Origin of the sequence: Novosphingobium sp., assembly GCF_965214355.1 — a bacterium.
Taxonomy (GTDB): domain Bacteria; phylum Pseudomonadota; class Alphaproteobacteria; order Sphingomonadales; family Sphingomonadaceae; genus Novosphingobium.
Genome location: NZ_CBDCBI010000002.1, coordinates 1529238 through 1586908 on the forward strand (window position 1 = coordinate 1529238; position 57671 = coordinate 1586908).

Consider the following 57671-nt stretch of genomic DNA (forward strand, 5'->3'; position numbering starts at 1 on the left):
GGTGCGCCAGGGCATCGCGCGCCAGGGCGGCCTGGCCGCGCAAGGCGGATCGAATGGCGGGATGATGGTGGCGGCCGTGATCAACCAGCGGCCCGACCTGTTCGTCGCGGCCAATCCCGATGTCGGGGTGATGGACATGCTGCGCTTCGACCGGTTTACGCAAGGCCGCTCGTGGATCGACGACTATGGCAATCCGGCGCACGAGGCCGACTGGCGCACGCTGCGCGCCTATTCGCCGTACCACAATATCGCCGGCGGGCATGAGTATCCTGCGATCCTGGTGACGACTGCCGACACCGACGACCGCGTGGTGCCGGCGCACAGCTTCAAATATGTCGCCGCGCTGCAGGCCGCGGCGATCGGCGACCGGCCGCATCTGCTGCGCGTGGAAAGCGATGCCGGCCACGGCGGCGGCCGACCGCTCGACAAGACGATCGCGGGTGGGGCAGATGTGATGGCGTTCCTGGCCGCATGGACCGGCCTGACCCCACCGGCCGACACCAATCGCACTGCACCTTGACTTGTGACAACCGTCGTTGCGGCATAACGCTTGCCCGATCGCGCCTCGCTGCCTATCGCAGGACCGGATCGTCGAAAGGGACTGCCGCAAATGAAGGGTTTTGGAGACCACGCCCGCGCTGGCGCTCAAGACGGCCTGGATCACGACGAGGAAATGATGTTCCGTATCCAGGCACGCCGCAACCGGCTGCTTGGCCAATGGGCGGCGGTGCGCATGGGCCTCGACCAGGCCGAGACCGAATCGTATGCGCGATCGGTGGTCCAGGCCGAGTTCGAGGAATCGGGCGACGAGGATGTCATCCGCAAGGTGCTGGGCGATATCCTGCAATCGGGCGTCCATGTGACCGAGGCCGAAGTCCGCACCTCGCTTTCGGCCCGCACGGTCGAGGCTAAACGCCAATTGATGGGAGACAGCTGATGGCGATGGCCGCTGATGATATTTCTGCGATGATCCGCGCCGCACTGCCCGACGCGCAAGTCACGATTACCGATCTGGCCGGCGATGGCGATCATTATGCCGCGCATGTCGTATCAGGCGCGTTCGGCGGGATCAGCCGCGTGGCGCAGCACAAGGCGGTCTATGCCGCGCTCGGCGGGCGCATGGGCGGGGCCCTGCATGCCTTGCAATTGACTACGGCCGTGCCCACCTGAAACGCAACAGTCGTTCAAACCCGTATTTCAAAGGACCGCTCAGCCCATGTTGCAGACCGCCACCAACGCCCGCCTCACCGAAATCGTCAAAGGCAATGACGTGGTCCTGTTCATGAAGGGCACGCCGCTGTTTCCGCAATGCGGGTTTTCCAGCCGTGCGATCGCCATACTGGAGCGGCTGAACGTCGAATATTCGACCGTGGACGTGTTGCAGGATCAGGAAGTGCGCCAGGGTATCAAGGCGTTTTCGGACTGGCCAACCATCCCGCAGCTGTATGTCAAAGGCGAATTCGTCGGCGGGTCGGACATCATGATGGAAATGTTCGAAGCGGGCGAACTGGAAACGCTGATGGCCGAATCCGGCGTCGCGCACGCCGGCTGAACCTTGCCGCACTCCGGCACGATGTTGCCCCTAGACAAAAAAGCGGCCCCTGTCGGAAACAGGGGCCGCTTTTTTGTGTGGGGACACGAAGGTTTCGGGGGGAGACCGAATTGTCTTCAGGGATACTCGGGGACTTGGCTTATTCAGGGGACTGAATTCGTTTGGGACTGAGAGGCGGAACTTTGGACTAGGGGACTGGTTCCGCCTCATCATTCGGGGCATCTTCGGGACAAACCATGTTATGCATGGTCCGTGCCAATTGGCGCGACTGCCGAAAAACCGCGCTATTCGCTCTGCGCACCGATCCGCCGCGCGGGCCATCTGTAAAATCTCCCGACACGGTGCGGTTGGGCGCTATCCCTCTTGGCAAGACCGGCGGATCGTTGCATCGTAAGCCCATGCAGAACATGAAGGATGGGTCACGCGATGCTCCGGCGGCGCGGCCGGCCGCGACGGTGGTGGTCTTTCGGCGCAGTGCCACCGGCGGCCCCGCCCAGGTGCTGTTGCAGGAACGGTCGGGCGCGATGGCCTTTGCCGGCGGCGCAACGGTCTTTCCCGGCGGCGCGGTCGATCTTTCGGATCACGCTCTGGTCCGGGCTCTCGCGGCGTCGTTGCCACAGGTTGCCGCGCTTGATCCCGATGATGCGGCGGCGCGGGTCGCCGCCGTGCGTGAGGCGCTCGAGGAGACCGGCCTGATCGTCGGCGTAACCGGCCCGGTGACCGCCGCACGCGCGGTGGCCGCGCGGCAGCGTCTGCTCGATGGGGATACGCTGGGCGCGATCCTGGCGGACGAAGGTTGGACGATCGATTTCGACAGCTTGATACCCTTTGCCCGCTGGTGCCCGCGCCAACTGGAGGCAAAAGTCTACGACACGCGGTTCTACCTGGCCGATGTCGGCACCGGAGCGCTCGACCTGGCTGCCGATGCCACCGAGACGGCTCACGTGTTCTGGGCGAGTGCCCAAGACGCGCTGGATCTGGCCGATGCAGGGCGGATCAGGGTGATTTTCCCGACGCGCCGCAATCTGGAGCGGCTGGCGCTATGGCCCGACTTCGCTACGGCGCGCGCGCATGCGCTGGTGACGCCTGTGCAGACCATTTCGCCCTGGATCGAACTGCGCGACGGGGTGCGCTGGCTGATGATTCCCTCCGACGCGGGCTACCCGATTGTCGGCGAGCCGCTCGATGGTGCATTGCGGGGATGATTTGATCGATAATGAATGTAACTGGCGCCGGGCAGATGTGTTGTCGGTCGCTTCGATCAATGCGGGGTAATGCTTATGCGCCCGGTTGCGTGGATTAAGCACCGACGCGCTAGTCCACGGGGTGTCGAGGTTTCACCATGCCCCAGCGCAAAGTCCGTTTCCGTCCCGAACCCGCTGCCGATGAGCAGCGTCGTCCGCGCGCCGCGCGCGATCACGATGGTTTTGTCGCGTCGCCGGTCCACGCAATGCACCAGAATCTTTGGGCTTTTGCGCAAAGTCCGGTGGAACCCCCGCTACCGCTTTATCCTGGTTGGGTTCGGCTGGCGATACCGCTGGTCGGGTCGGGCGCGCTGTGGGTGATCATCTTTTGGGCGCTGGGCTATTTGCGCTGATCGGGATGCCCGGGCCCGCTTGCGGCACGTAACGAAGCCCCAATCGAACCGTCCCGGGTCTATCCTTCGCTGACCTGCGGCGCGCATACCGCCATCGTTCCTGTGCATGATCGCGCTGTCGCGATTGGCCGAGCAACAGGGAGACGCCCGGTGCGTCCGCAACGATCAGCCACCCCTCATTGTGTTGAAGCGCCGCCCGCCGGACTGGCCCCGATCCTCCATGAGCAGGCGGATACCGCGCTGGCGGCTGCTTCCGGATCACCATTCCGGTCAAAGCTGATGTTTCAGCGATCCACGCTGCTGCGGGCCTTCGATGCGATGCAATCCGGAGCCCGGGACGGTCGCGACGGCGGGGCCTTGGTTGCGGCATCCTATGTGGCCGGCGACATGCTGCCCGGCACGCGCATCGACGATGGCCTCATCCGTCTGTTCGACATCGCCGGCGCGTTGTTGGTACTGCTCCTCGCGTTTCCGGTCATGGTGTTCGTGGCGCTCGCGGTCAAGCTGACCAGCCCGGGGCCGCTGCTGTTCGCACACGCCCGCGTCGGGCGGCATGGCCGGCGGTTCGCCTGCCTCAAATTCCGCACGATGGCGGTCGATGCCGATGCGCAGCTCAAGGCGCTGCTCGACAGCGACCCTGCGGCACGGGCGGAATGGCAGACGAGCCACAAATTGCGCAGCGACCCGCGGGTAACTCCGATCGGCCGGTTTCTGCGTCGCACCAGCCTGGATGAATTGCCGCAGCTGTTCACGGTGCTGTGGGGCGATATGAGCCTGGTCGGGCCGCGCCCGATCGTCGAGGCGGAAATTCCGCGCTATGGCCGCCATTACGCGATATATTGCCGGGTGCGTCCGGGGGTTACCGGGCTGTGGCAGGTGCAGCGCGATGCGGATACATCGTACCGCCGCCGCGTCGCGTTTGATGTCGCCTTTGCGCGGGGTCGATCGCTGCGGCTGTACCTGTTGATTTTGGCGCGGACCGTGCCGGCGGTGCTCAGTGGCCGTGGTGCCTGCTGAATGGCGCCGCAGACGTTGCCTCTGGCTCTGCTGGCGCACTACGACATAGAAATATGCCGCGATTTGCTAAGCTGCAACTCTTGCGCCGAGAGCCAATGCGCTGGTGCGCCAGTGCCGAAGGCGCGCAGTTGCATCGGCCTCAATATCGTCAAGTCGCCGGTGTCAGATCCGGTGTGTCCAGAATAACACAACGCACGCCACCAGAAGCAGCCAGAACACCTGGCTGATAGCAAGTCCGATGATCAGGCCCCGCGCGGCATCCAGGCTGCCGGGTTCATGCCCGCGTTCGCGCTTCACGTCGCGTATTGTAGTGGACAGATCGAGCGAAACTTCACTCCAGATAGTCTTTTCCATTCAACACCCCCGCATTACCCTGCGTCAATCTGCGCACATTATGGCGAATACTGCGACATCATTGCAGATCGGAAAACCGTATATTCCGCTCTACTGCCGTCTTATGCCCGACCGACCCTGGTCCTTGACCAAAGATTAGAAGAGGTTTGACAGACATTCCCCCGGTTAAGGAAAAAACCCGTATAAACAGTTAAGCACGCCATCATGATTTGGCAATGGCGTGGCCTATGCAGTTGTACGCAGATGGGGATATTCAGTGACTGCACCAACGAACCGAAATGGCGCAATCGTATTGCGCCACCATTCCGATATTTCGTGTTGCATCGCAGTATATCCACAGTCGCCGCTTTTGGCGGTCTAACGTGGCATTTGCGCAGGCCTGTGTGCTAGTGCAAGGCGAGCAGCGCAGATGCACAACGGCGCGTTCGATACACGCCGCACGGTGTGTTGGTACGCAAAAGCCGCACTCTTTCGATCGAATTCGGATACAGTCTCGGCAAGCAACAGAAAAAAATTCCGGCTCTTGCGCCCTATGGCGTGTCACCGTTGGGCGGATCTCGCCATACGATTCGCGCGGACATTCATGGCGCACCCCCCAGATACAACCATACCGCGCGCAAGTCGGCGCAGCCTATGGGGTCCGATGCGTCGTAATGTCGTCCCCGGGGTTTATGGCGCTTTGGCTACGCGACGCGCGTCCATGACATAGGGAATGCGACGGCTGGCACGGGGCAGGCCCCGCCATCCGGCGTCATCCCTTGCGCAGCGGCAAATCCCGGACTGTTGCTCAGAAATAGCGCTCGCCGATGCGGATCGTGTCGCCAGGCAGGACCGAGACTGGCGTGCCGCGCAGTTGCACGCTGCCTTCGCCCGGTCCATTGTCACGCCGCACGAAGACGGTACGGGCATTGGCGCGATACGTGAAACCGCCAGCGAGTGCGACCGCCTTTTCCACGGTAAGTCCCGTAGAATAGGCATATTCCCCCGGCTTGTTTACTTCACCCAGGATATAAAACGGGCGGAAGTTCAGCACCTCGACACTGACACGCGGGTCCTGCACATACCCCTTGTCGAGCCGGTGGGTGATATCGCCGGTCACTTGTTCGATCGTGTGATCCGCCACATTGACCGTGCCGATCAGCGGAAACGCGACAGCGCCTGCCGGCGTCACGCTGTATTCGCCGCTGAGCGCCGGCTCGTTGTAGACGCTGATGCGCAATTTGTCGCCCGCGCCCAGATGGTACCCGGCCGATGCCCTGGCCGCCGGCATGTCGGTCGCGGCCAGCGGCGCGATATGTTCACCCGAACACCCTGCCAGAATCGGTATCATCATCGGCATGATCATGACGGTCATGGCGGCCTTGCTCGCGAATTTGCGCATGATATTTCCCATCTACGCTGGTGAAGCCGTTCAAATGACGGCAAGTGCTTGAGCGGAACACGATACGTCCCGGGTGGCTGCCGCTGACAGTGTTCTGATACCTGTCACCCAAAAGCTCAATCGTGCGCGCCGTAACGAAAAATCCGTCATGGAGATAATCCAGAGGCTGTCTGCGCCGCGTCCGGCCTCCGGCGTGCATGCCTGGAGCACCGCGCTGCGTGCGGCTTTTCGCGCACGCTGGATTGGTTTCCTTAGCAGTTTTCCGTAGGTGACAGCCCCGTATCGGGGCTCCTGCCAACGGCCCGTCGCACCGGCACGCGCGAGCTCGTCACCGCCCCCGATCAGCGGGGCCGTTGCCGGCGTTTTCCCTCCGCTGCGGATATGCTTCGCCTTTCGCGCCGGGCGCTGTCGCCTAGTCTGATCTTCGCAGCCCATGGACACAAAGGTCCGGCGGGCAGGGCATACCGAATTACCAGACTTGTCTTTTTGGGGTTCTTCAAAAAACCCGTTCGTTGCGGGCGTCGCGTGGCAAATCGGCCTCGCTGCCCCGCGCAATCGTCCGCGAAGGAGCATAACCGTGACCACGGCTGTCAACACACTGGACCAGAGCGGCGGTGGCGCCCTTAATGCGTCCGGACGCTTGCCCGGCCTGACCGGAGGCGATGTCCTGCCGGCCTGGCTGGCCGAACCGCGCATCGCGCCGGCCGCCACCAACGACCGGATCGACCTGAAATTCCTGATCGGGATATTCCGGCGCCGGTCCGGGCTGTTTGTTGCCGTGCTGGGCGGATCGCTGGCGATCGGTGCGGTGATCACCGCGTTGTCCCCGCGCATCTATGTCGCGCATGCCGACGTCACGCTCAACAGCAAGACCGCATCGATCGCGCCGACGAGCACCAACGACCGCACGCCCGAGCAACAGGCGCCGACCGATGCCTTTGTCGACACGCAAGTCGCGCAAGTCACTTCGACCGATAACATGAACGCGGTGATCGACCGGCTGGGGCTCGACAAGGATCCGCATATCATTGCCGAGGCCGGCCACGCCGCGCCGCGCCTGGCCACGATCGAAACTTTGCGCAAGCACATCAATGTGCAGCGGATCGGTTCGACGTACGACATCGGCATTACCTATGACAGCCATGACGCGGCCCAGGCGGCGGCGATCGCCAACGCCTTTGCCGAACAGTTCACGCGCGGCGCGCTGGCATCCAAACGCGATGCCGCGCGCCAGACCACGGGCCTGATTTCGGCGCGGCTCGATCAGCTCCGCAGCCAGGCCCTGGCCGACAGCGCTGCCGAACAGAATTATCGCATCGCGCACAACCTGCTCAGCGCCAACCAGGGCACGCTGACCGAACAGGAAATATCGTCCTACAACCAGGATATGGCGCGCGCGCGTGCCGAACAGGCCGAAGATGCTGCGCGGCTCGATGCGGCGCGGCATCAAATGGCGGGCGGCGGCATTGGCGGCGACGGGGTCGGCGAAACGCTGGCCTCGCCGGCAATCGCGGCCTTGCGTGCGCAACAGGCGACCGCGGCGGGTGAACTGGCTTCGCTCCAGGCGCGCTATGGCGCGCTGCATCCCGATGTGATCAAGGCACGCGCCACGCTGCACGCGATCGATGAACAGGTTGCGGGCGAAACGCGCCGGGTCATTTCCGGACTGGAGTCCAAATCGCTGGCATCGAACCAGCGGCTCGCCTCGCTGTCGGGCTCGCTGAACCATTCGCGCGGCACGCTTGCGGTCAGCAATTCGGCGAAAACCGGGCTGCAGGATCTGGAGAAGCGCTCGGAAACATCGAACGCACTCTATGAAAGCTACCTCAACCGGTACAAGGAGCTGACCGCGCGCGAAGGCACCGAACAGGCCGATGCCGAAATGCTGCATCCCGCGCCGGTGCCGCTGGTGCCTGATAGCCCGCATGTGATGATCAACCTGATCCTGTCGCTGGCGATCGGGCTGGGGCTGGGGGTTGCCGCTGCTTTCCTGGCGGAGCTGAACTACAGCGGGATCACCACCGGCGACGATATCGAGCAGCGGCTGGGCGTGCGGTATCTCGGCTCGGTGCCCTCGCTCGCTTCTGTCGCCGCGCGCGGCACGAAACGCAGCCCCGTCGATGCGCTGATCGACAATCCGCGGTCGGCTTTTGCCGAAAGCTTTCGCTCGCTGCGCGCGTCGATCGCGATGAACACGACCAATGCCAAAGTGATCGCGATTACCTCGTCGCTGCCCGATGAAGGCAAGACCACGACCTCGATCTGCCTTGCGCGGTCGATGGCCGCCTCGGGCGACCGCGTGCTGCTGATCGATTGCGATTTGCGCCGCCAGGGCGTCAGCGAATTCGTCGCCGATCGCGAAAGCCGCCCAGGCCTCGTCGAAGTGCTGCGCGGCGAAGCCGAGCTCGACGATGCGATCGCCATCGACGCGGCCACCGGGCTGGCGATCCTGCCGGTGTCGCCCGATGCAACCGGCGCGCCCGAACTGTTGACCGGGATCGAGATGGACCGCCTGCTGGAACTGGCGCGCACGCGGTATCATGCGGTGATCATCGACACCGCACCGGTGCTGCCGATCGCGGATGCGCGGCTGGTGCTGGGCAAGGCCGATGCGTCGGTGTTCGTGGTGCGCTGGCGCAAGACCCCCGACAGCGCACTGCGCGCCGCGTTGCGGTTGCTGCCGGGCAACCGCGTGCAACTGGCCGGCGTCGCGCTGACGCGGGTCGACATGCACAAGCAGGCGCGGTTCGGGTATGGCGAGGATGCGTTCTACCAGAGCTATCGTCGGTATTATTCCTGATCCGGATCGGCGGGCGCGGGGGTCATGTGGCGCGTGACCCCGGATTTCTACTCTTACCGGGATACCCGTCATGGAATTGACGATCATCGGCGCAATCCAGGTCTTGGTCGGGCTGGTCCTGTTCCTGGCCGGCAGTGTCGAGGCGATGTTCGCCTTTCTGCTGGTCACCACATTGTTTGCCGGCTCTGCGGCCATCGTGCTGGGCTCGTTGGGTACAGGGTCTTCGATCCCGCCGCTCGATTTCGCGCTGCTGTTCATGATCATGCGCGTCCTTGTGCCGGGGTCGGGCCAGTTGCGCGCCACGGTCAATGCAGTGGAGGCCAATGCCTGGCTCGGCGTGTTCGTAGCTTACGGCATGCTCATGGCCTTTGTCGGCCCGCGGCTGTTTGCCGGCCAGTTCCATTTTGCACCCTTGCGCGCGCAAGGCGTGGGCACCTTTACCGACCGGTTGAGCTTTCTGCTGGCGACGAAACCGTTCGAAGCGTCGGCACAGAACCTGACGTCATCGGTTTATCTTTTCGGCACGCTGGTTGCGGCCACGGTCGCGCATGTCGCGTGCAAGGCGGCGGCCGGGCGCAAGACCCTGGTGCGCACGATCGCGATCGTCGGAATGATCCATGCGACACTCGGTTTTGCCTCGGTGCTCGGCAAAGGCACCGCGATCGATCTGGCGCTCGGGTTTTTCCGCAACGGCAGCTATGCCCAGCTCGATCAGCAGATCGAGGGTCTGTCGCGCATGTCGGGCATATCGCCCGAACCCTCGGCTTATGCCGGATATGGTTCGATCTGGTTCGTATTCCTGGCCGAATGCTGGCTGCGACGCGTGTCGCCGTTGCTGACCGGGTCTGCGGCACTGTTCCTGGGCGCGGCGCTGCTCGCCAGCACCTCGACGACGGCCTACCTCGCGATCGGGATCTGGACAGCTCTACTGATCATGCGCAGCCTGGTCATCCCCGGCGCACTGACGGTCGATCGTGCGCTGTGGCTCGGCGCGCTGGCGATCGTGGGCGTGGTCGCTTGCGGGCTGGCGCTGATCTGGCAACCGCAACTGGTCGAAAAGATCTCTACCTTTTCGCAGCACCTGCTGCTCAACAAGATGTCGTCTGAATCGGGCATTCAGCGGCGGTTCTGGGCGCTGCAGGGGTATCAGGCGTTCGTCGGCACCTGGGGCATCGGCGTTGGTCCAGGCAGTTTCCGCTCGTCAAGCCTGATCACCGCCGTGCTTGGCTGCGTCGGGGTCATTGGCGCAGTTGCGCTGACCGTGCATATCGTGCTCGCATTCAAACCGCTGCGCTGGTCGACATATGTCCCGATGGCCGATCCCGACCTGGCGGTGGCGGGCGCCTGCGCTTGGGGCATGCTGATGGCCATCGTGATCGCCAGTGTGACCGCCGCCAATTGCGACCCGGGCAGCGATTTCGCGATCCTGAGCGGCGCCGCGCTCGCGCTGCGCAGCCGCACCGCCCGCACCGGCATGCGTTCGGTCCTGCAACTCTCTCCTGTCGCCGCCCTGGCCCCCGCTTGACGCGACAAAAAGCCACTTCCTTTCAGGGGCGACGGATTCACACAAGTGGTTGAAGAGCCTCCGGCGGCCAAGGGCCATTGCCCTTGGATCCCATTAAGACATTGAACTGAAAGCCGATTTAGCCTTGGTATTCTGCCGCGAAGCGACAGATCTTCCAGCCGCTTCGCGGCGGGCGCAACATCCGAAAATTCGCGCAAATCCAGCGCTGCGACGAAGGCCCAAATCCCGGAAAAGGAACCACCATGCCCCGCTTCACCACCTGCTGCGCCCTGACCCTGGCCCTCACCACATCCCCCGCCGGGGCCAAACCCGCCAGCAACCAGCTCGACATGTGCGGAATGACACCATCCTTCACCGAAGACTTCTCTGATTTCAAGGTGACCAGCCGAGATCTTGGCACAAACGCCAACTGGATCGCCCACACCCCCTGGAACGGCGATTTCGGCGACGCCCGCTTCACCGACCCCGGCCCGGGCGGCCCCTTCTCCACCGATCACGGCATGCTCCACATCACCGCGCGCAAGACATCGGGCGGATGGCAATCAGGCCTGATCGCGGCGGGCGACGGCGCGGGCCACGGTCATGGCGAACGCTACGGCTATTTCGAAGCCCGCATGAAACTTCCCCCGGGGCCGGGCACCTGGCCTGCCTTCTGGCTCGCCAGCCTGCACCGGCCCGGCGACAGACGCCCGACGATCGAGCTCGACGTTATCGAATACTACGGTCAATCGCCTGCGACATACCACGTCACCACCCACGTGTGGACGCATGACAAGGCGACCGAACAACACAATGGCTCCACCATCGTCGTCCGCCCCGAAACGCTGGTCACCGAATTTCACAACTACGGCGTCAAGGTCACCCCGCAAACCATCGGCTATTACCTCGACGGTCTGCTGGTCTGGCAAGGCCCGACGCCCCGGGACCATGTCTTCCCCTTGATCCCGATGGTCGATCTCGCTCTCGGATCAGGCTTTTCCATCGCCCAGACACCCAGCCCCTCTGTCCTCGATGTCAAATACGTTCATGTCTACGCCCTGCGCCCCGGCGCGCATTGCGACTGAATGCAATGGGCCTCCGGCAGCCAAAGGCCGCGGCCCCTGGGATCCTCTATCGTGACGACACCCAAATAGTATTCGCCGTTCATCTGCCATCTCGATACGATTGATTACAGCGGCGTAATGATTGCTGGGCGAGGGATGAGAGTATGGCTGGAATTGGACGTATCGGGGGCGCAACGCTGGCGTTGATGTCAACAACCGCGCATGCGCAATCGGCGCCGGCCGCCTCGGCGCAGGGCGAAGTTGCGGTGACGATCTACAACAACGACCTGACGCTGATCGAGGACCAGCGGCGGATCGACCCGGGCAAGGGCGATGTGGCAATCGAATTGCCCGACGTTTCGGCCGCGATCCAGCCCGAGACCGTGTCGCTGACCATACCCGATGCAACGATTCTCGAACAGAATTTCGATTACGACCTGCTGTCGCCGGCGCGGTTGCTCGACAAATCGGTTGGGCAACAGGTCACGCTGGTGCACACCAACCCGGCGACCGGTGCAGACAGCGGCGAGCCGGCCCGCGTGCTGGCCAACAACGGCGGCACTCTGCTGGATGTGGGCGGGCGGATCGAAATCTTCGGCGATATGTCGCGTTCGCGACTGGTGTTTCCGGGATTGCCGCCAGGCCTGAAGGCGCGGCCCACGCTGTCGGTGCGGCTCGATTCGACGCGCGCAGGTACGCGGCCGGTCACGCTCAGCTATCTCAGCCACGGGTTTTCCTGGAAGGCCGATTATGTCGCGCTGTTCGATGAAAGCGGTTCGAAAGACGGCGCCGGCCATATCGACGTGCAGGGCTGGATCACGCTGAACAACACCACCGGTACCAACTTTGCCAACGCGCATGTGTTGCTGGTCGCAGGCGAAGTTGCCAACACGCTGGGTGATGGCAATTCTGCACCATCCCGCCGCTATCCCCCGCGCGGCATGGTGCAGATGCAGAAAGCCGGAACCGAAACGAGCGGCCGCGAACGCCTCGGTGATTTCTATGTCTATCCGATTGCCGGGCGCACGACATTGGCCAATGCGCAGCAGAAACAGGTATCGTTTCTGGATGTGAAGGGCGCATCCGCGCGCAAGATCTATCGCTATGCCAATGGCTGGCTGGGCAATGCCGATGCTCCGCAAAGCGCGCAAAGCGTGATCGCGTTTTCCACGAGTGCCAGGGAAGGGCTCGGCGATGCACTGCCCGCCGGCATGGTGCGTGTCTACATGCGCGACGCGCGCGGGCAGCCGCAATTCATCGGCGAACAGGCGATCGGCCATACCCCGATGGGCTCGACCCTCGCACTGCCGACCGGCGATGCGTTCGACGTGAAGGTGCAGCCCACGCTGATCAAGCGCACGAAACTCGCGCTGGGCGAATGGGAACAAGCGGCGCGCTGGCGCGTGACGACCGCAGGCAAGACGCCCAATGTGGTTACGGTCGAAAACGCCGTCACGCATTGGCAGACGACGATGCAATACCGCGTGACCAATGCCAGGCCGACACCGGTCACGGTCGAAGTTGCGCAGAGCGGCCTCGACAACGGGTGGAGCGATACCCGGGTGCCCAGTGAAAGCCAGCCCGGCGAACAGCGATCGATCGATGAGCGTGTGTGGCAGGTGGCGGTCCCGGCAAACGGCGAGGTGACGCTGACCGTCACGTTCGACACGCGCTACTGATCGTCATGCGCCTGTTCCTGGCCAGTCTGATCATGCTGAGCGCCCCCAGTGCTCATACGCAGACAATTGTCGCCGCATCAGCGCCCGTGGACACCAGCGTCACGATCTATCGCGCGCCATTCGACACGTTCGGAAATCGCCCTACCGACGCGCGCGATCCGCTGCCCTGGCTCGCGGGCTATGCGCTGATCAGTGAAACGCGCGAGATCGACGTGCCGGCCGGGCCTGCAGTGATCCGCTTTCCCGGCGTCGCGGCAGGGATGCTGGCTGAAAGTGTGGTCGTATCGGGATTGCCGGTGGGCGTGCGGGAAAAGAACCTCGATGCGCAATTGCTGTCACCGCGCAATCTTTATGCCGGGTGGTTCGGCCGCCCGGTGACATTGCGCCGTGAAGATCCCGCGACCGGAAAGGTGCGCGAAGAGAACGCAGTGATCCGCTCTGCGCCCGGTGGTGCAGCAATTGTCCAGACAGATCATGGCTTTGAGGCGATGACTTGCGGCCCATTCTCCGACTCCATCGCGTATCCCGGCGTGCCCGACGGGCTGTTCCCGTCGCCGACCCTGTCGATCGCGACCGACGCCCCGGCGCCTGTGCACGTGCGTGTGCGGCTGGCCTATCTGGCGTGGAATTATGACTGGCGGGCCGATTATGTGCTGAAACTGGCCCCCGATCTGCACCATGCCACGCTCAGTGCATGGGTGACGCTTGCCAGCGCCGATGTGACGAGTTTCCCCCAGACCATGGCGGCCGTTGTCGCGGGCAAACCGAATTTCAGCGACGCGCGCGGTGGCAGCGGTGATGGCGATCAGGACCTGACATATCAGTGCTTCCCCAGCGCTCCGGCGAGCACACCGCCACCACCCCCGCCGGCGCCGGCGCCCAGGATGCCGATGGACGCGATGGCCATGGCTGCGCCAATCATGGTGACAGCGCGCAAGGCGCTCGTTGCCGAGGCCGAAAACCTGGGCGACCTGAAGCTGTTTCGTTTGCCGCAACCGACAACGGTCGCAGCGCGCGGGCAGAAACAGGTCGCGCTGTTTGATCCGCGCACGATTGCGATCGATGTCATGCACGTCGCTGCGCTCGATGACCTCGATGGCACAATCTCGGCGCAACTGCAGGTGCGCACGCGCAACCGCACGGCCGAAGGGCTGGGCCTGGCGCTGCCCGGCGGCAAAGTCAGGATCATGGCGGAACGCGACGGGCATGCGCTGGTCGTGGGCGAGGGCGCGCTGGAGGATCGCGCGATCAACGAACGTGTGGAAATCGGCACCGCGCAGACCCCGCAAGTCACTGTAAAACAGACGATCACCGCCCAGACAAAAACCGCCCGCACGATCACCGCCACGATCAGCAATGCCAATCCCTTTGCGATCCGCTTTGAAGGGACATTCAAGCAGACCGCAGCCGCCGCGATCCAGGCACCTTCGTCGCCGCTGGTGCTGGTGGACGGCCACCGGGTCTGGTCGGTGCGTATCCCGGCCAACGGCCGCGCAGTATTGCACTATGATATGTCGGGCGACTGACAGGCCGGTTCACGTCCCGCTAAACATTGCCGCGCTACTTGTTCTTTCCAAAGTCCCGCTCCTCAGCGGAGGGGCTTGGGCGGAATGTCCGACGCCAATGGCAGGCATGCCGTTGCGACCCTGGATACCCTCACCCGGGCCCTGCTTTTGAGGAAAAGGGTTCAGGAACGGGCGATTTGGAAGATGATGAAAGCGTTCGCCATTGCTGCCCTCACGCTCGCCGGCGCCGCTGCGCCCGCCTGGGCGGAAAAACCATCGAACCTTGCGCTGGCCGAACGCCTGACCTGGGGCCCGCGCGGCGATGAGGCTGTGTCTGCGCCAGGTGACCCCGCCGCTGTGTTGGCAATACCGATGAACGCCCCGCTCCCGCCCGCCGCTGCGCAGATGATCGCGCAGATGCGCATCAGCCGCCAGCCGATGGCTCAGATCGTCTTGGACATGGCCGAGCGTCGCCGGGCAATCAATGCAATGCCCGATCCCGATGCCAAGGCCGCCGCCGACAAGGCGTGGCGCGGCGATATGAACGATCTGGAGCGGCAGGCGACGACGCGCGGCATCATCCGCGCGCTGTACGCGCCCGCCCAGATGGGCGAGCAACTCACCTGGTTCTGGGCCAACCATTTCAGTGTCCACGAGCAGAAGCGCGAGATCCGGGCAATGCTTGGCGGCTGGGACGACACATTGCGCGCGCATGCGCTGGGCAAATTCCGTGACTTGCTGGCCGCCACCGTGACCGCGCCCGCGATGCTGCAATATCTCGACAACGATCAGAACGCAGCCGGGCATATCAACGAGAATTACGCCCGTGAAATCATGGAATTGCATACGCTGGGCGTGGGCAGCGGCTATTCGCAGAAAGATGTGCAGGAACTGGCACGCATCCTGACCGGGGTCGGGCTGCGGATGAATGCCGACATGCCGCATCTGGGGCCGGACAAGGCGCCGCTGTATCTGCGCGACGGGCTGTTTGAATTCAATCCTGGCCGTCATGATTTCGGCGACAAGGTGCTGCTGGGCCAGACGATTCATGGCTCGGGCTTTGGCGAAGTCGCGCAGGCGATCCGTATTCTCGCCGATGCGCCAGCGACGCGCGTGCATGTTTCGCGTAAATTGGCGCTGTTTTTATTGGGCCACGATCCGTCGCCAGCGCTGCTGAACGCGATGACCGGCGAATGGCAAGCGAGCGACGGCACGATCGCACGTGTCGTTGCGGTGGTGCTGCGCTCCGATGAATTCCGCGCATCACTGGGCCAGGGGTTCAAGGATCCGATGCATTATGTGCTGTCGGCGGTGCGCTATGCCTATGGCGGGCGGGTGATCCGCAATGCCGATCCGATCCTCAACTGGCTGCGCCGCATGGACGAGGCGCCGTATGGCCGCGAAACGCCCGATGGCTGGCCGCTCGATGCGGCGGCATGGACCGGGCCGGGGCAGATGGAAACGCGCTTCGAAATCGCCAAGGCGATCGGCAACGGATCGGCTGGTCTGTTCAAGTCACGCGATCCGGGTGGACCCGACGAGCCCGCCTTTCCGCAATTGCAGAACGCGTTGTGGTTTGGCGGGTTCGACCACACCATCGGCGCGCAGACGCGCGCGGTGCTCGATCATGCGGGATCGTCGCCGCAATGGAACATGCTGTTGCTCGCCAGCCCCGAATTCATGCGGCGCTGAAAGGAGATTGCGATGAACTTTGTGCTCGATCGACGTTCTGCACTGGCCGGCGCTACCGGCCTGGCCTTGCTTGGCGGGCGCGCAATGGCGGTTCCGGCAGCGCCGGGCACGCGGTTCCTGCTGGTGTTCCTGCGCGGTGCGTACGATGCGGCCAATGTTATCGCGCCGGCATCGAACGCGTTCTACCACGAAGCGCGCCCGACACTGGCGCTCGCCCCTCCCGATCCGGCCAACCCCCAGGCGGCGCTGCCGCTCGATGCCGACTGGAGCCTGCACCCGGCCCTGCGCGACAGCATTGCGCCGCTATGGGCATCGCGGCAGATTGCGTTCGTGCCGTTTGCCGGCACCGACGACATGAGCCGCAGCCATTTCGAAACGCAGGATTCGATCGAAATGGGGCAGCCGATCGTCGGCCAGCGCCGCTATGGTTCGGGCTTCATGGGCCGGCTGGCGACAACGCTCGGCGCCAATCCCGATCGTGCAAATCGCGGTGGCACCATCGCATTTTCCGACACATTGCCGCTGGTCATGCGCGGCGGGCCGATGATTCCCAATCTGGCGCTTGGCGGCAATGGCAAGCAGGTGATCGACGACAGCGAAACCGCGATGATCGCTGCGATGTATCGCGGGCAGCATCTGGGCGGGGTCGATCTGGATGGCGCGGTGCATGCCGGCTTTACCGCGCGGGACACCGTGTGGCACACGATCGACGATGAAATGCGCGCATCGGGGCGCGGGGCGATCGCGGCGCGCGGGTTCGAGGCGGCGGCGACACGCATCGGACTGGTCATGCGCGACAAATACAACCTGGCGTTCGTCGATGTCGGCGGATGGGATACGCATGTCAACCAGGGCGGCGCGACCGGGCAACTGGCCGGGCGGATCGGCGAACTGGGGCGGGGCCTTTCCGCTTATGCCACCGCGCTGGGCCCCGATGCCTGGCGCCAGAGCGTGGTCGTCGTCGTGTCCGAATTCGGCCGCACGTTCCGCGAAAACGGCAATCGCGGCACCGACCATGGCCACGGCAGCATTTACTGGGTGATGGGCGGCGCGGTGTCGGGTGGGCGGATGGTCGGCCCGCAAGTGCGGATTGCGCCTGAAACCTTGAACCAGAACCGCGATCTGCCGGTGCTGACCGATTACCGCGCGCTGATCGGCGGGGTGTGGCAGCGCCAGTATGGCCTCAACCGTGCGCAACTGGATACGGTGTTCCCGGGCGTCGCACCGGCACGCCTGAATTTGATCTGACGAAAAGGTTTTCATTCGCAGGCTTCAAAGGTACCGCGCGCAAATCCCTGGTTTGAAGAGCGCGCCATGTTGTCAATTCTGTCATTCAAATTCGGTCTGCTGCTCGTCGGCGCGATCTGGGCCGGCGCGCAAAACCAGCTCGCCGGCGGTGGCTCGTTCATCACGTTACCCGTGCTGATGATGACCGGGATGGACGCGCGGGCCGCCAATATCACGTCGACCGTGGCGCTGTTTCCGGGGCAGGTGACAGGCGGCTGGCTGGGCCGGGCTCATGCCACAGGCACTGCCAGCCTCGGCTTGCGCGCGCTGACCATCATCAGCCTGATCGGCGGTGCGATCGGCGCTGTGCTGTTGCTGCTGACCCCGTCCAGCGTGTTTGCGCGCATGGTGCCGTGGCTGGTGCTGTTTGCTACGGCGGCGTTCGCATGGGGATCGTTTTTCCGCAAACCGGCGCGCGAAGAGGACGTTGTCCCGATGGGGAAAGTGCCTGCTGGCGCGATCCAGTCGGTGATTGCGATCTATGGCGGCTATTTCGGCGGCGGCATCGGGTTTCTGATGCTGGCGATCCTCGCGGTTGCGGGCGTGCCGGTGCGCTCGGCAGCCGCGACCAAGAACCTGCTCGCCGGCGTGATGAATTTTACCGCGGTGCTGATCTTCCTGGTGTCGGGCGAAGTGCGCTGGCTGGCGATGGTGGTTGCGATGGTCGGTGCGCTGACGGGCAGCTGGCTTGGCGCCATGATGCTGCGCCGGGTCAACGAACGCGCATTGCGGTTCGTGGTCGTGGCAATCGGCATTGCGCTGACAGTCGGGCTGTTTCACGGCGGGTTCTGACGGGCGTCCGCTCTAGGCGCGCCTTGCAAGGGCGTTGCCAGCGAAGGTTGCGGATGCAAAGGATCATTTTGGCCCGAGACGGCTTTCCCTTGTCAGTCACCTTTCAGAAAGTCCTGCCGCAATGCTGATCCGCGCTGGTTACGATATCGCGTTCAACTCGTCGCAGGACGTGCCGATGATCGCCAATCTGAGCGTGCATGCCTCGCGGAACAAGGATTTGCGCACGGCGCACCGGATATTCACCACACCCGATGTGCCGCTGTATGATTTCGTCGACAGCTTCGGCAACACCTGTACCCGGTTCACGATGCCGGCGGGCGGAATCACGCTATCGTGCGGATTTCTGATCGAGGATGATTACGAACCCGATCCGGTCGTCCCCGATGCGCGTGCAGACGCGCTGCAGGATCTTCCCGATGACGTGCTGATGTATCTGATGGCCAGCCGCTATTGCGAGACCGACCGGCTGACTTACGATGCGTGGCAGATGTTCGGGCATATCCCGCCAGGCTGGAGCATGGTCCAGACCATCGTGTCGTATGTGCACAACCACATCCGCTTCGATTACCAGATGGCCCGTCCGACCAAGACGGCCTACGACGTATTTTACGAAAAGACGGGCGTCTGCCGCGATTTTGCGCATCTGGCGCTGACGCTGTGCCGCTGCATGAATATCCCCGCGCGCTACTGCACCGGTTATATCGGCGATATGGACCTGCCCGCGTTGCTTGGCGACATGGATTTCTCTGCCTGGTTCGAAGTGTGGCTTGGCGGGCGCTGGTACACGTTCGATGCGCGGCACAACATCCCGCGCCGCGGTCGCATCCTGATGGCACGCGGGCGTGATGCCGCCGATGCGGCGCTGGTCACGACGTTCGGCCCGGTCGCGCTGACGCGATTCGAGGTATATACCGACGAGGACCGGCTGGCGCCCAACGCAGGATAGCTTCGCCGAGTTTGATAAAGCGTTGCAGGCGCATCGCGAGATGGCCTCAACACACGTCGCCCCTGTGCCAAATTCCTCGCAAATTTAACAACCTATATCTCATTCGTCATTCCCGCGGACGCGGGAATCCAGGGTGAGCGCCAATCATAAGCCACACCCCTTGGCGCCTAACCTGGATTCCCGCGTCCGCGGGAATGACGAATGCGATACGGTATAAGATAGCCACCCACGCAGGATGTTGGATACCGGCACTGGGCCGCGCTTTGCGCGATAAACTCCACGGCGGCATTCCCCTGCGGACGAGCTTCTCATTCTGCGCCCGGGTGCGCGCAAAACTCCGCTCAATACGCCGCCCAGTTCGCGACCATCCGCGCTGTTGCGGCGCCATCGGGCAAACATTGCGCAGTGTCCGGCCGCGGCGTGCGCGCGCAATTCCACAGCGCGGTTTCGGCGCCCTTGCGTGTATCGTGAAGCAGCAGGAACGCGATCGCGTCGGGCGCGGCGGGGTTGCGGCCGATGACCAGGCAGCGCGGGTGATCCTTGCACAGGCCAAAGGCGCGCACGGCATAGCTGCCGGAAAACGCGGCCGGGTCGACCATCATTGCGATCCGTTCCGTGGTGCCGCCGGTTCGCGACACTGGCGCGACCACCTCGCCGAGCGAGCGCGCGGCGGCCATCGTCGACGGGATATTCGCAGGCGCCGCGCCCCGCGACAGCGTCACGCCATCATCGTCTGGCAAAGCGATGCCATGCGCTGGCGACAGCCGCGCCAGGCTCGGCACGCGCGGTTCGTCATTGCCCCAGGGTAGCGGGCGCAGCACGCCCGGCGATCCCCAGTATCCGGGCCAGCGATAGAACAGATGCGGCCCGACCACGCCGAGCTTGACGAGGCTGTCGCGCCAGCGCGGCACGACATAATCGGCGTGGTAGTGCGTAGCCAGGCCCACGTCGCTATCCACCGCACCGGCCAACGCGGCCAGCGCAATCGCGCGCGCCCTGGTCCACGCCGGCGGGCCTGGCGTGCGTGCGACCATCGAACCATCGCAGGCGAACGTGAACTGGCAGGCCCCGTTGCCATGGGCGCCGTCTTGGGCGCCCTGAAACACCACGCCGCACACCGATTTGGCAAACGCGGGATGGCGCACCCGGTTAAGCACGACTTGCGCGACGGCGCGCTCGCCGGGGGGATTGTCGCCCGCCTCGTACCATTCGGCTGCGGCCAGGCAATCGGCCGCACGTTCGATCGCATCGGTGGGCATGCCGGCCGAGCGAAACGGTGGTGCGCTGTCGCGTGATGGCTGAACCGCGACTACGGCATTGGAGGCGCGCGCCGCATCGGGATTGATTGCCAGCAGGGCCTCGGGGCTGGGCAGGACGGGGACTTGTGCGGAGGCAACCTGGCTGATCCGCGCGGCATTGTCGGCGACCTGCGTCAGCGACAGTCGCACCACCTGGGTATCGTTGGGCAGCGGAAAGGCCCCGATCATGCGCATCAGGACGATCACGAAGATCACTGCGATGCACACGCGCCAGGCAATCGCCGGCGTCGCATGCCTGCCGGCGACCGTTGCGCGTGCGCGGGGCTTTGCCGGTCGCGCGTCGTAGGCGGGGGCGGCGTCGGTCAAAACCGGTAGGTCAGCGCGACGCTCACGCGATTCTGGTTGAAATTGCGCGCAGACAGCGTCGGGTCGGAATAGCGGCCAAGCCGGTGCGCGGCACTTGCGTCCATTTTCCAGTGCTGGCTGAGCAGCCACGTCGCGCCGAATTGCGCCGAGCCGAACCGATCCCGGAACGGCGATCCGACGTAGTCGGCCACGGTGTAGGCGACACCCGGGCGCAACAGCACATTGCGCAACACTTCGTGTGTCACATTGATTGCAAAGTCCTGCTGCTCGAACCCGGCGATGCCCAGCATCGGCGCACGCTGGAACGCCTTGTCGGCGGCAAAATTGATCGTGGTCAGCCGCGTCGGGCTCCACGCCAGAGACAGGTTGTAATCGAGCCCGGAGACCGGGGCAAAAGCCCCGTCACGAAAATTGCGGTGAAAATACCCCAGCGCAGCCTCACCCTGGAGCAGCCGGTTGATGCCGAATGTTACGCCGGCAAGCGCCGCGTATTGCGTGGAGTCGCGCTGCCCGGTGCCCGGCGCTGGGTGCGCATAGACGTTGTTGTCCAGCTCGACCTCGAGATAGGCGGCAACACCGGGGGAAACCGCCTGTGCCACACGGGCCTTACCCTCGATATAGTTGAAATCGCGGTACGACAGGTCGATCGGCACGCCGTCGAGCTCACGCGGCTTGTACCGATAGCGATCGACATGGCCTGACACCGTCACGCGCGTCTTGCTGATCGCCTTGTCGAGTTTGAGATCGGCGGTGACCTGGCCATAGGCGACCGGCTTGGCGCCGAACAGCGTGTCGCCCGATGAGCCGCGCGGTTCGATATTGCTCGACACCATCGCATCGGCCGACAGCGCCATCTCGCCGCCGAAATCGTACCGGCCATTGAACCCGACTTGCCCGGTTTCAACGTTTTCGCTGGTATGTTTGGCATAGCGATCGACTTGGGCCGACGCATTCACATTCAATTCGTTGTGCAACCACTGCGATCGCGCCGTGACTTGCGGGCGCACGGTGATCGAGGCATCGCCTTGCTTGATGTCGCTGCGCGCATAGATGTTATCGTTATAGGCCGCCTCCGCGCTCAGCGTCGGGTAGAGCAGGAAAGAGCCGGCGGGCACGCCGGGCTGATCATATTCGGGGCGCAGTCGCGATGCGGCGGTGTCGTTTTCCATGCGCGTATCGACGATCTGTTGCGCTAGTACCTGCCCGGGCGAAACCATTGCGCAAAGCGCGAGGCCGGAATGCAGGGCTGCGCTTTGCGTCCGATACGCGCGTCTCGAATTGCGCGCCCGCCAACCACCCATAAAAATGCCTCCAACCCTTTGCCCAACAGGGTGGATGTTCAGGTATCACCGATAGTATGGGATGTGCGGTCAATTGGCCCCGTATCCGAGTTAATACTGAGGGATTTGCCCCGGTTTCGTGGAAACCGCGCTTGCCGGTCGATCAATTCAATACGTGCCAATACTATGCAACGCCGATTAACCAGCGTGGGCAAGTGTTTGTTGGTCGATTTCACGACAAATCCTGCCCATGAAACACCGGAAACCCAAACGCCGATTCCATCGCAAAAGCCTGGGCCGCCCCACGGCAGGGACGATTGTCCGGATTGCGCAGATCGCCTTGCTGGCCATCGGCGGCTGGGCGTTGTCCGGCTATTCCAGCGGTTCGATCACCGAGGAGCAGGCGGCGCGCGCCGCGCTGGCGCTGGGCATGGTGGTGCTGGTAGCGGCGCCTGGCCATCGCGGGGTGCCTTTGCTTGGCGCTGTTGCGATCTGGCTGACGTCATGCGAATTTCTCGCGGCGAGCCGTACCGGTGAATTCGCGCTGTGGCGCTGGGCGGTGGCACTGGCCACGCTGGCGCTGGTCATGATCCTGACCCGGCTGCCCGAGTTTCGCGCGGGCGCGCGGGCCAATCCATGGCGGCGGCTGGGTCCCGATATCCGCGCGTGTCAAGCGACCCTCGCCAAGGGTACGCTCGAAGGGCGCGGGCGGTGGCTTGCCGCGCCGAGCAGCGTCGTCCGGTAAACCGCAAGCAATCGATCGACCCATTGTGCGGGTTCCAGCGCCAGCTGCGCGCTGTGCGCAAAGGCTGCATCGCTCATCATGCGGATGGCTGTGTCATCATCGACCAGCCGGCGTAAAACTGCCGCAAATGCCGGCGTGTCGCGCGGTTCGACCTGAACGCCGGCACCGATCGCCCCGATATCGGCGGCAAGCAGCGCGGTCGGCGGCAGAACGACGGGCAATCCACTGCGCAGCGCCTCCATCGCGACGAGGCCGAACGGTTCGGGATAGCGGCTGGGCATGACCAGCATCCGTGCATGCCGTGCCACCTCGGCAATCGCGCCAGGATCGAGGCGGCCGTCGAACTGCATTTCGGGATATCGTGCGCGCAAGTCTGCCGCCATCGCGCCATCGCCGACCACGCGCAGCGAAACGCCCGCAAGTCGTGCGGCGGCGAGCGCCAGGTCTGCGCCCTTGGTCGCCTCCAGCCGACCGACGAACAGCACATCCTGATTGAGTTCGGCGCGAATCCGCGAGGTGCTCCATGGCACGACCGGGTTGGGCAGGACGTCGATCGCGCAAGGCGGGATGCCACCGCGGACCAGGGCAGGGGCCATGCCCGCATGGATCGCCAGCACCGGCGGGCATGTGCCGGGGGCCAGCACCGCGCGCTGGATCATGGCCCGCGCCAGCCGCCATACCTTCTGCATCCGGCCGCGCCGGTCGCACCCCGCCAGGCAACATGAAGCCCCGAGCGGGGTGCGCGTACACACGGTGCCATCGGTCATGTTGGCATAGGCGCCGTTGGGGCACACCAGAAAGAAATCGTGGGCCGAAATCACCAGGCGATCACGCACGGGCCGCAAAGCGGCAAAGATCGCGGGCGACAGGATCTGCGACCAGCCATGCACATGATAGATCGTGCCGGGCGTGTCATGCGCGGCGATGATGTCGCGCACCAGCGCATACGCAGCCCGGTTCCATACGCCATTGATCAGCGCATCGGTGCGCCCGCGCGCGAGCAATCGCGGCTGGCCCAGACCGATCGCGGTGATCGTGCCGTCGCCGATGCCACCGGGCGGCGGCGTATCGCCAGACACAAACGTAACCGGATAGCCGGCCTGCGCAAACCCGATCGCCGATTGGACCGCCAGTGCGCTGGCCCCGCCCAGCGGGTGCGACAGGTCATTGATGACGACGATACGGTCGATGTTCGCAACGTCAGTCATCCGGCGAACTCGGGGTCGATCGCGCGGCGCAGTTGCGCGGCCAGCAGCGCGACATCGGCGCGGGTCGCAGCGACCAGCCGATCGAGCTGCGCATGGTCCACCCCGGCTTCCAGAGCATGGAGCGTGAGGGCGGTCAGCGCGTCGGCATCGAGATCCGCGCAATCGGCGATGAACGCCTGGCGCCCGGCGAGCGCAAAGAAACTGTCGAGCTTTACATCCCATTTCAGCCCGATCGCGGGGATCGCAAAGGCATGGGCCAGGATGCAGGCATGCATCCGATGCGCGATGATCACATCACACCCGGTGATGAAATCGACCAGATCGCCAGGCGTGGCAAAGGCGGGTGCGATCGTCGCAGGTTGTATCCGGGCATCGCCGGGGGCCGCTGCGGCGCACCAATCGTTGCCGTGGCGGCCAAGAAACGCGCGGTCTTCCGGGCTGCCGTTGGTGAACAGCACGACGCGCAGGCCCGCTGCCGCCAGCGCACGCGTGGCGATATCATACCACTTGCGAAAATCGACCGTCGGTGGCGGCCCGCTGGCGTGATAGCGCACGGCCAGCGGCGATGTGACGCACAAGCCCACCTGTGGATGTGTGGCGCTTCCAGATTTGACCGGTGCAGCAAAATGATAGCGCGCCAGCAGCCCGGGGTCGCCCGCCAGCGTTGCCGGGCGCAAGCCGCGCATCTCCAGCAATTCGCACCACGCCTGTTGCGACCGGCGATCGCGCACAGAGGCAAAGATCAGCGGCGTGCCGCGCAACGCGCGCACAAACAGCTTGTGCCCGGTACGCGACCAGCCGCGGCTGACGCCGACCGCGTGGACCGCAACCGGCAATCGCGCGCGCGCGACCTCGCTCAGCGCACCGGCCAGCTTCATCGGAAAATTGAGATCGCTGTCGGACAGCAGATTGCCGCCGCCCACGACTACGGCATCAACCCCGTGCAGCCGATTGCGGACATGGCGGCGCAGGCGGATCTGCACCAATATCGCGAGCGCGACGCGCACCGCATAACGCCGCGCCCAGCGCGGCAAAGCCTCCAGCAGAGCAATGAGCCGCCCGCGACGGCTGCGGCCATGGTCGCGATACTGCGCGCGCCCGGCCAGATCGATCGCGACGACCTCGACCCCCGGCATGGCAATGGCCAGTTCGCGTTCCAGGCATTCCGACAGCAGGCCATCACCCAGGTTGGGGCTGAATTTGACATTGAGCAGCGCGATCTTCATGCCGCGCCGCCTCGCCATCGTTTGGGCGCGGCAGAAAAACTCTCCCCTGGAGGGGAGGGGGGCAAGAAAAACGTCGATTGATCATCCGGGACGGCCATGGCGCGACTTTGCCAATGCCCCGCGCGGCGGCAAGCAGGGATAGCGCCGCTTCGGCCCGGTTATGGAGGCATTGCCCTGCTAGGGCTTCAGCCCGCCGCCCAGCACTTCGTACAGCGCCACCATATTGGTCGCCTTTTCCAGCCGCACCCCGACCAGCGACTGGCGCGCGGCATACATCGTGCGCGCGGCATCGAGCGCAGGCAGCCACGCATCGACGCCGTTGCGATAGCGCTCGTCGGTGATCGCGGCGGCTTTTTCCGCGCTTGCGACATAGGCCTGTTGCGCCGCCAGCTGGTCGTCGATCGTGCCGCGTCGCGCCAGCGCATTGGCCACGTCGCTGAACGCGTTCTGCACCGCACCTTCGTATGTCGCGACCGCCGCATCATGGCGCGCGCGCGCTGCCGCAAGATTGCCCCGCAGCGCGCCACCATCGAACAGCGTCTGCGTCGCGCTGCCGGCGAAGCCCCAGTTGAACACGCCGCCCTGGTTGAACAGCCCGCCCAGTGAACTGCTGGCCAGACCAGCAAGCCCTGTCAGCGAAATCGTGGGAAACATGGCCGCGCGCGCCGCGCCGATATTGGCATTTGCCGCGATCAGTTGATGCTCGGCCGACAGCACATCGGGCCGGCGCAACAGCACCGCCGATGTCAGCCCGACAGGCAGCGCCGGCATGACCGCATCGCCCGCGCCAAGCGTGCCGGGCAAGTCGGCCTCGGCCACGGGCGCGCCAGCCAGCAGCGTCAGCGCGTTCTTTGCCTGGGCCAGGTCGGTCGTGTATCTGGCGACATCGGACCGCGCCATCGCGGTCAACACTTCGGCCTGCGCGACTTCGAGCGTCGTGCCGACGCCTTGCGCATAGCGTTGCTGCGCCACCGTCAACGTCGTGCTGCGACTGTGCAGCGTATCGCGTGCCACGCCCAGCGCATCGGCATCGGCACCGATCGTCAGCCACGACTGCGCAACGTGCGAAACCAGCGCGATCTGCGTGGATTTGCGGCCCTCGTCGCTCGCCAGCCAGGTTTCCAGCGCGGCGCGGCTCAGGCTGCGCACACGGCCCCACAAGTCGAGCTCGAACGAGGCAACGCCGCCCGAGATGCCGAAGGCATCGCTTGTCGCGCCGGTCGAATCGCCATAGCCATTGGTATAGCCGACCGAGCCGTGGAACCGGCTGACCGCAGGGCTGGCAGTAATCGTGGGCAGGCGCGCAGCATCGACCACGCGGTATTGCGCGCGCGCCGCCGCGACATTGGCGACTGTCGCGCGCAGGTCGCGATTTTGCGCCAGTGCCGTGGTAATGACGCGCTGCAACCGCGCATCGGTGAAAAATGTGCGCCACCCAATCGCATCGACTGCGCCGTCATCGGCGGGCAGGGCGCTATAGCTGGCGCCCTGGGGCAGGGCCGCCGGCACCGCTGGCGCCGGTCGCTGATACGCCGGCATCATGCTGCACCCCGACAGCCCAAGCGCCAGGGCGCTGATGGCAACCTTCCGCATCATGCAGGGTGCCCCACTACCGGCGCCGGTCTGATCTTTTTGGCGAAGCGCGATTTCACCACGATGAAGAACAGCGGCACGAAGAACACCGCCAGCACTGTCGCCGAAATCATCCCGCCCAGGACCGCAGTGCCGATCGCCTGACGCCCGTTGGCACCCGCGCCGCTGGCCAGCACCAGCGGGATAACCCCGGCGACAAACGCCAGGCTGGTCATCACGATCGGACGGAACCGCAGCCGCGCCGCATCGAGCGCGGCGGCCAGCGGCGTCAGCCCGCGATCGAGCGAGCTTTCGGCAAATTCCACGATCAGGATCGCGTTCTTGGCCGACAGCCCGATCGTCGTCAGCAGCGCCACCTGGAAAAAGATGTCGTTCGACAGCCCGCGCAAGGTCGCCGCGCTGACCGCGCCGATGATCCCGAGCGGTATGACGAGCATGACCGAAACCGGCACCGACCAGCTTTCATACAACGCCGCCAGACACAGGAAAATAAACAGGATCGAGGCCGCAAACAGCGCCGGCGCCTGGTCGGCGGCGACTTGCTGCTGATACGACAGCCCGCTCCACGCGAGTGTAAAGGCACCGCCGAGCCGCCGGGTCAGCGTGGCGATTTCGGCCATCGACGCGCCCGAACTCACGCCCGGGCCACCGGTGCCGACGATCTGTTGCGAGGGCAGGCCGTTGAACCGGCGCAGCAGGTTCGATCCCGATGTCCACTTCGCCTGCGCCAGCGAGGAAAACGGCACCATGTCGTTGTTTGCCCCGCGCACATACCATTGCCCGATGGCCTCGGGCGTCATGCGGAATGCAGCGTCGCCCTGCATATACACGCGCTTCACCCGCCCGCGATCGAGGAAATCGCTGACATATGTCCCGCCCCACGCGCTCGACAGCGTGGCGTTGACATCCTCGGGCTTGACCTGCAGCGCGGTGATCGCCGCATCGTTGAGATCGACCTGCAACTGCGGCGTTTCTTCCAGCCCGCCATAGCGGATCTGCGCCAGTTTGGGATCGGCGATCGCGGCCGCCATCAGGTCCTGGCGCGCGGCCGTCAGCGCATGCGCGCCGACCCCGCCCGCATCCTGCAACCACATTTCGAACCCCGCCGACTGGCCCAGCCCGCGCACCGCCGGCGGGGCGAGCACCACCGCCTGGCCCTGGTATAGCGTCCGCAAATGCGCATTCAGCCGGTCGGTGATCGCGCCTGCGCTGCGGTCTGCGCCGGGGCGGTGGTCCCAGGTGCGCAGTTGCATCCACCCTTGCGCGACATTCTGCGCGGTGCCCGCGGCCTGGTTGCGCCCGAGCGACAAGAACACGTGTTCGATATTGGCGCCTTCGGTGTCGCGGATATAGCGCGTCACCTGGTCGGCGAACTGGCGGGTCTGGCTCAGCGTCGTGCCGGCGGGCATCGTGATTGCATAGCTCAGGTTGCCCTGGTCTTCCTCGGGCAGAAACCCGCTCTGCATCCGCATGTCGAGCGCGACGCCGAGCGCAGCGATGCCCACAAACACCACGAGCCACAGCTTTGGCGCGGCCACGAACCGCGCCAGCTGCGCCTGGTATGCCACCTGGATCCGGTCGTACCCGCGGTTGAACCCGGCAAACCAGTCGCGCTTCGGCGCATGGCCTGCCGCGTGGCTTTCATCGTGAAGCAGCGTCGCTGCCAGCGCGGGTGTCAGGATCAGCGCGACCAGCACCGACAAGCCCATTGCCGACACGATCGTGATCGAAAACTGGCGATAGATCGTGCCGGTCGATCCCCCGAAAAACGCCATCGGCACGAACACCGCCGCCAGCACCAGCGAAATGCCGATCAGCGCGGGCGTGATCTCCGTCATCGACTGGATCGTCGCCTCGCGCGGGGGCAGGTTTTCCTCGCGCATCACGCGTTCGACGTTTTCCACCACCACGATCGCATCATCGACCAGCAGCCCGATGGCCAGCACCAGCCCGAACATCGTCAGCGTGTTGATCGAATAGCCGACGGTGGCCAGAATGCCGAATGTGCCCAGCAGCACGACCGGGACGGCAATCGCCGGGATCAGCGTCGCGCGCCAGTTTTGCAGGAACACGAACATGACCACAACGACGAGCGCAATCGCTTCGAACAGCGTCTTGAGCACCTCCTCGATCGAAATCTTGACGAACACGCTGCTGTCGCGCGGATAGGCGATCTTGAAGCCGGGCGGCAGATCGCGCGACAGATCGGCGATCTTTGCCTTGACCGCGAGCGCGGTCGTCATCGCATTGCCGCCCGACGCCAGGCTGACCCCGAGCGCGACCGCAGGATACCCATCGAGCATGTTGATCGAGGTATAGTTTTCCTGCCCCAGTTCGACCCGCGCAACATCCTTCAGCAGCACGCGCGAGCCGTCGACCTGCGTTTTCAGCACGACCGCGCCGAACTGGTCCACGTTCGTCAGGCGCGACCGCGAGGTGATCGTGGCGTTCAGCGCCTGATTGCCCGGCGCGGGCAACATCCCGATTTCGCCTGCCGAAATCTGCGCGTTCTGCGCACCGAGCGCGGTGATCACGTCCTGCGGCATCAGCTTTACGGCGGCAAGCTTCACTGGATCGAGCCAGATCCGCATCGCATATTGCGTGCCCCAAACATCGGCCGAGCCGACGCCGTTGATGCGCGAAACCGGATCGGCCAGATGCACCGCCAGATAATCGGCGACATCGGCCAGGCTGCTTTTGCCGGTCGAGTCATACAGCGCGGCCATCAACAGCAGGTCCGATTGCGACTTGTTGATCGACAGGCCCTGCGACTGCACTTGCGCGGGCAGGCGCGTCACCGCCTTCGACAGCACGTTCTGCACCTGGACTTGCGCGGTGTCGGGGTTGATGCCCTTGTTGAACGTGGCGACGATCGACGCCTGGCCATTGCTGCTGGTCGAGGTGAAATAGATCAGCCCGTCGACGCCTTTCAGCTGCTGCTCCAGGATCTGCGTGACGGTATTTTCGACCGTGCGCGCGTCGGCGCCGGGGTAGCTGGCCTGGACAGAGATCGTCGGCGGGGCGATGTCGGGGAATTGTTCGACGCCCATGTTGAAAATGGCGATGCCGCCCCCGATCATCACCAGGATCGCCAGGACCCAGGCAAATATCGGCCGATCGACGAAATAGCGCGACAACATCGCCGGTTATTCCCCTGTCGCGCCGGGCGCGATTTTGACTTTGGTGCCCGGTCTTGCGGTCAACTGCCCGGAGACGACGACGCGTTCGCCGGGGCGCAATCCGCCGGTGATCAGCCAATTGGTGCCGAACGTCGTCGATGTCTCGACATTGCGCGATTCGATCACCCCGCCGCGTCCGACCACCAGCACCACGGGGGCGCCGCGCGGATCGCGGCTGACCGCAGCCTGGGGCAGCAGGATGCCATTGCGCACCACGCCTTGTGTCAGGCGCGCCTTGACAAACAGACCGGGCAACAGATCGCCGCGCGGGTTGGGCACAGTGACGCGCAAGGTGACTGTGCCGGTCATTTCGTTGACATCGATATCGGCAAAATCGAGGCGGCCGGTGCTGGGCCACTGCGTACCGTCGGCCAGGATGATCGCCACCGGCGCCGAGCCGGCGCTGGTCAATGCGCCGGTTTCGAGCGCGTGGCGAAGCGCAATGAAATCAGCGCTCGACTGCTGAATATCAACCCAGATCGGATCCAGCCGCTGGATCTTGGACAAAGCCACGATCTGTTCGCTGGTCACGAGCGCGCCGCGTGTCACGCTCGACTGGCCGATCCGCCCGCTGATCGGCGCGACGATACGCGTGAAGCCCAGATTGACCCGCGCGGCATCGAGCGAGGCGCGCGCGGCGGCGACTTGCGCGCGCGATTGCTGCCACACGGCATCGGCATCGGCGGCGTCCTGCTTCGAAATCCCGCCGGTCTGCGACAGCGTGCGATAGCGTTCGGCCTTGAGCCGGGTCGATTCGACGATGGCCTGTGCATTGGCAAGCGCGGCGCGCGCCTGTGCCTCGGTCGCGGCATAAGGCCGCGCGTCGATCTGGTACAACGCCTGCCCCTTGGTGACTTCGCTGCCCTCGGTAAACAGCCGCCCGGTAATCAGCCCCGACACTTGCGGGCGCACATCGGCGGTTTCGGACGGCATCGTGCGGCCGGTAAGCTCGGTCATCAGCGGCACCGCTTCGGCCTTGGCCACGATCACGCCAACGACAGGAGTCGGCGCCGGCGGCGTGGTCTGGGTGTTGCACGATGCCAGCATCGTCGCACAGATCGCGGCGGCAGAAAGGATCAATCGGCGCAAGATCAGGCTTTCGAGCAGAAACCGCCAGATCGACTCCCGATCATGGCGCGCACGGACCCGTTAGCGCCCGTTCACGCGACGCTCTACCACTTTCTTTCCTTGACGCCCGTCCTAAATCTGCGTGAGGCACACAGGGCAAAAAAAGCCCTCTCGCGTGGGGGCTTATACGATTTCTACCGCGCGGCGAACAGCAGCCGGCCCGGGCCCAGCAGATCGAGCACGGTGGTGATTTCGGCGGGTGGGACCGCAAAACAGCCCTGGCTGCGGCCGATACGGCCATATTGCGCGGCAAAATCGGGGCACACATAGGCCGCGGCATGGACCACGATGCCGCGTGGTTCGGCTTGGTCGTTGTCGCTGTCGAGTCCGATCAGGCGGCGCGAGCGGCCATGTTTGCCCGTGTATGTGTCGCCCAGCATGTAGCTGCCGTTCGACGACGCTTCGGAGCCCATGCGATTCGAGAAACGTTCGGCAAAGCCGCTGTTTTCCGGGTCCGAGCCTTTGCCATGCGCGACCAGATGGCTCGACAGCACACGGCCGGCGGCAATGTCGACGATATGCAGGCGTGGTAGTTTCGAGGGCACGGAAAAATCGACAAGGCCCAACACATTGCGGTCGGCGATCCGGCCCCGATGCGCCTCAAGCGCGGCCAGCGCACGCGGCAGCAACGCGGGCGCCTGGTCCCCGGCACGCGCATCGGGCATGACGGTTTCGGGCGGCAGGTTCATCGCAGGGTGTGCGTCAAACCGCGCCGGCACAGGCGAAATCACTGCAGAAGCGCCGCGCGGCAAAAGAGCGGAGGCTGCGGTCCCGGCAAAAATGCCACAGAACCGGCGCCGGCCGATATCCATCGTTTGCAAACCTCTTGCTCAGGAGTGTCGGCGACTTTGCCCCCAAAGACGCCGACGGGTTATAATATCGAGCGAGGCCAATAGCATTGTGCGGCGCGTCAACGCGAGTCTTAGTTCCACCCTTGCGACAAGGCGTGCGACTGGCGCTGTAAACCGTGTTTTGTGCTCAGGCCGCGCGCGCGTCGGGCGCAATCAGGCGCTCGTATGTGCCGAACAGCTCGCGGAAATGATCGTCCATCGTGCGTGGCGGGGGCACCTCGGCATAAGGCCCGGCCACACCGGTTTCGCGGCCGATGCAGTATTCGGTGATCATCTGCGCCGCAGCGGCGGTGTCGGCGGATTTGTAGATCCACCCCCCCCCATCCGCACCCAGGCTGGCGCGCGCCTGGTCTGCGGCGCCGCCTTCATCGGGCACGATCAGCGGCAGGCCGCTGGCGCGCGCTTCGGCGGCGACCATGCAAAAGGTTTCGGCTTCGCACCCGTGCAACAGCGCGTCGGCGCTCGCGATCACGCGCGCAAGTTCGTGGCGCACGGTGATCGGCGCCAGAATGTGGACATGCGGATTGCGCCCGATCCGCCGCTGGATAGTCTTCAGATCGCGGCCCTGGCCGACCAGCACCAGCCCCACCGGATTGCGCGCGCCGGCTGCGGCCACGGCATCGACCAGCATCGGCCAGCGTTTTTCCGGAGAAAACCGCCCGACACCCAGCAGCAGCGTGGCGGATTCGGGCAATTCGCACCGCTCGAGCAGGCCCTTGCGCAAACCCGCGTCGCGCAAATGCGGCGAAAACACGCCGGGATCGACCCCCATCGGGTTCGTTACCACATGCTGCAACCCGCCATCGCTCAGCCGTGCCGACAATCCGGCGCTGGCCGACACGATCAGGTCATAGCCCTGATCCAGCCGGCGCAGATGGCGCCAGTAGCGGTCGAACAGCCCGTTGATCGTGTCGCGCGTCGCCACCGGATCGAACCAGCGATAGGCATAGGCGGACAGCGGATCGGCATGCATGATCAGCGATCGCGGCGCTTTGCCGGGCCATTCGGCGATGATGCTGGCGCTGCGCCACGGCGACGAAGCCTCGACAAAATCGGGCTTTTCGCGATCGAGCGCGGCATAGAGCGCGGGCACGTCGGTAAAATAGCGGTAGTTGAAGTCGAGCGGAAACACCGTCGATTTCAGCCACACGATCCGCGCATTGAGCCCGCGCTGTTCGACTTCGTCTTTCATGCCCGGCGCGATCACCACGATATCGTGGCCCATTTCCGCGCCGGCCCTCAGCTTGCGATCGACATATGTGCGCACACCGCCGCCCTTGGGCGCGTAGAACGCACAGACGTCGACAAGCTTCATCTGCGCGGCTCGATCGGCCCGAACGACAGCAGGCCGACGCGATAGTTCATCACCACGCGCACTGGCGTAACCCTGGGCCCGGCATAAAACGACACCGTTTCGGCGCGGGGCTTCGAATAGCCCAGGTGCGGATTGTTGGAAAAACCCGCGCCGTCATGCTGCCAGTTGAAGCGATGGTTCGAATCGCGATCATGCAGCACCGAGACCGCAACGCGGCCTGGCGCGGGCAGGCGCACGCAGATATGCGGGTCATGCTCAGGCGGGACCGGCACGTCTATCCGGCGAAACAGCTTGCCCGCCATCACCAGCTTGTTGTCGTCGGCCAGGAAATCCTCTTCGGTCCCGGGATAGACTTCGATTTTCAGCCGCCCGGTATGGTCCTTCAGGCCCACTACCTCGATCATCAGGGCCGGGCCGGCCTCGCCCGCGCGGCACGTCGCTTCGGCCGTCCCGAGGTCGGGGGACGAGGGGATAAAAGCCGCTGTCAGCAACAGGAAAGCCGGCAGCAACAGTACCCGTATCATGCGTTACGTTCCCTTTGCGCCAGATCGAGCAGCAACATCGCCATATACACCACAATATGGATAGCCGTGATGAACAGGGCAATAGCGGTGATCATCTGCAGCGTCTGATTGACCGGGCCGCCAAACAGCGCGAGCGCGCCGGCAAATGCGATCTCCTGGTTGGGGATGACCGGCAGGCGCGTGACCAGCAGCCGGCCGGTCGACAGCATCAGCCACGACGCAAACGGCACGGCGGGCAGCATCAGGCTCCACAACACCGCAGTCAGCACGGTGTTGACGATCAGGCGCACCATATGGACCATCAGCACGAACACCAGATCCTTGCGCGGCAGGCTGAGGATGCGATTGCGCAAAAACGTGATGGCCAGGCCGATGACCAGCATCACGCCGATCGAGCCATAGATTTCGCGGCGGTTGAAGCCGAATGCATAGTGATTGAAATAGGGCCAGGCGATCGCCAGCATGATCAGCGTCATCACATAGCCGGCCATGGCCGACAGGATCGCGACGTCTTTCACCGCGCCGAACGGAGATCCCTCCATTTTGACATGGCGCCGTGCCCAGTCGTAGAAATAGACTTCGCCGACATAGCTGAGCAGGATCTGGTTGCCGATCATCTTCTTGATCAGCGGAAAGATGCCGTCGGCCGGAATTTTCCAGAGCTTGCGGAAAATCACCCAGTCTCCGACCGGGCCGCTGAGATAGTTGACGCCCAGCACCAGCCAGATCAGCGGTGATGTCGGGATATACCGGACCAGCGTGTGCCAGTCGAGTTCGTGCACCTGCCACAGCGCGCCGCCCAGGATGGCGACCGAGATCGCCGGGCCGATATAGGCGCTCAGCCGGCGCCAGCGCGAAACCGGGTTTGAGGCGGGCAGGTCAGCCGGGGGCCGGTCAACCGGGGTCAGGTCAGCGGTCACAGGGTCGGTCATCGGCGCGTGATCGTATCATGGGGCCGGCCTGGAATGGTCATGGTCGTGATGCGCTCCATCGCGATTGCAGCGCAGGGCGAACCCACGGCCATCGGCCCCGCGTTTAGGCAGCTTGGTGCTCCGGGTCCAGTCACGTTGCGAATTATCCGCATGCGATGTGATCAGGCCAGCAGCGCGGCATAGCGCGACGGACGATGCGTTCGCGCAAATCGCGCCAGGGTGGCATCGATCGAGGCCAGGAGCGCGGGCACCGTGACATCGCCGGGATGCACCGCAACGCGCAGATCGCGGAGCAACAGCGGCAGCGTGGGCCGGGCAAGCGCGGCAAACCCCAGCGACGAGCGGATGCGTCCCGGATTGCGGCTGGCCCAGGTCACGACCGGGCCGCGCGACAGCACGCGGCGGTCGGTGCCGGCCTGTCCCGGTGCCCACACAGTCATGTGGTCCTCGGCCAGCGCAAAGCCGACGTCACCCAGCGCGGCCAGTGCGCCCGGGCCATACAGCCATGCCGGCGCAATAAACCCGGCGACCGGCTTGCCCAGGATATCCTCGAGCAAGGCCTTGCCCTCGCGCATCCGGCGTGCCGCTTCGGCTTGCGACAGGCTGAGGAATTCGCCTTCGCCCGCGGTCATGTGCTGGCCCTTGATCTGTGCCAGCCGCCCGGTCGCGGGTGTCTCGTCGCGGTGGCACCAGCCGTGCAGGAACATTTCGATGCCCAGGTCGGCCCAGCGGCGCAATTGCGTGTGGAACGCGGCATTGCCGGCGATCGGCGCCTCGCCCCAGTGGTCGGGGATAACCAGCATCGCGAATTTCGGCCCGCCGAGGTGGCCTTGCAACCGGTCGGCCAGCGCATCCACCGCGCTGTGCGATCGCGGCGAGACATCGTGGATCGACGCGAGCAGGCGTCTTACATCGCGATGTGGGCGGCCGCCAAGTGCTTCGCGTCCGGCGGACGGGGCAGGGGTGGGCATGGTCTCGGTCACGGGTAGCCGGGACTGTCGCAAGACACCCGATATTGCAATGGAAAACGTGACGGACAGCGTCTGGCGTTGCGCAAGCGATTGCCAGGGCAGGCGTGATCAGCATGCGCGTCATAAACCCCCACGCGGGCCGTCCCCGTTTATGGGAGGGCTTTTTTGGGTTGCGAGACAACGACCTCGATCGCATTGCGGTCGATGGCAACCCGCGCGCCATTGGGCGCGCGCCAGACAAAGCCATGCGCGGCGGGCGCATCCCAATCCGCCGGCGCCATCGCGTGGCCATCCAGCGTCTGCCAAGCGCCATCTTCGGGAAATGACGCCTTGGCGGGGAAATGCGCAGCGCGCCAGGCAGCCAGCACCGCAACGTGTTCTTCCAGTTCGGTATCGCGGTTGGCCCAGTCGAGCCAGGTCAGCGCGTTATCCTGGGCGTAGGCGTTGTTGTTGCCGTTCTGGCTGCGGCCGAATTCGTCGCCAGCGGTCAGCATGATCGTCCCTGCCGAAGCAAACAGTGTGCCCAGCATGGCGCGCGCATAGGCCGCGCGGCGGCTGATCACGGCAGGATCGTCGCTCGGCCCTTCGACTCCGTTGTTCCAGCTGTAGTTTTCGCCCTGGCCATCGCGGCCGTCCTCGCCATTGGCGAAGTTGTGCCGCTCGTTGTAGGCGAGCATGTCGGCCAGCGTGAAGCCATCGTGCGCCGCCAGAAACGCAACCGACTTGCACGGACGATCGGCGCAAGACCCGAACACATCGGCAGACCCGGCCATGCGCGTCGCCAGCAGGCCTATCGTGGCATCGCCGCGCCAGAATTTGCGCACGTCGTCACGATACCTATCGTTCCATTCCAGCCAGTGCGGCGGAAAATTGCCCAGCTGATACCCGCCCGGGCCGATATCCCACGGCTCGGCGATCAGCACCCGGTCGGCCAGCCAGCGATCGGCGGCGATCTCGGCAAAGATCGGCGCAGCGGGGTCGAATTCCGGCCCGCGCGCCATGATCGTGGCCAGGTCGAAGCGAAAGCCGTCGACCCCGGCAAACCGCACGAAATGGCGCAAACTGTCGAGCACCAGCGTGCGAAACGCGACGTTGGCAAAATCGAGCGTGTTGCCACACCCGGTATCGTTGACCAGCGTGCCGGCGGCGTCATGTGCATAGGCCTGGTTGTCGATGCCGCGAAACGACAGCAGCGGACCAAGCTCATCGCTTTCGCCCGAATGGTTGAACACCAGGTCGAGAATGACGCCGATCCCCGCCGCGCGCAACGCCGCAACCGTGGCGGCAAACTCTGCCATGCCGCCGGGGCAGATCCGCGGCTCCAGCGCCATCGGCGCGACCGGATTATACCCCCAGGCATTGGTCAGCCCGAGGGGGCCCAGATGCCGCTCGTCGACCCAGGCGACGACCGGCATCAATTCGACCGCGGCAACGCGCAGCTTTTGCAGATGCGCGATGATCGCCGGATGGGCCAGAGCAGCGATCGTGCCGCGCTGTTCGGGCGGGATATCGGGGTGCAGCCAGGTAAAGCTGCGCACATGGATCTCGTAGATCAATCCGCCCACGGTAAACACCGGCGGCGCACGCGGCACCTCCGCGATCGGGCCGGGCACGATCGCGCGCGGCATCAGGGCGGCGGTATCGATGCCATGCTGCGCCAGCGCGGCGTCGAACACGAACGGGCGATCGAATTCGACCGCGCCCGGATCGGCGAGCAGCTTGGCCGGATCGAACCACAATTTTTGATCGGGCGCCCAGATGCCGCTGGCGCGAAATCCATATTTTTCGCCCGCCAGATTGCCCGGTACCGTGACCGCCCAGTCATCACCGTCGCGCACCATCGGCACGTGCCGTTCGGCATCGCCGGTGAACAGGCACACCGTCACCCCGTCCGCCTGCGGGCTGTGTACGCGGAATTGGGTGCCCTCCGGCCCGGCAATCGCGCTCATGTGATAACGCTCGGCTGGGTGCGGCCGGTGTGGCGCGCAATGCCGGCCAGGCTGTCCGCTGCCGCGATCAGATCGGCCAGCATATCGCCGGTTTCGCGGTCGAGCGACCCTTCGCAGGGCTCATAGCGTTCAAGATAGACGCGCAAGGTCGCGCCTTCGGTGCCGGTACCCGACAGGCGGAACACGATGCGCGATCCGCCCTCGAACAGCACGCGCAGGCCCTGGTTGGCGCTGGTCGACCCGTCCACCGGATCGAGGTACGAGAAACTGTCGGCCACATTGACCGTCAGCGCCCCGAATGTCGTGCCGCGCAACGTTGACAGCTTTGCCGTCAGCTCCGCGATCAGCGCGTCGGCTTCGGCGATAGGCAACGCCTCGTAATCATGCCGCGCGTAATAGTTGCGGCCGTACGTCGCCCAGTGCTCGCGTGCGAGCGCATCGACGCTGATCTTGCGCACGGCCAGAATATTCAGCCACAACAAGACCGCCCACAGGCCGTCCTTTTCGCGGACATGGTCGGATCCGGTGCCGGCACTTTCCTCGCCGCAGATCGTGACTTTGCCCGCATCGAGCAGATTGCCGAAAAATTTCCACCCCGTCGGCGTTTCAAACGCGGGCACGCCCAGCGCCGCCGCCACGCGATCGGCCGCCGCGCTCGTCGGCATCGACCGCGCTATCCCGGCCAGCCCGCGCGCATAGCCCGGCGCCAGATGCGCGTTTGCGGCCAGCATCGCCAGGCTGTCGGACGGCGTGATGAAGCGGTGCCGCCCGATGATCAGGTTGCGATCACCATCGCCATCCGACGCTGCGCCGAAATCGGGCGCATGGGGCGCCATCATCGTATCGTACAGCGCCTTGGCATGGACCAGGTTGGGATCGGGATGATGCCCGCCGAAATCCTCCATCGGAATCCCGTTGTGCACTGTGCCGATCGCAAACCCGAGCCGGTTTTCCAGGATTTCTGTCGCATAAGGCCCGGTTACGGCGTGCATCGCATCGAAGGCCATCGTCAGCTTTGCCGCGCGGATCGCAGGAAAGTCGAACAGCGTTTCCATCAGGTCGGCATAGTCGGCCACCGGGTCGATCACGCTGACCGTCATCGCGCCGACGACGGTATCACCCACCGTATCCAGGTCGACATCGGGCGCGTCCACGGTCAGCCAGCGGTCGATCGTCGTGGTGCGCGTGTAAATCGCCTCGGTCACGCCTTCGGGCGCGGGGCCGCCATTGGCGATGTTGTACTTTATCCCGAAATCCTCGTCGGGGCCGCCAGGATTGTGGCTGGCCGACAGGATCAGCCCGCCGCTCGCGCGGTATTTGCGGATCATGTGACTGGCCGCCGGCGTCGAGGCGATGCCGCCGGTCCCGACGAGCACGCGGCCATAACCGTTGGCCGCGGCAATGCGGATCGCCGCCTGGATCACCGTGCGGTTGTGATAGCGCCCGTCGCCGCCGATCACCAATGTGCTGGCGGGCTCGCGTTCGACCACGTCGAACACCGCCTGGATGAAATTCTCGGCGTAATTGGCTTGCGCAAACACGCGCACTTTCTTGCGCAATCCCGATGTGCCGGGTTTTTGCCCGGCATAGGGGGTGCATGGTACGGTCTTGATCATCGGGACTCCATCAACCGGGCGTAAAGATCGGCATAGGCTTTGCCACTGCGACCCCATGAGAAATCGGATTTCATGCCCGCGCGCTGAATCTGGTGCCACGCCGCGCGGTCATGGTACAGCGTGATCGTGCGATCGATCGCCTCGGCCAGCAGATCGTAATTCACCGCGTTGAAATGGATGCCCGTCGCGCTGCCGGCGACAAGCGCGGCCAGATTGGCATCGACCACCGTATCGGCGAGGCCCCCGGTGCGCGAAACGACCGGGACGCAGCCATAGGCCAGCCCGTACAGCTGGGTCAGCCCGCATGGTTCGAACCGGCTGGGGATCAGGATCGCATCACCCCCGGCCTGCATCCGGTGCGACAGCGCTTCGTCATAGCCGATGCGCACGCCGACACGCCCGGGGTGGCGCATGCTCGCCGCCAGCAGTTCGGCTTCGAGCCCGCGATCGCCCGATCCCAACACCGCCAGCCGCCCGCCCAGGCCAACCAGATGGTCGATCACTTCGAGCAGCACATCCATGCCCTTTTGCCAGGTGAGCCGGCTGATCACGACAAACAGCGGGCCATCACCGGGTTCCAGATCGAACTCCGCCGCCAGCGCGACCTTGTTGGCGGCGCGGCGGGGCAGGGTGCGCGCGGTAAACGTCGCGGGCAGTGCGGGATCGGTGGCGGAGTTCCATTCGCGGGTGTCGATGCCGTTGACGATGCCGCGAACCTGGCCGTGGCGCGCGCGGATCAGTCCATCGAGCCCCATGCCGAAATCGCGATGGCGAATTTCGCGCGCATACGTCGGGCTGACTGTGGTCACGGCCCAGGCAGTAGACAGCCCGGCTTTCAGAAAACCCACGCCGCCATGATATTCGACACCATCGATCGCCCAGGCGGCATCCGGCAAGCCCAGACGGCCAAACAGCGCGGGCGGAAAATAGCCCTGAAACGCCATGTTGTGGATGGTCATCACGCTCGGCGGCGCGTCGCCCGCCGGCGCGAATTTCAGGTACGCCGGCACGAGCCCCGCCTGCCAGTCGTGCGCATGCGCGATGTCGAATGTCAGCTTTTTCACAGCGCCACTCGCGACATCGGCGGCGGCTCTGGAAAATGCGGCAAAGCGCAGATCGTTGTCCGCCCAGTCGCGCCCGCTGTCATCGCCATACGGCCCGCCATCGCGGCGAAACAGCGTGGGCGCATCGAGCACCAGCAACGGATACCCGCCGATCGTCCCCTGCAACAGCCGCGCCGGCTCTCCCAGCAACGATGGCCAGGTGTGTATCGCCCGGGTCTTGCCCAGCGTCGCCATCACGGCCGGATAGCCCGGAAGCATGGTCGTCATCGCCACGTCCTGGTCCGCGACCGCCGCAGGCAGCGCGCCGGCCACATCGGCAAGCCCGCCGGTCTTGATCAGGGGCGCCGCTTCGGACGCAATCGACAACACGCGGATAGTCATAAGTTCACCCCAAATCCTCCCCTGAGGGGGAGGATTACAGCTGTTCGATCATCGTCTTGGTAATCAAACATACCCCGCTGTCCGTCCGGCGAAACCGGCGCGCGTCGAGTTCAGGATCCTCGCCCACCACCAGACCTTCGGGAATGCGCACGCCGGAATCGAGAATCACGCGTCTCAGCCGCGCACCGCGCCCGATGTTGCAATACGGCAGGATCACCGCCTCCTCGACGCTCGACCACGATCCCATCTTGACCCCGGTAAACAGCATCGAGCGCCGCGCGAGCGCGCCCGAAACGATGCAATCCTGGCTGATCAGCGACGAGATCGCCATGCCGCGTCGCCCATCGGCGTCATGCACGAACTTGGCCGGCGCGGCGATGATCTGGTCGGTCCAGATCGGCCAGTTGCGGTCATACATGTTCAGCTGTGGCACCACATCGGTCAGATCGAGATTGGCGTCGAAATACGCATCGAGCGTGCCGACATCGCGCCAGTATTCGCTGGTCTGGTCGCTGGCACGCACGCAGCTGTCGGTAAACCGGTGCGCGACGGCTTTGCCGTGCTTGACGATGTAGGGGATGATGTCGTTGCCGAAATCGCGGCTTGATCCGGGCGTCGCCGCATCGCGTTTGAGCTCTTCGAACAGGAATTCGGTGTCGAATACATAAATGCCCATCGACGCCAGGCTGTACTCCGGTTCGCCGGGTATCGTCGGCGGATCGGCCGGCTTTTCCACAAACGCCGTGACATTGCTTTGCGTGTCGACCGCCATCACGCCAAACGCGCTGGCCTCGTGCTGCTTGACCACAAGACAGCCGATCGTGACATCCGCGCCCGAATTGACATGCTGTTGCAGCATCAATTCGTAATCCATCTTGTAGATATGATCGCCGGCCAGGATCACCATGTACTTGGGCGCATGGCTGGCGATGATATCGATGTTCTGAAACACCGCATCGGCCGTGCCTTCATACCACATCTGTTCGGAAATGCGCTGCGACGCGGGCAGGATGTCGAAACTTTCGTTGCGTTCGGGCCGCATGAAATTCCACGCGCGGTTCATGTGCCGGATCAGCGAATGCGCCTTGTACTGCGTCGCCACGCCGATCCGGCGAATGCCCGAATTGAGCGCGTTGGACAGCGCAAAGTCGATGATCCGGCTGACCCCGCCAAAATAGACCGCCGGTTTGGCGCGGGTGTCGGTCAATTCCTTCAACCGGCTGCCCCGCCCGCCCGCGAGCACATAGGCCATTGCGTCGCGTGCCAGCGGTTGTCCCGCGCTCCTGTCCCTCATCCCTGCAAGCTCCCGATAAATTCGAACATGACCGTGGCCAGCGGCGGCACAATCACCAGCGCCGCCCCGTTTTTGACTTCGATGGCACCCTGGTTGCCCTGGCCCGATCCGCCATAGATCGCGGCATCGCTGTTCAGCACTTCGCGCCACGTGCCCTCGTGCGGCAGCGGCAGGCGGTAATGCCAATGCACTGCGGGCGTGAAATTGCTGACGACTGCGACCGGGTTTTCGCCGGGCGCCTTGCGCAACCAGGCGAACACGCTGGCGGCGGCATCATCGACGACCACCCATTCGAACCCGTCGCTTTCGCAATCGCGTGCGTGCAACGCGGGCAAGGCGCGATAAACCCGGTTGAGATCGCGCACCCATGCGCGCACCCCCCAGTGCGGCGCGTGATGAAGCAGGCCCCAATCGAGCTCGCGCGCTTCGCTCCATTCACGACGCTGGGCAAATTCCTGCCCCATGAACAACAGCTTCTTGCCCGGATAACCCCACATCATGCCGTAATAGGCGCGCAAGTTGGCGAACTGCTGCCATTCGTCGCCGCTCATCTTGTCGATCAGCGATCGCTTGCCATGCACCACTTCGTCATGGCTGAGCGGCAGCACGAAATTCTCGGTGAACGCATACGTCACTCCGAACGTGATGTCGTCGTGATGATGCTGCCGGTGGATCGGTTCGCGCGCCATGTATTGCAGCGTGTCGTTCATGAAACCCATGTTCCATTTGAAGCCGAAGCCCAGGGCGGTCCGGGGCCCGCCTTCTTCCACCGGCATGCACACGCCGGGCCACGTCGTGCTTTCCTCGGCGACGGTCACCACGCCGGGATGGCTGCCATAGACCGCCCGGTTCATTCCCTGCAGGAAATGCACCGCCTCCCAATTTTCGCGGCCGCCTTGATCATTGGGCACCCATTCGCCTGCCTCACGCGAATAATCGCGGTGCAGCATCGAGGCGACGGCATCGACGCGCAGCCCGTCCACATGGTATTTCTCCGCCCAGAACAACGCGTTGTTGGTCAGGAACGCCTCAACCTCGCGCCGCCCGAAATTGTAGATCGCGGTGTTCCAGTCGGGATGGAAGCCCTGGCGCGGGTCGGCGTGTTCGTACAGCGACGTCCCGTCGAATTTCGCCAAACCGTGCGCGTCGGTCGGAAAATGCGCTGGCACCCAGTCGATCAACACCCCGAGCCCGGCGCGGTGCGCCCCGTCGACAAACCGCGCAAACCCTTCGGGCTCGCCAAACCGCGCCGATGGCGCATAGAGCCCGGTCGTCTGATAGCCCCAGCTGGGATCATACGGATGCTCGCTGACCGGCAGAAACTCGATATGGGTAAAGCCCATATCGATGACATACGGAATCAACTGGTCGGCCAATTCGTCCCAGGTCGGAAACACGTGGCCCTCGGCATGGCCGGGAATGTCGCGATGCGGCGCATGACGCCATGATCCGGCGTGAACTTCGTAGATCGAGATCGGCTGCCGCCGGGCATCGATCCTGGCCCAATGCGCGCGGTGCGCCGCATCGCCCCATTCGGGCTTGCCGGGCGCGGCGACGATCGACGCGGTGGCGGGGCGCAGTTCGGAAAAGAATGCGTAAGGGTCGGCCTTGAGTGGCTGCACGGTGCCGTCGGGGCCGGTGATGCGGAATTTGTACGCGCGGCCACGGGCGATATCGGGGATGAAGATTTCCCAGATCCCGGTATCCGCGCGCCGCCGCATCGGATGGCGCCGGCCATCCCATTCGTTGAAATCGCCGACCACCGCGACCAGGCTGGCGTTGGGCGCCCAGACTGCGAAATGCACGCCGGTCGCGCCCTCGTGATCGATGACGTGCGCGCCCATCTTGTCGAACAAGCGAAAATGCGTGCCTTGACCAATCAGGAAATCATCGGTCGGGCCCAGCACCGGCCCGAATGAAAACGGATCGGTCACCTGCCACGTATGCGCGCCATCCGAACAATGATACCGCACCGGTTGCGGCGGGCCGGACAGCTTGCCTTCGAACAATCCCCGCTCGTCGACCATCTCCAGCGTGCCCAGCGGCTTGTCCGCCAAGCTGAAAGCGCGGACGTCGCGGGCGCCCGGCAGCACCGCACGCGCAAATGTCCCACCCGGCCCCGCGAGCACGCCCAGCAGCGAAAACGGATCGGCATGCGTGCCATCGAGCAAGGCTGCGATGGCGGTTGCCGGGGGCTTCATTGTGGTCTTGTCCTCTCCCATCCGGCTTATACTGGTTTCAATCGCGCGTTGCAGCCAGCATCAGACATTCCAGATATCCTTGGCATATTCGCGAATGGTTCGGTCTGAAGAAAACCACCCGACGTTCGCGATGTTCCGTATGCAGCTCGCCCGCCATGCCGCGGGGTTCTCCCAGCGGGTGTCGATGGCGCGCTGTGCCGTGTGATACCCGTCGAAATCGGCGGCGACGAGGAACCAGTCGCTGTCGTACAGCCCGTCCATCAAATCCTTGTACCGGTCGGGATCATCGGGGCTGAACACCCCGCTCTGGATCGCAGTGATCGCCTGAAACAGTTCGGGCGAGGATTCGATGATCGCGCGCGGATTGTAGTTGTTGGCGCGGGTGAACGCGACTTCGTCGGCGGTCAGGCCAAAGATCGCAATATTGGCATCGCCGACACGATCCTTGATCTCGATATTCGCGCCATCGAGCGTGCCGATCGTCAGCGCGCCATTCAGCGCGAACTTCATGTTGCCGGTGCCCGATGCCTCCATCCCGGCTGTCGAAATCTGCTCTGACAGATCGGCCGCAGGGATGATCCGTTCGGCCAGCGACACGTTGTAATTGGCCACGAACACGACCTTGAGCAATCCGCCCACCGAGGGGTCCGAATTGATCCGGCGGGCGATGTCGTTGGCCAGCTTGATGATCAACTTGGCGTTGTGATAGCTCGGCGCCGCCTTCCCGCCGAAAATCTTGACGCGCGGCACCCAGTCGCGTTCGGGATGGCTGCGGATCTGGTCATACAGCGCGACCGTTTCGATCAGATTGAGCAGCTGGCGCTTGTATTCGTGGATGCGCTTGATCTGCACATCGAACAGCGCGTCGGGATCGAGCCGGATCCCGGTGAGCGTCTTGAGATGTGTGGCCAGCGCGACCTTGTTCGACCGTTTGACTTCGGCAATACGCTCACCCAGCGCAGCGTCATCGGCCAGCGCATTCAGGTCGGCCAGTTTCGCGGTATCATCGAGAAACCCGTCGCCAATGGCATCCTTGATCACCGAAACCAGCCCTGGATTGCACTTCAGCAGCCAGCGGCGCGGCGTCACGCCATTGGTCTTGTTGTTGATCCGCGTCGGGTACAGCGCGTGGAGATCGGCAAACACCGTCGTTTTCATCAGTTCGGTGTGCAGCGCGGCCACGCCATTGATGCTGTGTGCGCCGACAAACGCCAGGTTGGCCATTCGCACGCGGCGCTCGCCATGTTCATCGACCAGGCTGATCGCCGAAATCTGCTCGTCGGTCATCTCCGCACGCCGCGCCTCGCGCAGCACGCGGCTGTTGATCGCATAGATGATCTGCATGTGCCGCGGCAGCAGGCGCTCGAACAGCGGCAGCTGCCACGATTCCAGCGCTTCGGGCAGCAGCGTGTGATTGGTATAGCCGATCGTTGCCTTGGTCACCTCCCACGCTTCGTTGAATTCCAGCCCGTGAATATCGACCAGCAGCCGCATCAGCTCGGCAACCGCCACCGAAGGATGCGTGTCGTTCAGCTGGATCGCGGCCTTGTCGGGCAAAGTGCGCACATCGGTGTGATATTGCACATGGCGCCGCACGATGTCCTGGATCGAGGCGGAGGTGAAGAAAAACTCCTGCCGCAGGCGAAGCTCCAGCCCCGACGGCGTGTTGTCGGCGGGATACAGCACGCGCACCAGCGCATCGGCCTCGGCCTCGTCGACCAGCGCGCCGACATGATCGCCGGCGTTGAACTTGTCGAGCTTGATCGGATCGAGCGCGCGCGCGGTCCACAGCCGCAGCGTGTTGACACGTTTGCCGCGCCAGCCGACGACCGGCGTATCATAGGCAATGGCCTCGATCTGTTCGGCCGGGATCCATTCGACCGCATCCCCGCGATCGACGACTTCGCCGCCGAACCCGATGCGGTACGCGCTTTCGCGGCGCGGGAATTCCCAGGGGTTGCCATGGCTGAGCCAGGTTTCGGGCAGTTCGACCTGCCAGCCATCGTCGATCCGCTGACGGAACATGCCGTTCTTGTAGCGGATGCCATAGCCGTACGCGGGGATATCGAGACTGGCGAGGCTTTCCATGAAGCACGCGGCCAGGCGGCCGAGCCCGCCATTGCCCAGCGCCGCATCGGGCTCCAGGTCTTCGAGCGCAGACAGATCGAGGCCGTGCTCGCGCAAGGCCAGCTCCATTTCGCGTGTCAGCCCCATGTTGGACAGGGCATCGCGCAGCAGGCGCCCGATCAGGAATTCGAGGCTGAGATAATACACGCGCTTGCCGGCGCTGTCATAGGTGTCGCGGGTCGATTCCATCCACACGTCGATGATCGCATCGCGCAGCGTCAGGACCGTCGCGGTATACCAGTCGTGGGGTTTGGCGGCGCGTTCATCCTTGCCGACGCGGTGGCGCAGCACATCGATGATATGGACGTCGATATCGGCAGCTTTGGAGCCGGGGCTCAGCGGGACGTCAAGGCTCATGCAACGCGGCTCCTGGGCTTAATTAGTCTCAGGCCTTATCTCGGCGCCCCGCGTGAACATTCCATGACGATCTTGCGCGATCGCCCCATGTTCAACCAGGGATGCCTCTCCCGCCGCATGGGTAGGCCAGCTTGCGCAAGGCTATCAAGCATTCAAGTGCCGGCCGGGCAAATAAATACAGATGTTCGCGTGGCAGCACTGGCGTGTCTGCAATCGTTTGCAAGGCTGATTGGGGGTATGGGACATGCGCCTCACAACCCCACGCGAACCCCCGCCCACACCGTGCGCGGCGTGCCGATATCGATTGTCCCGCCCGAATTGCGCGTCACGACTGTAACATTGCCCAGGTTTTCCCCGCGCAGCACCAGGCTGAACGGCCCCTTCAACGGCATCGTTGCAAACGCGCCGACCGTGGTCGCGGCCGGCAAAGGCGCCGTCGACAGGCTATCCTCGAACGCAACCCCGACATAGCGCACTGTCGCTGCCAGCACGTAGCCCGGCCTTGGCGTCCAGGTCGCATTGGCGCTGGCCGACAGGCGCGGGGTCTGCGGCGGGCGCAACCCGTCGTATTTTTGCCCGGGCGCCTCCATCCGCGCGATCGTCCAGGCCAGCGAACCGGCTAATGCAAACGCACCGAAGTGCGCGTCGCCCGCCGCTTCCACCCCGTGGGCATGGATAGCGGGCACATTCTGGCGCAGCTGCGTCGTGGCGTTTACCGTGATATTCGTGATCGCGTGATCCACCTTGTTGTCGAACCCGGTCAGATGCAGTGCGACGGCCTTGATCGGCCGCCAGTCGACCCCGCCCTCGTATCCGCGCAATTGCTCATTGACGAGACCGGGGTTGGCCAGCGTCGTCACCGGAAACACGGTAAAGCTGCGGTACAATTCGTTCAGCGTCGGCTGGCGCATGCCCGAATAGGCCGAGCCGCGCAGATCGAGCGTGGACGCAGCATGGACCAGCGCGCCGCCGCGAAACGACCCGTTCCAGCCCGATCGCTCGGGATAGGCGGCGGTCACCAGCGGCTTGCCCGCCAGGGTCTGCGTCTGGTTATGCCCGTCGCGGATGATCCAGCGATCGGCGCGGCCGCCGGCGGTCAGCTGCAGCGCGCCGAATGTCCATGCATCCTCGCCATAGAGCCCGAGGTCGTCATTGGTGCCGCCTTCGGTGCGATGGCTGCTGATCACGCCTTTGGTATAGAGGTCCTCGTCTTCATAGCCGCTGACTTCGCGCCAGTCGCTGCCCAGCCGCAACACGTGCGCAGACCCCAGGGGCGGGCGGATCTCGATCTTTCCGCCCGCACCGCTCGATGGTGTATCGCGCTGGTTGTCGACGGGCAGGTACGTCGTCGCACTGAGTGTCAGGCTGTTGAAATTGCGCAGCTGGCCATAAGCCAGCGCCTCGAACTGCCAAGGCCCCCGCCCGACCAGCCGCACCGAGGCATCCTCGCCGCTCATCCCGGTCAGCGCGCCCTTGAAGCGCAAGGTCTGCGCATCGCCGAAGGCTGCTATCCGCCCCTGCAATTCGATATCGGGCGTCACTTGCGTCACCGTACGCAGCGCGAGCGACCAGCTTTCATAGCGGGCCTTGGCGCTGGCGGGTACGCGCTGGCTGACCGGCGTGGTCCAGAAACCGGGACCGCGAGCCCACTGGCCGGACAAGACGGCATAGCCGTTACCCAGTTTGGGCGCGATACCGGCTGCCACATCGGTATCGCCGCGATCGTCGAGCAGCGCCTGCCCGGTGACCAGGTTGCGGTCATTGGCGCCGGCGCTGGTCATGTCGATCGTGCCCGCAACGCCGCCCGATCCGAACGCGCCGCTGCCGCCTCCATGGATCACGCGAATGTCGGCGATCTGCGCAGGGTTGATCGCGGCAAGCGGGATCGAGCCAAAGAACGGATCGGCCTGGGGTACGCCATCGAGCAGCACCAGCGTGCGGCTGGCAGCATTGCCGCCCAGCGCGCGCAAGGTGAAACCGTCGGCCGATGGATTGGCCGAGCGGCTGTCCGACCGGCGAAACAGCTGCAGCCCGGCGACATCGGCCAGCGCATCTTCAAGCCGTCCCGACGGGACCTGGCCGATTCGCGCAGCATCGATCGTCGATACCTGATACGCCGAAGTTGCCGGCAGATCACCCAGAGCACGTCCGGTCACGATGATCGGCGACGCGTTGTCTGTATCCGGCGCGGGGTTTGCAGGCGCTGGCGCAGCGTCGGAAAGCGATGCGGCCATAACCGCAGGCACTGCCGCAAGGATCAGGAATACGGCCATTCCGGTTTAAAATCCCCGATGTTTTTGTGCTGTCACAGCCCCCGTGACACCCACTTGCAAGGGCGCTGCCCTAATGCGATCTGTGATGCAAGTTATCCCGGCTGTGGGCTACCGGGCGGGGTCCACTGCCGGCTTCGGGCGCCTCGACGCGTCGGCTGCCGGTCTCGGTCGAGCGGGCAAGTGCCTCTGCCGAACGACTAAACGCGGCCTGATAGGGTGTTGCGGCCCCGTTTGGCCATGGGCCAAAATGCGTATGGGCTGTGACGCATTGCGGCATAATCTGGGATCGCAAGGTTAACCTGGTCCAAACGCTAGTCGTACCAACGCCAATCGAGAAGGGGTCGAAATGCGCGTTCAAAAACTCACTTATCTCGAGGATGATGTCATCGACAAGATGCGCTCCATCATCCACTGCCAGAAGCCTGAAGTGATCCAGAACCACTTCGGTATCGGACTGAATACCTGGGTAAAACTGCGCGAAGGCAAAGCGATCCGGCATTCGGTCGCGCTGCGCCTGTTGCAGCGTCTGCAAAAAGACGATCTTATCTGATTTGACCCATAGCCTGGCAGGCAAGTCGCGCCGTCACGCGCGCCTGCCGGCAAAAGCCCGCATAATCCCCAGGTTTGCGGGGTATGGCGGCACGGGTGGCTGGTGCCCGGTCGTCCGTTTTGACTTGTACCGACATCGTTTGCAGTGCACACATTCCAGCATGATCCCGGGCAAGGTCATCATATCTGCCCGGGTGTGAACGGGGTCACGCAAAGACGAATGGCGCATGCCGCAACGGGGCAACCGGCCGGACGCCCTACCCAGCTTTTGGAATATGCGCACCGGTTGCCATGGGCACACCGGCAATGACGCGCGGCCGCTTGCGCGATGGCCTCGTCGCTATATCGAGCGTAGCAATCGCCCTGCTGATCGCGTCACGCCGCAAGCAATCCATGCCCGATTCGCCCTTAACGGATGGTGGTGCAATCGGCGCACCACCGGTGACCCGTTATGCACATACCAGCGAACCGACGCCGCAACCCGATGTGGCGCTGGGCAAGCTTCAGCGCGAACGCGACGCGGCCGAGGCCGCCAATGCCGCCAAAAGCCGCTATCTCGCCAATGTCAGCCACGAGATCCGCTCGCCGCTCAATGCCATCTACGGCTATGCGCAATTGCTCGAACGCGGCACCGCGATCGACGCGATCGAGGCCGCGCGCGTCATCCGCCGCAGCGCCGAACATCTCAACGACCTGGTCGAAGGGCTGCTCGACATCTCGCTCGTCGAAAACGGCGTATTGCGCGTATCGACCGACACCGTGCGCCTGCCTGCGTTCATCGACCAGGTCGGCCGCATGTTCCGCCCCGCCGCGCAAGCCAAGGGCCTGGTGTTCCGCACCGAAGTCGTCGGTCACTTGCCCGATTACGTGCGCGCCGATCAGAAACGCCTGCGCCAGGCGCTGATCAATCTGATTTCCAACGCGATCAAATACACGCAAGCCGGCGAAGTCGTGCTGAAAGTGCGCTACTCGGCCCAGATCGCCACGTTCGAAGTGCGCGACACCGGGCCCGGCATCGCGCCGGAATCGCAGGAGGCAATCTTTGCCCCGTTCGACCGCGGCGTCGAAGGCGCTCGCGCCGGCGGTATCGGCCTGGGCCTGCCGATCACGCGCGCGATCATCCAGATTCTGGGCGGCGAACTCGATCTGGAAAGCGTGCCCGGCAAAGGCTCGACCTTCCGCGTGCGCGTGATGCTGGGGCAGGTCGTGGGCCATCGCGACGGCCCCGGCGAAGGCCTTGACGGTCTGGGGGGTGCCGCGCGCCGCATCGCCACCGGCTATCTCGGCCCGCGCCGCTCGATCCTGGCCGCCGACGATGATCCGCGCCAACTCGCGTTCGTGCGCCAGGTGCTCGGTGATCTCGATTTCGATATCGTGGCCGTCAACGACGGCGAAACCGCGCTGGCAATGGCGCGCGCGCAAAGCTTCGACCTCGCGCTGCTCGATATCGCGATGCCCGGCTGGTCGGGCTGGGAGACTGCAACCGCGCTGCGCAAACTGGCGGGCAATGACATGCGCATCGTCATGCTGTCGGCCAATGCGCACGAACGCCACGGCTCGGGCGACGCGACCACCGATGACGCGCACGACCGTTTCCTGGTCAAACCTGTCGAGATCGACACCATGATCGATACCATCGGCGAACTGCTCGGCCTTACCTGGACATTTGCCCCGCAGGACGCGGCCGATGTCGCCACGGCCAGCGCAGCCCCGGCCGAAGATTTCGTGCTGCCGGAGGCCGCCAGAGAGCATCTCGATCGTTTGCGCGAACGGGTTCGTATCGGCCACGTCCGTGGTATGGAGGCGGAAATCCGCGCGATCGAAGCCGTGACCGGCAAGAATTTCCCGCTCGTTGTCAAATTGTACGACTGTCTCGACCGTTTTGATCTCTCAGGGCTTGCCCGTCTGCTGGAAAAAGCCTGAATGAAACTTGCTTGCCTGGAAACGACCTGATGAACGACGCTCCTGCGCATCGCGACACGGTCCTGGTGGTCGATGACCAACCGGAATCGCTGCGCATGCTGACCGACACGCTCGAAGCCAGCGGCATCACCGTGCTCGTCGCGACTTCGGGGCAGGGCGCGCTCGACCTGATCGCGCATATCGTGCCCGATCTCGTGCTGATGGACGCGGTCATGCCCGGCATCGACGGCTTCGAGACGACGGCAAGGATCAAGGCCAACCCCGCCAGCCGCCACGTCCCCGTGATCTTCATGACCGGCCTCACCGAAAGCGAACACGTGATCGAAGGGTTCGAAGTCGGCGGCGTCGACTACGTGCGCAAACCCGTCAATGTCCACGAATTGCTTGCGCGCGTGCGCGTCCACATGGGCCATGCCCGCGTCGTCCAGGCGAGCACTGTGGGTCTCGATGCCACCGGCCGGATGATGCTGTCTACCGACATGGCCGGCCAGTTCCTGTGGTGCACGCCACTAGCCGAACGCGCGATCGCGCGGCTTTCACCCGGCTGGGCGCGCGAAACCGGCCACCTGCCGCCCCAGGTGCGCCAGACGATCGAACGCCTGCTCCAGCGCAGCGACACGCCAGGATCATCGCTGCGCATCGATTTCGGCCAGAATGGCGAGGAACTCGCGCTCGAATTCGTGCTGATCGCGCAATACCGCGAAAACGAAGTGCTGATCCGCCTCAATCAGGTCGACCCCGCCGGCGATGCCGTGCGCCTCCAGGGCCGGCTCAACCTGACCGAACGCGAAGCCGAAGTGCTGCTGTGGATCAGCTATGGCAAATCCAACGCCGACATCAGCGACGTGCTGGAAATCAGCCCGCGCACGGTGCAGAAACACCTGGAGCGGATCTACGAAAAGCTGGGCGTGGAAACGCGCGCGGCGGCCGCGGCGATCGCGATCCGTTCGACCGAGGTCTGATCGGACGGGCAACACGCCGGGAAACTGGCTCGAAAAAGGGAGCATGGCGAAATTTCGCTCCCCGCGCACCCGGATTGGACGTAAGTTTGCGCAAACATCGCACTGGAGTCCGACATGGGTAACCTGACCTTCATTGGTGGCGCTCTTTCCGCCGATCAGACGTCAATATTGATCACCGGCACCGATGAGCCGAGCGATGTCGGAATGCAGATCCAGATCTTCGACAATTCGGTACAGGTCGCTACTGCAACGGTCGATTCATCAGGTGACTGGACTGCGACCGTCGCGACCAGTGCAAGCGGCGCGGATGTCTACACAGCGCAATTCACGGCCAACGGCAACGTCAATGACTCGAACGGGCTGGTCGTGGAACGCAGCGCATCGGCCACGTTCGACGGGTACAATCCGGTTGCGCAGTTGACCGGCTCGGGCGATGTTCTGTCGATCGCCAGTCCGAACGCCATCGTGACCGCGGGCGGGAATGGCCAGAATGCGACGACGACAGACCTCATCCAACAATTCTTCACGTCTGCTCACATCTACCGCCTTAACCCGAACACGCTCACGGTACTCGACAATTCGCGCGTCGATGTGTGGATGGACTTTTTTACCGCTACGCTGGGCAATAACGACAACTATGGCGTTGCCGGCTACGTCGAAAGCGTGGTCGTCAACGGCGCGGGCGACAACGTGTGGATCGCTAAAAACGAAGAAGATTCGATTACGTCTGTCAACGGCTGGAATTCGATCGACCTGCACGTGACGGTGCTGGACGGCACACGCGCCAACGTTGAAGGCAACGCGATATCGGTCGCTATTGGAAATTCGGACAATTGCGGCACTTACGGAACCGGCAACACCATCGCTGCCCATGGCATCGGCGACGGGGTGTGGGCCGGCGGCAACGGACAGGATGCGGCGATCACCGATTTCGTCGACGGCACGGGGTCGACCGGGCTGGTGGTGACCGAACTGAACGGATCGCGGATCGATGTCACCGGCGATGGCGTGACCGCTTATCTTGGTTTCAGCCAAGACAATTTCGGGATTTACGGCTCGGCCGAGACGGTTATCGCCGCGCCCGGTCCGATATCCAGCCAAACCCTTTACAACATCAACATCTGGATCGGCGGAAATGGTCAGAATGCCGCAGTGACCGATCAGGCCTACGTCGGGGCACCAAATTCGCTGACGAGCAACCTGACCGTGCTCGACAACAGCCGCGTTGATGTGTCCGGCTGGGATGTGGCTACCACGATTGGCAACAACGACAATTTCGGCGCCTATGGCTTGGTCCAGTCCGTCGTTGCCACGGGCACTGGCGACAACATCTGGATCGGCGGCAACGGTGTGAACGCCGCGGCGGCGGATACTGTCACGCTGCAGCACGGCGGCAATGTAACGCTGCTCGATAGCTCATGGGTCAGTGTGGCGGGCCAGGGCGCGGCGGTGCAACTGGGCGTGGGCGACACTTTGAACCTGTCCGGCACGGGCGAGGCCGTGACGTTTGGCCAACAGATCGGCAGTGCGACGCTCGCCGGCTTCGACACCAGCGACCAGGTCACCCTGCAGAAATCGAGCTTCGGATCGCAGGCGGCGGGCTTCGACTACTGGGCCTACCTGATGGGCCACGCCACCGCAGCGGGCGGCGACACGACCATCACCCTCGACGCCAACGACAGCATCGTGCTCAAGGGCGTCACCCTGAGCGCAGCCAACCAGAGCCAGTTCCACTTCGCATAAAATCCTCCCCGGCACGGGGAGGGGGACCGCGCGTAGCAGCGGTGGAGGGGCGGTGCCTCATGACGCAAGTCGCGCGATGTTGCGCCGTTTGCAAGGGCGCCTCATCGCGAGGGTTTCCCCCGGGGCCCGGCCCCTCCACCACCCTGCGGGCGGTCCCCCTCCCCGTGCCGGGGAGGATGCGCCTTACTTCTTTTTCGCGGCCGTCGCTTCAATCTCGATCAGGAAATACGGCCCGGCCAGCGCCGCCACCTGAAACGCCGAGCGCGCAACGGTCGAAGGATTGTCCGCAGTCCGGAAGAACTGCAGGAAGCCCGCATTGGCGCCGTCGAAATCCATCTTGCCGGTCTTGGGATCGGCCGCAACGAACAGCGTCAGCTTGACCAGGTCGGCCATCGTATAGCCCTTGCTTTCCAGCATGGCCTTGATTTTCGACAGCGCGCTGATCGTCTGGGTCTTGGTGTCGCCCAGGTCATCGACCGACTTGACGTCCATGAAGGTTTTCTTGGGATCGATCGGCGAGGCGAGCTGGCCTGAAAGGAAGAACAGGTCGGTGCCGGCCTTGACTTCGGCGCCGTCGAGAATGCGCGCCTTGGCACTGCTCTCGTACTTGATCACCTGCGCCATCGCAGGCGCGGCGGTCAGCAGTGAGGCACCGGCGGCGGCGCCGAGCAGGGCTTTGAAAGGCTGTGCAGACATCGTTGTTCCTTTGCGGTTGTTCCAGGGTGGTTGCACCATACGCGCCGCGCATCGGATTACCATCCCGTCCGATCCCAGCCCAGAGCACATCCGTGCGCCGCTGCGATTACGCGAAACGGCGTATGGGCAAGCGCGCGCAAGGGCCGCAGGGCCTGTCGATGACGGATTGTTGGCACGCAGGGATGCTTGACAGTCAGTGCCGGGGGGCATTCTATCATCCGGGCGGCCAGTTCGCTCGGTCTAAACAGCACAGAGATCACTAAAATGATTAAGATACAAAAGCTTGGGCTGATTGGCCTGTCTGCGGCGACTTTGCTGGCCACTGCCACGCTCGCCGATCCCGGCTTTGCGCAGGATCGCGGCGGGCCGGCCGGTGGCCAGACCGAAAACACCGACAGCGGCAAGGAAATCTTCGAACAGATCTGCGCCGCGTGCCACATGGCCGATGCCAAGGGCGGCGGCGAACCGGGTGCGAAAGTGCCGGCGCTGGCGGGCAACGCAAATCTGAAAAACAAGGACTACGCGATCATCCTGCTGCTGAAGGGCAGGGGCGGCATGCCGTGGTTTACCGATCTGCTGACCAAGCCGCAGATCGCTGCGGTGATCACGTATGTGCGCGGACACTTCAACGACTACCACGATCCGGTCACGGTGGCGGATATCGACCGGGTCGGTTCGGCCAATCCGCCGGTTCCCGAATGCAACACCTGCGGCCACTGAAATCCATCACGCAGCATCAGATTTTATCCCATAACAAGGACGCCCCATGACCGATCAGCCCGCGCCTGACGATTCCAGCCTGTTTTCGCCGCCGACCCGCCGTCAGCTGCTGTCGATGGTGGGCAAGGCGGGCGGCGCCGCGGCGATGTACCAGGCCATGACCGTTCTGGGCCATGCCGCCGACAGCCAGTTTACCGGGCCGCCAAAGCTGAGCGGCGCAAAGCCGGGCGCAACGGTGCTGGTGCTCGGCGCCGGGCTTGCCGGGATGCTGTCGGCGTATGAATTGACCAAGGCCGGATACAAGGTGCAGATCCTGGAATTCCAGGATCGCACCGGCGGGCGCAACATGACCTTGCGCGGCGGCGATACGGTCAACGAACTGGGTTCCCCGCCGCAGACCGTCGGCTTTGCGCCGGGCAATTATCTCAATCCCGGTCCCTGGCGCCTGCCGTATCATCACCGCACGGTGTTGCATTACTGCAAGGAATTCGGCGTCGAGCTCGAACATTTTGCGCAGCTGAACCACAACGCCCTAGTCCACCGCAAAAATGCCTATGGCGGCAAGCCACAGCCTTACCGCGACCTTTATGTCGATTACAAAGGCCATGTCGGCGAATTGCTGGCCAAGTCGCTGAACGCCGGCGCGCTCGACACCGCAGTCACCGCCGAAGACAAGGCCAAGCTGCTTGAGGCGATGAAGGAGTGGGGCGTGCTCGACAAGACCATGGCCTATACCAAGGGCATGAAAGTCGGCGACCAGCGCGGCTGGGACCGTGCACCGGGCGGCGGGGTCAACGGCGCGCCGATCCCCAACGACGTCGGTACGCTGTCCGACACGCTGTCGACCAAAGTGTGGCAGCAGATCGGGTTCTATACCGAAGAGGTCATGCAGACGACGATGTTCCAGCCAAAGGGCGGCATGGACCATATCGGCAAGGCGTTTGCCGGCAAAGTCGGCAAAATGGTGCGGCTGAACACCCGCGTGACCAAAATCGCGCAGGACGATCATGGCGTGACGGTCGACTGGACCGATACCAAGACGAACACTGCGGGCCAGAGCAAGGCCGACTGGCTGGTCTGCACGATCCCGGCGACTGTGCTGGGACAACTCGATGTGCAGGTCACCGACAAGAAAAAGGCCGCGATCCGCGCGCTGCCTTATGGCAATTCGGTCAAGATCGGCCTCGAAATGAAGCGCCGCTTCTGGGAAACCGATTACGCCATCTACGGCGGTCATTCGTTTACCGATCAGGATATCAGCCTGATTTCGTATCCGACCGGCAACTGGTTCGGTGATGGCCCCGCGGTGATCCTGGGCGCCTATCCGTTCGGGCTTGGCGCCTATCGCCTGGCCGGCATGACCCATGAAAAGCGTATCCAGGCCGCACTCGATCAGGGTTCGGTGTTTCATCCTGCCGAATACAAGGCCGAATTCCGCTCGGGTACGTCGCTGGCGTGGAGCCGGATGCCATGGATCCTGGGCTGCTGCGCCACCTGGACCGAAGAAAGCCGCGAGGCGCATTACCAGGACCTGGTGTCGATGGACGGCCGCATCGTGCTCGCGGGCGAGCATTGCTCGTATTACGGTTGCTGGCAGGAAGGCGCGCTGCTGTCGTCGCTCGATGCGATCACCCGGCTGCATCAGCGCGCTTCGGCGGCCTGATCCTTCGCCAACCGCAAACAAGCGGGGCCCCGGAGCAATCCGGGGCCCTTTCCAATGGTAACCGGACCGGCGAATTAGTGCCCGCGCAAACGACAGACAAAAAAAGAGCCGCTCGAAAACGGGCGGCCCTGAAAAGTTTGGGAGAGGATGCCTGAAAGGCATGTTCGGTATGGTTTACGCAGCCCTTTTGCGCAAGTGCGAAACAAGCAACCGAGAATGCAAAAAACGCAACTGTTCAATTAATTCATCGGATCCTGCCCTTGAAAATATGCACTTGAAATAAAAAATAGATATAAATTTCAGATATTTAATCAGTACCAATGCACTGGTGCGCCATTCCCAAACCGGCAACTCCCGGCTTGCTATTACTGCATACGTCAAATTACGCAGATTTCGCCATCGCGGT

At 64.1% G+C, this 57671-nt stretch carries 45 protein-coding genes (1 of these 45 only partly in view); 23 read left to right on the plus strand and 22 right to left on the minus strand.

The window, feature by feature from the left end; all coding sequences use genetic code 11:
* From ACOOE2_RS07560 to ACOOE2_RS07590, 7 genes are all read left to right on the plus strand, one after another.
* Nucleotides 1–520, plus strand: partial view of a prolyl oligopeptidase family serine peptidase gene (locus ACOOE2_RS07560; protein WP_420382401.1) — the 3' portion only. The gene continues 1829 nt to the left of window position 1, outside the view; the window shows 520 of its 2349 coding nt (coding positions 1830–2349); its start codon lies beyond the left edge, outside the window; its stop codon occupies nucleotides 518–520.
* A 90-nt stretch (nucleotides 521–610) separates the two neighbouring features.
* Nucleotides 611–937, plus strand: a complete 327-nt coding sequence (locus ACOOE2_RS07565) for a DUF1476 domain-containing protein (RefSeq protein ID WP_420382402.1) — start codon at nucleotides 611–613, stop codon at nucleotides 935–937.
* The gene (locus ACOOE2_RS07570) at nucleotides 937–1170 is read left to right on the plus strand and encodes a BolA/IbaG family iron-sulfur metabolism protein (RefSeq protein ID WP_420382403.1); all 234 of its coding nucleotides are present in this window, start codon (nucleotides 937–939) and stop codon (nucleotides 1168–1170) included. The genes ACOOE2_RS07565 and ACOOE2_RS07570 overlap by 1 nt, the downstream gene beginning before the upstream one ends.
* A gap of 46 nt (nucleotides 1171–1216) precedes the next feature.
* Nucleotides 1217–1552 carry a Grx4 family monothiol glutaredoxin gene (grxD, locus tag ACOOE2_RS07575; protein WP_420382404.1) on the plus strand — a complete coding sequence of 112 codons (336 nt, stop codon included), beginning with the start codon at nucleotides 1217–1219 and terminating at the stop codon, nucleotides 1550–1552.
* 245 nt (nucleotides 1553–1797) lie between these two features.
* Nucleotides 1798–2757 carry an NUDIX hydrolase gene (locus ACOOE2_RS07580; RefSeq protein ID WP_420382405.1) on the plus strand — a complete coding sequence of 320 codons (960 nt, stop codon included), beginning with the start codon at nucleotides 1798–1800 and terminating at the stop codon, nucleotides 2755–2757.
* A 137-nt stretch (nucleotides 2758–2894) separates the two neighbouring features.
* Entirely contained in the window at nucleotides 2895–3149 is a 255-nt protein-coding gene (locus tag ACOOE2_RS07585; RefSeq protein ID WP_420382406.1) for a hypothetical protein, read from the plus strand.
* Nucleotides 3150–3428: 279 nt separating this feature from the next.
* Nucleotides 3429–4166 (plus strand): sugar transferase, encoded by a 738-nt coding sequence (locus tag ACOOE2_RS07590; RefSeq protein ID WP_420382407.1) that lies wholly within the window; start codon nucleotides 3429–3431, stop codon nucleotides 4164–4166.
* A 162-nt stretch (nucleotides 4167–4328) separates the two neighbouring features.
* On the opposite strand, the gene ACOOE2_RS07595 is transcribed toward ACOOE2_RS07590, so the two are convergent.
* Nucleotides 4329–4520 (minus strand): hypothetical protein, encoded by a 192-nt coding sequence (locus ACOOE2_RS07595; protein WP_420382408.1) that lies wholly within the window; start codon nucleotides 4518–4520, stop codon nucleotides 4329–4331.
* 787 nt (nucleotides 4521–5307) lie between these two features.
* Nucleotides 5308–5901 (minus strand): polysaccharide biosynthesis/export family protein, encoded by a 594-nt coding sequence (locus tag ACOOE2_RS07600; protein WP_420382409.1) that lies wholly within the window; start codon nucleotides 5899–5901, stop codon nucleotides 5308–5310.
* 577 nt (nucleotides 5902–6478) lie between these two features.
* Between ACOOE2_RS07600 and ACOOE2_RS07605 the strand changes: the two genes are divergently transcribed.
* From ACOOE2_RS07605 to ACOOE2_RS07645, 9 genes are all read left to right on the plus strand, one after another.
* The gene (locus ACOOE2_RS07605) at nucleotides 6479–8701 is read left to right on the plus strand and encodes a GumC family protein (RefSeq protein ID WP_420382410.1); all 2223 of its coding nucleotides are present in this window, start codon (nucleotides 6479–6481) and stop codon (nucleotides 8699–8701) included.
* A gap of 70 nt (nucleotides 8702–8771) precedes the next feature.
* The gene (locus ACOOE2_RS07610; RefSeq protein ID WP_420382411.1) at nucleotides 8772–10226 is read left to right on the plus strand and encodes a hypothetical protein; all 1455 of its coding nucleotides are present in this window, start codon (nucleotides 8772–8774) and stop codon (nucleotides 10224–10226) included.
* Nucleotides 10227–10468: 242 nt separating this feature from the next.
* Entirely contained in the window at nucleotides 10469–11290 is an 822-nt protein-coding gene (locus ACOOE2_RS07615; RefSeq protein WP_420382412.1) for a glycoside hydrolase family 16 protein, read from the plus strand.
* Between the two features lie 143 nt (nucleotides 11291–11433).
* Complete coding sequence (locus ACOOE2_RS07620; protein WP_420382413.1) at nucleotides 11434–12948, plus strand: DUF4139 domain-containing protein; 1515 nt, start codon at nucleotides 11434–11436, stop codon at nucleotides 12946–12948.
* A gap of 5 nt (nucleotides 12949–12953) precedes the next feature.
* A complete protein-coding gene (locus ACOOE2_RS07625; protein ID WP_420382414.1) occupies nucleotides 12954–14474 on the plus strand; it encodes a DUF4139 domain-containing protein in 1521 nt (506 codons plus the stop codon).
* 183 nt (nucleotides 14475–14657) lie between these two features.
* A complete protein-coding gene (locus tag ACOOE2_RS07630; protein ID WP_420382415.1) occupies nucleotides 14658–16145 on the plus strand; it encodes a DUF1800 domain-containing protein in 1488 nt (495 codons plus the stop codon).
* Nucleotides 16146–16157: 12 nt separating this feature from the next.
* Nucleotides 16158–17393 (plus strand): DUF1501 domain-containing protein, encoded by a 1236-nt coding sequence (locus tag ACOOE2_RS07635; protein ID WP_420382416.1) that lies wholly within the window; start codon nucleotides 16158–16160, stop codon nucleotides 17391–17393.
* A gap of 66 nt (nucleotides 17394–17459) precedes the next feature.
* Nucleotides 17460–18224, plus strand: a complete 765-nt coding sequence (locus tag ACOOE2_RS07640; RefSeq protein ID WP_420382417.1) for a sulfite exporter TauE/SafE family protein — start codon at nucleotides 17460–17462, stop codon at nucleotides 18222–18224.
* A 121-nt stretch (nucleotides 18225–18345) separates the two neighbouring features.
* Entirely contained in the window at nucleotides 18346–19170 is an 825-nt protein-coding gene (locus tag ACOOE2_RS07645) for a transglutaminase-like domain-containing protein (protein WP_420382418.1), read from the plus strand.
* 341 nt (nucleotides 19171–19511) lie between these two features.
* On the opposite strand, the gene ACOOE2_RS07650 is transcribed toward ACOOE2_RS07645, so the two are convergent.
* Together ACOOE2_RS07650 and ACOOE2_RS07655 are read right to left on the minus strand one after the other, a co-directional pair.
* Nucleotides 19512–20795 carry a cell wall hydrolase gene (locus tag ACOOE2_RS07650; protein ID WP_420382419.1) on the minus strand — a complete coding sequence of 428 codons (1284 nt, stop codon included), beginning with the start codon at nucleotides 20793–20795 and terminating at the stop codon, nucleotides 19512–19514.
* Nucleotides 20792–22012 (minus strand): outer membrane beta-barrel protein, encoded by a 1221-nt coding sequence (locus tag ACOOE2_RS07655; protein WP_420382420.1) that lies wholly within the window; start codon nucleotides 22010–22012, stop codon nucleotides 20792–20794. The genes ACOOE2_RS07650 and ACOOE2_RS07655 overlap by 4 nt, the downstream gene beginning before the upstream one ends.
* Nucleotides 22013–22325: 313 nt before the next feature.
* Between ACOOE2_RS07655 and ACOOE2_RS07660 the strand changes: the two genes are divergently transcribed.
* On the plus strand, nucleotides 22326–22820 hold the full coding sequence (locus tag ACOOE2_RS07660) for a hypothetical protein (protein ID WP_420382421.1): 495 nt from the start codon (nucleotides 22326–22328) through the stop codon (nucleotides 22818–22820).
* Here the strand turns inward: ACOOE2_RS07660 and ACOOE2_RS07665 are convergent.
* The 17 genes from ACOOE2_RS07665 to ACOOE2_RS07745 form a co-directional block, all read right to left on the minus strand.
* The gene (locus ACOOE2_RS07665) at nucleotides 22745–24028 is read right to left on the minus strand and encodes a glycosyltransferase family 4 protein (protein WP_420382422.1); all 1284 of its coding nucleotides are present in this window, start codon (nucleotides 24026–24028) and stop codon (nucleotides 22745–22747) included. The two genes, ACOOE2_RS07660 and ACOOE2_RS07665, sit on opposite strands and share 76 nt — an antisense overlap.
* Nucleotides 24025–25254, minus strand: coding sequence for a polysaccharide pyruvyl transferase family protein (locus tag ACOOE2_RS07670; protein ID WP_420382423.1), 1230 nt, complete (start codon nucleotides 25252–25254; stop codon nucleotides 24025–24027). The genes ACOOE2_RS07665 and ACOOE2_RS07670 overlap by 4 nt, the downstream gene beginning before the upstream one ends.
* A gap of 177 nt (nucleotides 25255–25431) precedes the next feature.
* Nucleotides 25432–26850 carry an efflux transporter outer membrane subunit gene (locus tag ACOOE2_RS07675; protein ID WP_420382424.1) on the minus strand — a complete coding sequence of 473 codons (1419 nt, stop codon included), beginning with the start codon at nucleotides 26848–26850 and terminating at the stop codon, nucleotides 25432–25434.
* Nucleotides 26847–29987, minus strand: coding sequence for an efflux RND transporter permease subunit (locus ACOOE2_RS07680; protein WP_420382425.1), 3141 nt, complete (start codon nucleotides 29985–29987; stop codon nucleotides 26847–26849). Before ACOOE2_RS07680 ends, ACOOE2_RS07675 begins: the two co-directional genes overlap by 4 nt.
* A gap of 6 nt (nucleotides 29988–29993) precedes the next feature.
* On the minus strand, nucleotides 29994–31115 hold the full coding sequence (locus ACOOE2_RS07685) for an efflux RND transporter periplasmic adaptor subunit (protein ID WP_420382426.1): 1122 nt from the start codon (nucleotides 31113–31115) through the stop codon (nucleotides 29994–29996).
* 173 nt (nucleotides 31116–31288) lie between these two features.
* Nucleotides 31289–31966 carry a murein L,D-transpeptidase catalytic domain family protein gene (locus ACOOE2_RS07690; RefSeq protein WP_420382427.1) on the minus strand — a complete coding sequence of 226 codons (678 nt, stop codon included), beginning with the start codon at nucleotides 31964–31966 and terminating at the stop codon, nucleotides 31289–31291.
* A 166-nt stretch (nucleotides 31967–32132) separates the two neighbouring features.
* The gene (locus ACOOE2_RS07695; RefSeq protein ID WP_420382428.1) at nucleotides 32133–33320 is read right to left on the minus strand and encodes a glycosyltransferase; all 1188 of its coding nucleotides are present in this window, start codon (nucleotides 33318–33320) and stop codon (nucleotides 32133–32135) included.
* Nucleotides 33317–33844, minus strand: coding sequence for a DUF2141 domain-containing protein (locus ACOOE2_RS07700; protein ID WP_420382429.1), 528 nt, complete (start codon nucleotides 33842–33844; stop codon nucleotides 33317–33319). The genes ACOOE2_RS07695 and ACOOE2_RS07700 overlap by 4 nt, the downstream gene beginning before the upstream one ends.
* Nucleotides 33841–34776 carry a hypothetical protein gene (locus ACOOE2_RS07705; RefSeq protein WP_420382430.1) on the minus strand — a complete coding sequence of 312 codons (936 nt, stop codon included), beginning with the start codon at nucleotides 34774–34776 and terminating at the stop codon, nucleotides 33841–33843. The genes ACOOE2_RS07700 and ACOOE2_RS07705 overlap by 4 nt, the downstream gene beginning before the upstream one ends.
* Before the next feature lie 161 nt (nucleotides 34777–34937).
* The gene (locus tag ACOOE2_RS07710) at nucleotides 34938–35747 is read right to left on the minus strand and encodes a DUF2334 domain-containing protein (protein ID WP_420382431.1); all 810 of its coding nucleotides are present in this window, start codon (nucleotides 35745–35747) and stop codon (nucleotides 34938–34940) included.
* Between the two features lie 149 nt (nucleotides 35748–35896).
* Nucleotides 35897–37696, minus strand: coding sequence for a glycogen debranching protein GlgX (gene glgX / locus ACOOE2_RS07715; RefSeq protein WP_420382432.1), 1800 nt, complete (start codon nucleotides 37694–37696; stop codon nucleotides 35897–35899).
* Complete coding sequence (locus ACOOE2_RS07720; protein ID WP_420382433.1) at nucleotides 37693–39312, minus strand: alpha-D-glucose phosphate-specific phosphoglucomutase; 1620 nt, start codon at nucleotides 39310–39312, stop codon at nucleotides 37693–37695. The genes glgX and ACOOE2_RS07720 overlap by 4 nt, the downstream gene beginning before the upstream one ends.
* Nucleotides 39309–40757: a glycogen synthase GlgA gene (glgA, locus tag ACOOE2_RS07725; protein ID WP_420382434.1), complete on the minus strand. Its 1449-nt coding sequence runs from the start codon at nucleotides 40755–40757 to the stop codon at nucleotides 39309–39311. The genes ACOOE2_RS07720 and glgA overlap by 4 nt, the downstream gene beginning before the upstream one ends.
* 34 nt (nucleotides 40758–40791) lie before the next feature.
* Nucleotides 40792–42051, minus strand: a complete 1260-nt coding sequence (gene glgC, locus ACOOE2_RS07730) for a glucose-1-phosphate adenylyltransferase (RefSeq protein WP_420382435.1) — start codon at nucleotides 42049–42051, stop codon at nucleotides 40792–40794.
* The gene (glgB, locus tag ACOOE2_RS07735) at nucleotides 42048–44252 is read right to left on the minus strand and encodes a 1,4-alpha-glucan branching protein GlgB (protein ID WP_420382436.1); all 2205 of its coding nucleotides are present in this window, start codon (nucleotides 44250–44252) and stop codon (nucleotides 42048–42050) included. Before glgB ends, glgC begins: the two co-directional genes overlap by 4 nt.
* Nucleotides 44253–44312: 60 nt before the next feature.
* The gene (locus ACOOE2_RS07740) at nucleotides 44313–46736 is read right to left on the minus strand and encodes a glycogen/starch/alpha-glucan phosphorylase (protein ID WP_420382437.1); all 2424 of its coding nucleotides are present in this window, start codon (nucleotides 46734–46736) and stop codon (nucleotides 44313–44315) included.
* A 251-nt stretch (nucleotides 46737–46987) separates the two neighbouring features.
* On the minus strand, nucleotides 46988–49009 hold the full coding sequence (locus tag ACOOE2_RS07745; RefSeq protein ID WP_420382438.1) for a TonB-dependent receptor: 2022 nt from the start codon (nucleotides 49007–49009) through the stop codon (nucleotides 46988–46990).
* A 346-nt stretch (nucleotides 49010–49355) separates the two neighbouring features.
* Here ACOOE2_RS07745 and ACOOE2_RS07750 point away from each other — a divergent pair, with 346 nt between their 5' ends.
* From ACOOE2_RS07750 to ACOOE2_RS07765, 4 genes are all read left to right on the plus strand, one after another.
* The gene (locus ACOOE2_RS07750; RefSeq protein WP_420382439.1) at nucleotides 49356–49559 is read left to right on the plus strand and encodes a hypothetical protein; all 204 of its coding nucleotides are present in this window, start codon (nucleotides 49356–49358) and stop codon (nucleotides 49557–49559) included.
* A gap of 305 nt (nucleotides 49560–49864) precedes the next feature.
* Complete coding sequence (locus ACOOE2_RS07755; RefSeq protein ID WP_420382440.1) at nucleotides 49865–51481, plus strand: hybrid sensor histidine kinase/response regulator; 1617 nt, start codon at nucleotides 49865–49867, stop codon at nucleotides 51479–51481.
* A gap of 29 nt (nucleotides 51482–51510) precedes the next feature.
* Nucleotides 51511–52443, plus strand: a complete 933-nt coding sequence (locus ACOOE2_RS07760) for a response regulator (RefSeq protein ID WP_420382441.1) — start codon at nucleotides 51511–51513, stop codon at nucleotides 52441–52443.
* 114 nt (nucleotides 52444–52557) lie between these two features.
* On the plus strand, nucleotides 52558–54186 hold the full coding sequence (locus tag ACOOE2_RS07765) for a hypothetical protein (protein ID WP_420382442.1): 1629 nt from the start codon (nucleotides 52558–52560) through the stop codon (nucleotides 54184–54186).
* Nucleotides 54187–54369: 183 nt separating this feature from the next.
* On the opposite strand, the gene ACOOE2_RS07770 is transcribed toward ACOOE2_RS07765, so the two are convergent.
* The gene (locus ACOOE2_RS07770) at nucleotides 54370–54882 is read right to left on the minus strand and encodes a Rid family hydrolase (RefSeq protein ID WP_420382443.1); all 513 of its coding nucleotides are present in this window, start codon (nucleotides 54880–54882) and stop codon (nucleotides 54370–54372) included.
* A 264-nt stretch (nucleotides 54883–55146) separates the two neighbouring features.
* Here ACOOE2_RS07770 and ACOOE2_RS07775 point away from each other — a divergent pair, with 264 nt between their 5' ends.
* Both ACOOE2_RS07775 and ACOOE2_RS07780 read left to right on the plus strand, forming a co-directional pair.
* The gene (locus ACOOE2_RS07775) at nucleotides 55147–55602 is read left to right on the plus strand and encodes a c-type cytochrome (protein ID WP_420382444.1); all 456 of its coding nucleotides are present in this window, start codon (nucleotides 55147–55149) and stop codon (nucleotides 55600–55602) included.
* Between the two features lie 46 nt (nucleotides 55603–55648).
* The gene (locus tag ACOOE2_RS07780) at nucleotides 55649–57265 is read left to right on the plus strand and encodes an FAD-dependent oxidoreductase (protein ID WP_420382445.1); all 1617 of its coding nucleotides are present in this window, start codon (nucleotides 55649–55651) and stop codon (nucleotides 57263–57265) included.
* Nucleotides 57266–57671 lie beyond the last annotated feature (406 nt).

What these genes read in the sequence shown, in the direction of transcription:
- ACOOE2_RS07570 (WP_420382403.1), top strand. Translation starts at nt 937, where the DNA reads ATGGCGATGGCCGCTGATGATATTTCTGCGATGATCCGCGCCGCACTG.
- ACOOE2_RS07675 (WP_420382424.1), bottom strand. Translation starts at nt 26,850, where the DNA reads ATGATGCGGAAGGTTGCCATCAGCGCCCTGGCGCTTGGGCTGTCGGGG.
- ACOOE2_RS07630 (WP_420382415.1), top strand. Translation starts at nt 14,658, where the DNA reads ATGATGAAAGCGTTCGCCATTGCTGCCCTCACGCTCGCCGGCGCCGCT.
- ACOOE2_RS07760 (WP_420382441.1), top strand. Translation starts at nt 51,511, where the DNA reads ATGAACGACGCTCCTGCGCATCGCGACACGGTCCTGGTGGTCGATGAC.
- glgB (WP_420382436.1), bottom strand. Translation starts at nt 44,252, where the DNA reads ATGAAGCCCCCGGCAACCGCCATCGCAGCCTTGCTCGATGGCACGCAT.
- ACOOE2_RS07660 (WP_420382421.1), top strand. Translation starts at nt 22,326, where the DNA reads ATGAAACACCGGAAACCCAAACGCCGATTCCATCGCAAAAGCCTGGGC.
- grxD (WP_420382404.1), top strand. Translation starts at nt 1,217, where the DNA reads ATGTTGCAGACCGCCACCAACGCCCGCCTCACCGAAATCGTCAAAGGC.
- ACOOE2_RS07710 (WP_420382431.1), bottom strand. Translation starts at nt 35,747, where the DNA reads ATGCCCACCCCTGCCCCGTCCGCCGGACGCGAAGCACTTGGCGGCCGC.
- ACOOE2_RS07695 (WP_420382428.1), bottom strand. Translation starts at nt 33,320, where the DNA reads ATGAAGCTTGTCGACGTCTGTGCGTTCTACGCGCCCAAGGGCGGCGGT.
- ACOOE2_RS07625 (WP_420382414.1), top strand. Translation starts at nt 12,954, where the DNA reads ATGCGCCTGTTCCTGGCCAGTCTGATCATGCTGAGCGCCCCCAGTGCT.
- ACOOE2_RS07705 (WP_420382430.1), bottom strand. Translation starts at nt 34,776, where the DNA reads ATGACCGACCCTGTGACCGCTGACCTGACCCCGGTTGACCGGCCCCCG.
- glgC (WP_420382435.1), bottom strand. Translation starts at nt 42,051, where the DNA reads ATGAGGGACAGGAGCGCGGGACAACCGCTGGCACGCGACGCAATGGCC.
- glgA (WP_420382434.1), bottom strand. Translation starts at nt 40,757, where the DNA reads ATGACTATCCGCGTGTTGTCGATTGCGTCCGAAGCGGCGCCCCTGATC.
- ACOOE2_RS07580 (WP_420382405.1), top strand. Translation starts at nt 1,798, where the DNA reads ATGGTCCGTGCCAATTGGCGCGACTGCCGAAAAACCGCGCTATTCGCT.
- ACOOE2_RS07640 (WP_420382417.1), top strand. Translation starts at nt 17,460, where the DNA reads ATGTTGTCAATTCTGTCATTCAAATTCGGTCTGCTGCTCGTCGGCGCG.
- ACOOE2_RS07690 (WP_420382427.1), bottom strand. Translation starts at nt 31,966, where the DNA reads ATGGATATCGGCCGGCGCCGGTTCTGTGGCATTTTTGCCGGGACCGCA.
- ACOOE2_RS07775 (WP_420382444.1), top strand. Translation starts at nt 55,147, where the DNA reads ATGATTAAGATACAAAAGCTTGGGCTGATTGGCCTGTCTGCGGCGACT.
- ACOOE2_RS07755 (WP_420382440.1), top strand. Translation starts at nt 49,865, where the DNA reads ATGACGCGCGGCCGCTTGCGCGATGGCCTCGTCGCTATATCGAGCGTA.
- ACOOE2_RS07610 (WP_420382411.1), top strand. Translation starts at nt 8,772, where the DNA reads ATGGAATTGACGATCATCGGCGCAATCCAGGTCTTGGTCGGGCTGGTC.
- ACOOE2_RS07700 (WP_420382429.1), bottom strand. Translation starts at nt 33,844, where the DNA reads ATGATACGGGTACTGTTGCTGCCGGCTTTCCTGTTGCTGACAGCGGCT.
- ACOOE2_RS07620 (WP_420382413.1), top strand. Translation starts at nt 11,434, where the DNA reads ATGGCTGGAATTGGACGTATCGGGGGCGCAACGCTGGCGTTGATGTCA.
- ACOOE2_RS07780 (WP_420382445.1), top strand. Translation starts at nt 55,649, where the DNA reads ATGACCGATCAGCCCGCGCCTGACGATTCCAGCCTGTTTTCGCCGCCG.
- ACOOE2_RS07590 (WP_420382407.1), top strand. Translation starts at nt 3,429, where the DNA reads ATGTTTCAGCGATCCACGCTGCTGCGGGCCTTCGATGCGATGCAATCC.
- ACOOE2_RS07600 (WP_420382409.1), bottom strand. Translation starts at nt 5,901, where the DNA reads ATGCGCAAATTCGCGAGCAAGGCCGCCATGACCGTCATGATCATGCCG.
- ACOOE2_RS07635 (WP_420382416.1), top strand. Translation starts at nt 16,158, where the DNA reads ATGAACTTTGTGCTCGATCGACGTTCTGCACTGGCCGGCGCTACCGGC.
- ACOOE2_RS07595 (WP_420382408.1), bottom strand. Translation starts at nt 4,520, where the DNA reads ATGGAAAAGACTATCTGGAGTGAAGTTTCGCTCGATCTGTCCACTACA.
- ACOOE2_RS07770 (WP_420382443.1), bottom strand. Translation starts at nt 54,882, where the DNA reads ATGTCTGCACAGCCTTTCAAAGCCCTGCTCGGCGCCGCCGCCGGTGCC.
- ACOOE2_RS07585 (WP_420382406.1), top strand. Translation starts at nt 2,895, where the DNA reads ATGCCCCAGCGCAAAGTCCGTTTCCGTCCCGAACCCGCTGCCGATGAG.
- ACOOE2_RS07670 (WP_420382423.1), bottom strand. Translation starts at nt 25,254, where the DNA reads ATGAAGATCGCGCTGCTCAATGTCAAATTCAGCCCCAACCTGGGTGAT.
- ACOOE2_RS07750 (WP_420382439.1), top strand. Translation starts at nt 49,356, where the DNA reads ATGCGCGTTCAAAAACTCACTTATCTCGAGGATGATGTCATCGACAAG.
- ACOOE2_RS07665 (WP_420382422.1), bottom strand. Translation starts at nt 24,028, where the DNA reads ATGACTGACGTTGCGAACATCGACCGTATCGTCGTCATCAATGACCTG.
- ACOOE2_RS07740 (WP_420382437.1), bottom strand. Translation starts at nt 46,736, where the DNA reads ATGAGCCTTGACGTCCCGCTGAGCCCCGGCTCCAAAGCTGCCGATATC.
- ACOOE2_RS07720 (WP_420382433.1), bottom strand. Translation starts at nt 39,312, where the DNA reads ATGATCAAGACCGTACCATGCACCCCCTATGCCGGGCAAAAACCCGGC.
- ACOOE2_RS07745 (WP_420382438.1), bottom strand. Translation starts at nt 49,009, where the DNA reads ATGGCCGTATTCCTGATCCTTGCGGCAGTGCCTGCGGTTATGGCCGCA.
- ACOOE2_RS07645 (WP_420382418.1), top strand. Translation starts at nt 18,346, where the DNA reads ATGCTGATCCGCGCTGGTTACGATATCGCGTTCAACTCGTCGCAGGAC.
- ACOOE2_RS07765 (WP_420382442.1), top strand. Translation starts at nt 52,558, where the DNA reads ATGGGTAACCTGACCTTCATTGGTGGCGCTCTTTCCGCCGATCAGACG.
- glgX (WP_420382432.1), bottom strand. Translation starts at nt 37,696, where the DNA reads ATGAGCGCGATTGCCGGGCCGGAGGGCACCCAATTCCGCGTACACAGC.
- ACOOE2_RS07565 (WP_420382402.1), top strand. Translation starts at nt 611, where the DNA reads ATGAAGGGTTTTGGAGACCACGCCCGCGCTGGCGCTCAAGACGGCCTG.
- ACOOE2_RS07680 (WP_420382425.1), bottom strand. Translation starts at nt 29,987, where the DNA reads ATGTTGTCGCGCTATTTCGTCGATCGGCCGATATTTGCCTGGGTCCTG.
- ACOOE2_RS07615 (WP_420382412.1), top strand. Translation starts at nt 10,469, where the DNA reads ATGCCCCGCTTCACCACCTGCTGCGCCCTGACCCTGGCCCTCACCACA.
- ACOOE2_RS07655 (WP_420382420.1), bottom strand. Translation starts at nt 22,012, where the DNA reads ATGGTTTCGCCCGGGCAGGTACTAGCGCAACAGATCGTCGATACGCGC.